Raw genomic sequence first — 44689 nt, 5'->3', positions numbered from 1 at the left:
ATTTTTACCTGTGGGGCTTCTGGTTCCATTGGGATTGAAATTTTTGGAAACAGAGTTTTTAGGGAGATATTCTAAAAAAACTCTAATCACAATATTGATTGCAGGAGTTGCCCTGATATTTGCATTTTCCTGCTTCTACACCGCTTCAGAATCATTCAACAATCTGGAACCCACCATAACTCCCCAACAGTACAATGAACTACTGGAGGTAAAAGCCAGTTTTGACAATGCAACCGATGAAAACATGGTTATAGTGGCGTCTGATTTTCAAAATAAGTACTGGGTGGAATATGTTCTAGGGGATCTGGGTAACGGTAATAATGTTACTGTTGTGGAGAGTGTTCAGGGAGTTCAGGAAAATTATCAAAACAGCACAATATATGCAGTAAGCACTCAGAACAATCAAACATCTTCTTCAATGGGACTTACTGGAATTTCAGGACCTAATGCAGGAGATGCAAGGTCCAATTTGAATGAAAATTATTCTTTGAGTTTTCTATTACCATATGGACCACCAATTCTTCCCAACTCCCTGGATTTGATACCCAGTTTTAGCAGTGGATCGCAGACCGCCCAAAATTCAATGCAAGGAGTAAATCAACATACCGAGGGTATGTTTAACAATACCAATAGCCCCCATGGGAATAAGACTGCTAATGGTGGTTTTCCTGGAAACTTACCCAGTAATGGTAATCAGACTAACAACACGGTGCAACCACCAGGAAACATGAATAACCAGACTAATCTTCCTCTAGGAAACAATATGGGTTCTGGAGGAAATGATCAGTCACGAAAAACTGTGGATTCATTAACCAGTTCTGGAACCACAATTTTCAGTGGTAACTATTTCAAAATAATCAGGATACAAATCTAGCTTAATCAGTATCCCAGTAATTAGTATTCTGGTAACCATTATTCCATTAAACAGTATTTATAACCAGGAATAATTAACTTGAAGTTGGTTATTAATGAAAAGAGATTTAGATTTTCTGATTGGGGATTTATCCTTTGGATCTTATAATGGATGTTATGGCTTAAGTGGAATTATAAAATAAAATGGAAATTAAATTAAAGGGAAATTAAATTAAAGGGAAATTAAATTAAAGGGGAATTAAATTAAAGGGGAATTAAAAGTCATTGGTTTAACTTTATTTCTTTTTGAAGTCCATTATAGTCCTAACCATTGGAATTTCCTGATTGATATCAACTGAAAGAGAAGGACCTTCATCCAGATACATGGAACTTAGGATGAAATTACCGGATGTTTCTGTTATGAAATCACTTTCCCGGGTATTTTCAGTTTCTAAAAAGAAGGTTTCATTTTCACTCCCATTAAAAAAATCTTTAACCTTTTTAGAATCAGTTCCAATAACCCTAATCATGATCATAAGATGTTCATCACCGGTGAAATGAAAATCCTTAATAAACTCTTCCGGAACCTTAATCTCATTCTGTGATCCTTTTATTTCTCTTTTGAAAGTAATTAATGTTGGAGCCATTATAATCACCTTTCTCCTTATTTTTATACCATTATCCATTTTTTTATATTCTAAATTTGTGGTCTTTTAATCTCCTTTAATCTTACCACCATTTCAAGCATAATCTTAATTAATGTTTAAAACCTAATTCATGTTTTATTATGAGGCTAATGTTTATTATATCTTTATTAAGATACGTTCACCTTTTTCAAGACATAATTGGGGATCGAGGGTCATGGAAATAGATGAGAATTATGTGTTGTGAAGTTATAATTGGGATTTCATTGTAAACTGGATCATTGGAATTGGTAAATTAATACCAGCCCCAAAAAAGAATAATATTTTGGATTTATTTAATATCATCTCTATTCCTTATTATTATGGATGTAATGGAATGTCTTATTGTCATTAAATCACTAGTAAGCAACTGTGAGTTTCTTTTGGTCAGATAAATCGATAAAGTATATATAAAAAGTAGTTGTTCACTAATTATAATGATAAATAATTGCCAGTATTAAATAGGTTTAAGGAGGTGAGAAATTGGTTCTAGGAATAAACGACCCCTGGATATGGGGTGCATATATTGGATGCATTCTGGCAACTCTTTTATGTGTTGTTTACGGTATCATAAACTGGAATAAAGGCGGCGAAGATGAAGAACAAGAAATAAAAGAAGAAGTGGAATGGCATAAGAAAGAAAAAGAAATGCAAGAGAAAGAATTGGGTCTTTGGGATGAAGAAGATGCTTGATCATCTAGTATATTCATAAAATACGATAGGTTGTGGATTATATGAATGATTTGCTAATATTGAGTATTGTAGTTTTAATATACTTACTTATAACTGGCTATGTGGGTTACGTGGCCTGGAGGCGAACTAAAACTGCCGATGACTATCTGGTTGCAGGCAGAGAAACCCATCCGTTTATAATGGCCTTGAGTTACGGGGCAACTTTCATCAGTACCGCTGCTATTGTGGGTTTTGGTGGTACGGCTGGAGTATACGGAATGGGACTGTTATGGCTCACCTTCCTGAACATACTGGTGGGTATTTTTATAGCCTTTGTATTCTTTGGAAAACGAACCCGGAAAATGGGACACAACTTAGGAGCCCTCACTTTCCCGGAATTTTTATCCAAACGTTTTGATAGTAGATTCATACAGTACTTCAGTGGACTGGTAATATTTTTCGGAATGACTCTGTATGCATCAGTGGTTCTCATCGGAATGGCCAGATTCGCAGAAACAACTCTCAGTATTGATTATAATATAGCTTTAGTTGTACTGGCACTCATAGTTGCTCTTTACGTTATTTTCGGTGGAATAAGAGGTGTGATGTACACCGATGCCCTGCAGGGCACCATAATGTTCGTGGGAATGTTTATCCTTCTGGCAGCCACATACTGGATGCTGGGCGGAGTCACTGATGCCAATCAGGCCCTCACCAATTTGGTTAATGTAGTACCAGCTAAAGCCACTGCCGCGGCAACAGCAACCGGTTTCACAGGGTGGACGTCGATGCCCGCATTGGGAAGCCCATTCTGGTGGACATTGGTTAGTACACTTATCTTAGGGGTGGGAATAGGAGTTTTATCCCAGCCACAGCTTGTTGTACGTTTCATGACTGTTAAATCCAACAAGGAACTTAACCGGGCTGTACTTATCGGTGGAATTTTCATTCTCCTAATGACTGGAACTGCTTTCATTGTAGGGGCTTTGTCCAACGTATATTTCTTTGATACTGTTGGTAAACTGGCCATACAGGTTACAAATGGTAATGCAGACTCAATTATCCCTGCTTTCATCACTGCAGCCATGCCATTATGGTTTGCGTATCTATTCATGATCACTCTCCTCTCAGCAGCCATGTCCACTCTTAGTGCTCAGGTACACACCCAGGGAACTGCACTGGGAAGGGATATCTATGAAACAGTGACCAATAAAACTGGAGGAGCTTCAGTGATGGTTGCTCGGCTGGGAATTGCCATTGCAATGATCATTGCAGTTATCATGGGATTCATACTCCCCACCAACATAATTGCAGTGGGTACATCCATGTGGTTCTCCATAACTGCTGCAGCATTCCTTTCCATGTATGTATTTGCCCTTTTCTGGAAAGGCTGTACCAAGGCCGGTGCCATATCTGGATTAGTGGTAGGGACCTTGATCAGTTTATTCTGGCTGGTTTTCGAGTACAAAAAATCAGCAGAAGCACTGGGAATTGCTAAAGCATTAACTGGTCATGCCATGTTATCAACTTCTTTGCCATGGCCAACGGTGGACCCCATAATAATTGCTTTACCAATTGCTTTTGTGGTTACTGTTGTGGTAAGCCTTTTAACTAAAAAACCCAGCAAAGAACACATGGAAAAATGTTTTGAAGGGGTTTAAATTACCAGGGAGTTTAACAAAACTCCTTGCCCCAACATTTTCCATTTTTTTTAATAAACCTTTTTTAAATTAAATTATTTTATTTCAAAACAAATATTCAATTTAAACAATTTTAAGAATATAAATCATATTTTAAGAATTAATTAGATTTTTTTTAAATTATTACATGGATTTAATTTGCTTTTTTTAAATTAAAATAAATTTAACTTTCATCCCAACATTCCCTATGCTTAAATCATTTTCCAAGCACTGAAACTATAAGTACATCTTGAAACTTACTTATTATGATTGAATTTGATCTGTTAATTGGTAGTTAAACTTAGCTACCCTGCATATGTAACCGAGGTGAATACTATGAGGATTGTGCAAGAAATTGTTGGAAAAGAAGTTTTAGACAGTTCAGCAGTGGTTATTGGAAAAGTTAAGGATTTAGAAGTGAATTTCATGACCAATGAAATAGAAGCCTTCATAGTGGGTAAAGGGGGAATATCTGAAGGTTTAGGATTGTCTAAAGGTGAAACAATTGTTCCTTATGACATGGTGAGTAAGATTGGGGATAAAATACTTCTTAAAAGCAGGGATGAAGGAACTAACTATGAATCTAATTATGATTTTTAATTGATTAAATTTTTTAAACCAATTTTTAAATTAAATAATAATTTTTTTTATTCCTGCTTTGAATTTATATTCCGGGATAATTTTATACCCTGGATATATTCCATGGGATCCTTAATTGTGGGGTATACCCCGGTGGAGTATGAAAATAAAAAACTCATGACTGTATTAAGAGGAGTGTTTTAATTAAAAATTACAATTAACTTCATTAAGAACATTTCACTGCAACATCTCAATAATTCCATTCCAATACTCTCATTCCATACTTAATACCACCCATCAATAATTCACTTGGATAATTATCAACTAACTGTAGGTGACATCTTTGGAAGTTCGAGGTATATGCAGTATCTGTGGTCAGCCAGGTAAGATGTATACTTGTTCACTTTGTGGCAGTCTGGTTTGTGGGAAATGTTTTCAATGGAAAAAGGGAGTATGCAAGCGCTGCCAAGGAGGATTGAAAGTCCACTAAATATCTGCCCATAACCCTGCAATCGTTATAAATATTATATGAAATATAATAAGGATAAATCATGGGAATTTAAAAATAAGACAACACCATGATTTAAATATTGATAACTCAAGCTATAGATAATTGGGATATTGATATTAGTTATTATTGATTTAACTCAAGCAATATGCTTCTTATTTGTATGGAATAAAAATCACTACAATTTGATAAAACAGTTATAAATGGAATGATGTTAATGGTAATCAAACAGGAAAAAGAAAACTTAATAAACTTATTGAAAGCTAATCAGGTTATTAAATTTGGTAAATTTACTCTTTCCTCCGGCAGGGAAAGTGATTACTATGTGGATATGAAAAAAGCCATCACCGACCCCCAGATCCTCTCCCAAGTGGCAAAAATTATATCTCATTTGGTCAGTGCTGATGATATTGACCTGGTGGCTGGACCTGCTCTGGGAGCTGTGCCCATTGCAACGGCAGTGGCCCTGCAATCAGGCATACCAATGCTCATGGTTCGCAAAGAAAAGAAGGATTATGGAACATCCCAACTTATTGAAGGCGAATTAAAAGAAGGAAATAAGGTTATAGTTGTTGAAGATGTTACAACCACTGGTAATTCTCTTTTAAAAGCTGTTAAAGCTGTTCAGGATAATGGGGGCATTGTGGAGAGAACCTTCGTGGTAGTGGATCGGGAAGAAGGAGCTGTGGATGAATTGAAGAAGGAAGGAATAATTTTAGAACCACTGGTATCAATTGGTGATTTTAAATAGATTTTTTACAGTTTATTTTAATTCCAGTTTACTCCTTTTTTACCTAAACTTTAATCCTTTACCTAAAGTATACTCCATTTTACCCACATGTTATTTTTTTTAATTCCCACCAGTTTACCATTTTTCCACAATTTTTCTGGAGTGAACCTAGTTAATCCTAATTAAATTTTTAATCTTAATTTGAAGTTGTTAATCTATAATCTAATTCAACTGGTTGAATATCATTGTTTCATGTGTTTCACCAGATGCCCCATTTCTGGTTTTATTATTCTCATTCCCAGTTGAACTGCGTTAGGAGAACCAGGTAATGCTACCAGCAGTGTTTCATTCCAGACCCCTGCTGTTGCCCGGGTCATTATAGCTCCAGTTCCCAGTTCTTTATAAGTTTCAGCCCTGAAAATTTCCCCAAAGCCAGTTAATTCCTTATCAAAGAGAGGGGTGATGGTTTCAATGGTAATATCCCGTTTCCCAATTCCAGTACCCCCAGTGCTGATAATGATTTCAGCACCCTGATTTTGAATCTTTTCCAGGGTTTCCAACAGTTGATGGGCATTATCTGGTATAACCTGGTATGCCACTATTTCATGTTGGTCTTCCAATGAGTCCTTTATAATCTTACCTGAAAGATCCTCCGGATTGGAAACAAAATTTGGATTCATAATTTTAGAAGAGTTAAATTTTGAGTCGCTTAAAGTGATTATTCCAACTTTTACCTTTAGTGGGCTGTGTTTTTTATGTTCTTCCATGGTTCTACTTTTCATATTCCACCTTTTTTTTTGCTTGTAAGTTTTAGATAATCCAGGTTATATAGTAATATTTAGAGGGAATACTAATTTATTAATGATGGTAAGTTAAGTAAAAAAATAAATCATTTAAAGCCCAGTCACTTAAAAAATTCAGGGAGACTGTGATTCTCAAATCATCAAATAAAACAAATATAAAGAGTTAATATAATCTTTAGTGCAAGGGAGGGCATTAGGTCCAATTCGGAGGCGGTTTTTCATAGGCGAAAAATTGTGAATGGAATCTAATGCCACCCTCCCTCAACAAATAATCTGTTGTTTTAGTAACATAAAAACATTTCTCCTGAGTTAAGTGGAAGTATCAAAACCGGTTTAAATTTGATTAATAATTAAATAATCACTTAAGATTATTTTTATTTAAAAATAATGGATTTAGGATGATTGTTTAAATTTTGGTAATAATAAATTTAGGGCACTATCATTGATAAGGTCCTATTTGAGAGTTTAGGGTGAACATTATGAAGGAGAAAGTTTATGTTCTGGATGCATCCGGAATTTTTGGGGGTTTTATTTCCTCAAAACACAAAAACATCACAAGCAGTACGGTTATATCTGAAATTAAAGATTTGAAGTCCCAACTAGCCCTGCAATCTGCTTTGGATCATGATAATATTATCATTAAAGAACCGGATTCGGGTGCACTTAACCAGGTTCAAGGTGCAATTGAAAACTCTGGAGATATTTTAAGATTATCTGAAGTGGATAAGACTGTAGTGGCCCTAGCAGTAAGTCTCACTAAAACTTATAGCCCCACAGTAGTCACTGATGATTATTCCATACAGAACATCCTTAAAATTCTAGAAATCCCTTACAGAAGTGTTTTAACAGAAGGAATCAGAGAGATATATGGATGGATCAAAATATGCAGAGGTTGCAGAAAGAAATATCCCTCCAATTATCAATGGGAGGATTGTGAAATTTGTGGGGCAGCTGTTTATCGTAAAAGAATCAAAAAATAATCGAATTGCCTGATTGGAATTAAAATAATCATCTGATTGGAATTAAGTTTATTCATACATTCATGTCTAAAAACGAATTCATCATTTCTAAAGGGATTAAAATTCAAAAAAATGATTCCATGATCGGTATATTCCAATGATTTGTATATTCCAATGATCTGTAAATAAAAAGATTTTAACTTCAATAACCGAGTTTCCTTAATTTTTGAGGTAATTATAATAAACATTGCGATTCTAAGGTGAACTAATGAAAATGATGAATATTGGTGTAGTGGTACATGGACCCGAAATTGTGGATTCAGGTTATGCCCTGAAGTTCCTTGATTTTCTGGAGGATTATGGTACAGTTCGGGCCAGATTAGGTGGTACCATGGGAAGAACTGCAGTTATCGATGCTCATCTGGAAGATAAGATCGATATCAGTCAGAAACTATTCCCCAGCCAGTCAGTGGACAAGTTCAATGATGAAGAATGTGATGTTATATTCCTCATTAACTATGGTAAATCCAGTGTAACTGGTCATGCCTTTGGATACAAGGTTTACCATAACTGTCAGGGTCAACCACCCCTTATCCAAATGGAAAGGCCTGGGGAAGAAGATGGTAGTGTGGTGGCCTGGAGGGAAGATCTGGGAAATTTGGCAGAAGATATTGCCAAAAAGATGGTTCTGCAACTGGTAACTCCAGAAACGATTAAAAATCGTCTATTTTCAGAAGATCCCTGCCATGAAGTGTCCACTACATTGTGCCGAAAAATTGCAGGTGTGTCTCCTGAAGAGAACATATTCGTCAATGGAATAGTAGTTGGAAAATCAACCTCATCTGATGTGGCTATTGTAGCTGAAAATGGAATGATAACTCAGATTATAGGGGGAAAACTCAAGGAACATGGGGCGGAAAAACTGGGACCCATTGAACTTGGAAAAGCCATTGTAAAAACAGGTTTGCTGAGGAAATCCAGAGTTAAACCTCGAATACTGAAATCTGAAAATTCCAAGGTCACTTTCACGGTTTCGTATCTTAACCATGCTGCTGAAGATATTTACCGGTTGAAAAATGCAGACATGGTGGTCACAGTGGGTGATGACACCACACTGGTTGCTGCAGACATACTTTATCGCTTTAACGTTCCCATAATCGGTATAACCGATGGGGATCTGGATAAAGTTGTTGAAGAAGGTTTTAAAGCTGAAGGTTCTATGATAGTGGAACTTGAAAGTGGTTGGGATGATTTGGTGGGTGATAAAATCTTTTCAGAACTTTTCCACCATGAGGAGTCCATAGAAATAGAAAATATAGAAAATTTTAAAAGTAAATTGCTACAAATTATTAGTAACATGACCCGCCAATATCAGGTTAAGTAAGTTGATTATTATAAAAAACCTGAATTAAAAACATTAGATGTATTGAATTATTATATATTAACAGAATTATTATAAATTAAAATATTAATATGGAACTCTTAAATTTTTAACTAATAATAGGGGTGCACTCTTGGATTTAAAGTCACTTGTTGATTCTATACGGAGTTTTGAAGGCATTACTCGTAAAAATCTCATAAAAGACGTAACTGGGCTCCTTGAAGAGACTTATAACATTGCAGGACGGACTCTTCTTGGTTTTGGTGATGATGCATCTGCCCTGGAAATTGGTAACAACCAGGTAATCCTCATGGCTGCAGATGGAATGTGGGGAAAACTAATGGAAGCTGATCCATGGTGGGCAGGGTACTGTTCCGTACTGGTAAATGTCAACGACATTGCAGCCATGGGTGGAATACCCATTGGAATGACCAACGTCCTCTCAACTCAAGATAAAGATATATGCAACCAGATCATGGATGGAATTAATGAGGGTGTGAAAAAATTTGGAGTACCCATGGTAGGGGGTCATGTTCATCCAGACGCACCATACAACTCCCTTGATGTGTCCATAACCGGTATCATGAACCGCGAAGATGTCATAACCAGCTGCGGTGCCAAACCAGGAGACAAGGTACTGGTGGCAATTGACCTGGACGGTGTTATACACCCCCAGTTCCACCTGAACTGGGATACCACCACCATGAAAAGTGCCCAACTGGTTCAAGCCCAGATCATGGCCATGAATGAACTTGCACAAAAACACCTCTTAAGCGCTGGAAAAGATATAAGCAATCCAGGCACTATTGGAACACTTGGAATGCTCCTGGAAACCTCAAATGCAGGGGCTACAGTGGAACTGGAACTCATACCCCGTAACACAGATGTAAACTGGGAGGACTGGCTTAAACTTTACCCTGGCGCAGGATTCGTGCTCACTGCAGAGGAAGATAATGTGGAAGAGGTCGTGAAAATTCTGGAAAAAGTTAACATAAGCACTGCAGTTGTGGGTAGTATAATATCCGATAAAAAATTATATTTAACGTCTAATGGTAATAAAGAGGTCGTTTTTGACTTTTATTCTGATAAAATCACTGGAATACATGATGAAAAGCCCTAGGAGGGTAATCTAATGCTGGTGAAGATCAATGATGAAGAAATAGAACTCCCTGAAGGATCAACAATACAGGATGCCATCGATGCAGTGGGGGCTCCCTATCTGTCTGGATGTGTCCTGGGACTGGTTAAGGGGACTGAAGAAGTAGAAAAACACGTTAATAAGTACAGTCTGAAAACCAACAAAGGGAGCATTATTATTGAAATACTGGAAAAAGCTCCTGAGAATCTGGTTTCAACCTGGAAAAAGCGTTACAGGGAATTTTCTAAAATGGGAGTACGCTGGACCACCTCCCAGGAAGTGGCTGTGGGGCCCCTACAAACAGACCTCACTCCCAGCAGGGAACAATACCGTTACCATCGTTGGGATGTTCTTTTCAGCCTTTCAGGATTCACTGCAGATGCCACTCACCTCATATTTTCCATAGCAGAACACGAAGCCACTTATGGTGCACCTGAAGAGAATAGGGGAGTATTTGCCCGGGTGGTTGGTGGTAAAAGAACCATACTCAAACTCACCGATGATGATGAGGTATTGGAAGTAAAACCAGTCCTGGAAAGGGAGAGCATTGTTAAAAGTGCAGCAATCACCAACATGGAAACCATCCTGGAAGAAGGCAACCAGATATCCACCTATGTAAAGGTTAAACCCAACCCTAAATCTCCTCAATCAGTGGAACATTTCTATGCACTCCAAGATTCCGGAAAATTACGTGTTGATTACGATTCTAACACATTCATAGGATTCTATGCATTACAGGGACTTGAAAAAGAACCTGAACAAATTGAACAGCGTAAAAGAGGTACCATAACCCTTCGTAATAAAGGTAAAGGTGTGGGTCGAGTTTATATCTATCGGGAAGACAGGGTTTCCACACCCACCCATAGTGTTCTGGGAAAAGTGGAAAAAGGGATGCAATTACTGGACATGGCAAGTTACAATGATGAAGTAACCTTTAAAACATCGCCGGAGAGAATAATGACTCTTTCAATGACTCAAAAAGAGGCAGAAGAGTTTTTAAAAGAAAATGGAGTTAAGCAGATCCGTGAAGGTTTGGAAGATGATCATGCAGTGGTTGTTAGCCAGGAACCTTACTTTACAATGGAGATCATTGATAAAGGAGAGGTTAAAACCTTTGGCATTCCGGAAGAAGACATTGTTCACATTGAACTGGACAATTTATCCCCTCGTTCTGAGTGGTACTTCCAGAAAATAACAGGACTTTTAGATTCTCCAGTAGGATCTTTAAATGTACATTTTGCCTTCCCGGGGATGAAATTAGTAATGTTTAAATCTTCTCCTAAAGAATCTAAAGGATTAATACCTGAAAACACACCTACGGATTTGGTAGAAGCAGGGCAAATAGGTATTACCAATATGTCCCGCCGCCATGTAGGAATGATGGGGGTACGTTTCGAGGATAACAGTGAATTTGGACCTACTGGTGAACCATTCCAGGGAACCAACATCATTGGAAAGGTGGTAAGGGGATTGGAGAATTTGGAAAAATATAAAGAGGGGGACACCATCTATGTCACCAGACGATAATAAAGTAACCCGGATGATTATACTGGGACCTAAAGCCCAGTTAAGCCAGAGTGAATTATTGGGTAAATTACACATGCTGGAATTACCACTCACCATTAAATCCACCTGCTACGGGGCAGTGATTCATGGGGAGAAAGAAGTGGTATGGGATGCAATTAATAAAATTAGGGGTATAGATCCCTCCAATATTTTCACCAAAGAAAGAGGATTTAAACCTGGAGATCCCAGGAGATGCCGTGCTAAAAGAGGGGCTGCCAGGGAAGGATTCCACCAGCTGGAAAAAGAGTACGAACTCTTAGAATATGTCTGTGATGCCCTTGAAAACCCACGAAAGGTTAGTTTAAAAGAACCAGAGAAAGTTAAACCTGATGAATTTAAAAAAATAGCCCAGGAGTGTGAAAAATGAATATCAATGCATCATCCACTGGAGAAGAGATAGCACCAATGGCATTAGCCATCCATAACCTGGTAAATGGCCTGCCACTTACCATGCGCACCCTTAAAAATCCAGGGGTACGCATAGAAGATGGTGAAATTTTGGATTATAACTACACCGGTCCTCTCCTGGAAAAAGTCCTGGGAAGTGGTGAAATCACCCATGAAATTCCTCAAACTGGAATTTACAAGGGCACACCAGTGGTAACAGTCCCAGTTGTTGAAGAAGGAGATGTTATAGCTGCTATAGGTGTGGTGGATGTAACTCAAGGAATCTACAGTGATATAATGGAAATTACCAAAAGACCAGAAGAATTAAATGAATCAAGAGGTGGTTTATAGTGAAAATAGCTGTTTTCCCACCTAACTCACTGATACTGGCAGACATGGTGGAAAGGAGGGGTCATGAACCACTGGTTGTTCAAAAAGAAATCCGTAAAAAGGTCACAGATCCAGAAATAGATTCACCGCCATTTAACATCACCGAAAATGAGCCGATTCAGGGCCTAAAATATGCTGCTATTGAAGTTCCTTCTGGTATAAGGGGTAGGATGGCTATTTTTGGACCTATCATTGAAGAAGCTGAAGCAGCCATAATAATGGAGGATGCTCCCTACGGCTTTGGATGCATTGGGTGCGCTCGTACCAATGAACTTTCCATGTATTTCCTTCGTAAACGGGGAATTCCAGTTCTGGAAATACATTATCCTGAAACCAGGGATGAAACCATGGAAGTGGTTAACAAGATCAACACTTTCTTAGATGGCTTAGACCAATCAAAGGAAACAGATGAATCGGATAAAGAACCTGACCAGCAAGGGGATGAATAAAGTGGTTAAAATAGCTCAAATTTCATGTGGAACTGATTACAGTGGTGTACAGAAGGAGATAGAAAAAGCTGCCGCCACCTTCGGAGCAGAAATTACAATCCCTGAAGCAGACCTGGATTACATTGATGAAGCATACCATAAATTCGGATTCAACGTAGCCTCAAGCAGTGTACGATTAATGATTGCCCGAGCCATGTCACTGGTAGAAGGAAAATCCGATGCAGATGCAGTATTCATAGGGTCATGCTTCAGGTGCGCAGAGGCAGCACTGGTTAGAAACGAACTGAGACGTTTCATACAGCAGAACACCCACCTTCCTGTGGTTACATATTCTTTCACCGAACGAACCAAGGCTGATGAACTCTTCATTAGGATGGAAGCACTCTCCACCATCGTGGCTCGTAAAAGTTTACTGGCCAGGGAAAAACAGGAAGGACTCACCCTGGGTATTGACTCTGGTTCTACCACTACTAAAGTGGTGTTGATGGAAAATAACAAGATTTTGGGCACTGGCTGGTTACCAACCACCGATGTTATTGCCAGTGCTAATGAAGGAATGGAACAGGCCTTTGAAGGTACTGGTTACAAACTGGACGATGTTGATGGAGTGGGAGTAACCGGTTACGGTAGGATAACCATTGGTAAACACTTAGATGCCGGACTGATACAGGAAGAACTCTCAGTTAACTCTAAAGGAGCAGTTTACCTGGCAGGACACCAGCAAGGAGAAGCAACAGTTCTGGACATAGGTGGTATGGATAACAAGGTTATCACAGTTAACGATGGAATACCAGATAACTTCACTATGGGTGGAATTTGTGCAGGAGCATCAGGAAGATTCCTTGAAATCACCTCCAGAAGGTTAGGTGTTGATATCAGTGAACTGGGATCCTTAGCCGTTAAAGGTAACTACAGAAGAGCAACACTTAACAGTTACTGTTTGGTGTTTGGAATTCAGGATCTGGTAACATCCCTGGCTGCCGGTTCCACCCGGGAAGACGTGGCAGCAGCAGCCTGTCATTCGGTGGCAGAACAGGTATATGAACAGCAATTACAGGAAATTGATGTTCGAGAACCCCTTATCCAGGTTGGAGGAACCAGTCTTGTAAGTGGGCTGGTGGAAGCAGTGAGTGAGGTTCTGGGAGGAATTAACGTCATTGTACCTGAATATTCACAGTACATTGGTGCAGTGGGATCTGCTTTACTGGTATCCGGATTAGGGGATAGAAAAGATTTCGGGGCTAAAAGTTTGTAGGGGAATATAAATGCAAGTAGAATGCTACGATGAGAGTGGACGAGAAGTCTACGACATGATCCTCCGGCAGATACTCCAGGATGTTCAGATAGGTCGTGCTATCAAGGATATCCGGATTTATATTGATCCCCGTGAACCAGTATTTATAATTGCACTCCAGTACTTGAAAACAGCACCACCGGTGGTAATGGAGGATATTGCAGAATATAAATATGATAAAGAAGCTAATGAAGGTTTTTTACAGATTAAGGATGAAAAATATCTTCCTGATCTTCTTAAAAAACTCTGGGAACTTGAAGGACGAAATAAAATACACCAGCCCAGCCGTTACGAAGTTATAATTGATGATCCTCAGATTAAACTGGAGGGTTTGGTTGTCAATGACCCTGAAGAAAACCTCAAAAAGAAGATCTACGATGCCCTATTCCGCATAATTCCAGAAGGGTTCAGGGTAATGGAACACTACTCTGAAGGCAATATCATTGCCTTAACCTGTTCAGATGAATATATTAAGGAAGAATATCTGGAAAAAACTAGGGAAATTGTTAAAGAAATGGAAAAAAACAAAAGACCCTATGATGCAAGGCTCAAATCTCCTGAAAAAAGAGGAGTACCAGAAAATTCAAGATCCAAAGTATCTAAAAACCTTAATAAGAAGTATTCGGAGTGAAAAATCTTATTTTCAGCTAATCTGTGATGATTAGCTGTGTAAATTTAACTCAAATCAAAAAATAATTGTTATTTCCAAGGTGAAATGAATTAATTGTTATTTCAAGGTGAAATGATCATTATATCTGGATAGCAGATGATCTTTTAAGGTATCAGATGATCGTTTCATGTAACAACTGATCATTATAAATCATATGATGAATTTACATATAATCCCATAATTTAATACCCTAATTTAAATATAATAATTTAATAAGTTCAATCTTAAAGATTCGTAGATTCTCAAAGGATTGGAGGAATTGATTTATGAATGAATCCAAATTCGCCCATATAACCCGCGTACACCCATGTTTTAATGAAAAAATGCATGATAAGGTGGGAAGAGTTCATCTGCCCATCGCACCTCGCTGTAATATACAGTGCAACTTCTGCACCCGTGAACTCAACAAATGTGAGCATCGCCCCGGTGTATCCTCCAGGATCATGACTGTGGAAGAAGCAGTAACCCATGTGGCCAAGGTCATCAAGGAAATGCCCATCAGTGTGGTGGGAGTAGCTGGACCCGGAGATGCTCTGGCTAATCCTGAAACACTGGAATTTTTCCGAATAATTGATAAAAAATTCCCTGACCTCATCAAATGCATGAGTACCAACGGTTTACTACTGGCAGATCTGGCTGAGGAAGTGGCTGAGGCCAAAATCAGTACAATCACCGTCACAGTCAATGCCATAGACCCTGAAATCGGTGAAAAAATATACTCCCGGGCAGTCTATGATGGTAAGGTCTACGAAGGAGAAGAAGCCTTTAAAATCATCTCCCAGAAACAGCTGGAGGGAATAGAAAAGGTTTCCAAACTGGGAGTGGTGGTTAAGGTCAACAGCGTCCTCATACCCGGGCTCAACGATGAACACATCGAGGATATTGCCAGGGAAGTTAAAAAACGAGGAGCCAGTCTGATGAATGTCATACCTCTCATACCATTACATAAAATGAAAGACTATCCCAAACCTGGATGTGAAGAACTTTCAACAGTAAGGGATAATGTTGAGGAAGTACTACCTGTCTTCAGGGCCTGTACCCAGTGCCGTGCTGATGCTTATGGAGTTCCTGGAAAAGAGGACAAACACTTGGACATGACCCCCGCCAGCCATTACTAGGGATTACCAAAAATCCCTGAAACATTTTTTTATTTTAACGTTTAAAAAAACATTTTTTTATTTATCATCAGCAGAATGTTAATCAAAATGGTTTTATTGCCATTTTCATATTTTTAATACATTTCATAGATTGATACCAATTAATTAGATTTTATATTTAGAATTTAAACTCTCTACACTAATATAACTGTCAAGATGGAGTGAATTTAACATGAAAACCATGTACTGGAAGGATGACCTTCTCTGCTTATTAGATCAGACTCTCTTACCTCATGAAACTGAATACCTTATTTGTGGAACGTATCAGGATGTAATTAATGCCATTAAAACCATGGTAGTTCGAGGAGCACCTGCCATAGGTGTGGCCGCTGCATTTGGAATGGCACTGGCTTACCTGGCTGATGAAGATATGGAAAAAGCTGCCCAGGAGATGAAGGATGCCCGTCCAACTGCAGTGAACCTGTTCTGGGCAGTTGATCGGGTCATGGCATCAGATGATCCCCTAACAGAAGCACTACTCATGTATGAGGAAGATATGGATACCAACCGGCGCATGGGAATGCACGGAGCCACAGTGATTGATGAAGGAGATACAATTTTGACTCATTGCAACGCTGGGGCTCTTGCCTGTGTGGATTTCGGCACAGCGCTGGGGGTTATTCGTGCAGCCAACCAGGAGGGTAAAAATATCAGTGTGGTGTGTGATGAAACCCGGCCAGTACTCCAGGGAGCACGGCTAAGTGTCTGGGAAATGCAACAGGAAAATATACCAGTGAAACTGATAGTGGATGGTGCCGCCGGCCGCCTGATGCAGGAAGGACAAATAAACAAAGTGGTTATAGGTGCAGACAGAGTTGCTAAGGGAGGAATTGCCAACAAGATCGGGTCACTCATGGTGGCACTGGCAGCTAAACGATTTAATGTACCATTTTACGTGGCTGCACCCAAAAGCACCTTTGATCATGAAAACAGTATCTACGATATAGAAATAGAAGAACGTGACCCTGAAGAAGTATTGGGCTTTGCAGGGTGTCAGGCAGCACCTTGGGGAACTGAAGTGAGGAATCCATCCTTTGATGTTGTTCCCAGTGACCTCATAACTGGTATTATAACTGAGGATGGGATACTGGATCCTTTATGAATGGGCTTGTTTTATCTTTATAAGTTCCAGTAATCCTTTTATTGTTTATTTTATTCGTTTATTTTATTCATATTTTTTATTAGTTCAACATTATAGTTTTACTCTCAAAATTAGTTATTAATTTACCTTAATCCCATATTCTATTCATCCATTACTTTCTAATTATCAGTCAATCTCTTTGATAAGTCACTAAATGGTTCAGTTATATCTACACCTGCCAGTTTTCCTATGGCTTGAAAAAATTCATCTGTGGATTTTTCTTTTAAACACCAGCTTTTACAGGAAATTCTATGGGTGTCCATTATTATTTTCAGCTGCCAGATATCTCCTTCTATCTGGATGTTTTCCGGGAGGATATCTTCTTTAACTGAACCCTTATTTTCCTTAGATAAATCTTCTTCATGAATAATGTTTTCATTTATTACCGAATCACAGTCACAGTTAACATCTGCGCATTGGCAATGTTCTTCTTCATGATCCTCCTCACATGAGTCTTCCGCAGCTTCACCCCGCCATTGACATTCATCCCAGTCCCAAATCCCACACTGGTTTAATTCATCCCAGAATTGTTCCCATTTTATTTCTTCTGGAATTGAGACCATGGTAAGATATTCATTCTTTTCGGAAAGATGAGAATCGGCTTCTGAAAAAAAGAAAAGCCTCCCATCCACTAATTTAAGGGAGTTGTGCCCTCCCTCTGCAAAGCTATACTCCACTTCAAATTGTTGGGGCAATGAATTTTTGTTTTCCATTTTATCCACTATATATTAGACAATTGAGCTATTTAGACAATTGAGCTATTCTTATAAAAATTGAGATTAATCTATTATAAGCCTTATATTTTTGTTACTGTATCTTTACTATCTTTGATAACGTTATCAATTCTTTTTTCACTGGATACGGGCATCAATGGCTACATGCCAAACCTTTGGACTCCGGGATTTGACCTTCCGCATATCCAGTACTTCCACCTGACGGGGGTAAGCAGCTTTTTTAATTCTTTCTACAGGGTCTTCAAAATCCCGGCTGAACTGGTAATAATTTAAAGTTCCCCCTGATTTTAAATGATTCACTGCCACGGGAAGAAACTCACAGGCAGTGCCAGGCAGATTCATGATAATCCTGTCTGCTTGAACATCCAAATCCTTTAAAACTGTGGCCACATCTCCTAAAAGTGGTTTAACTTTACCCTGCACCTTATTTAATTTTATATTCTCTTTAAGGTAGTGGATTGCTGCAGGATTAATGTCTACAGCATAAATAGTTATACTTTTAAGTTTTGACCTTCTGGCGATGTTCATGGCAAAGGGTCCTACCCCTGTGAACATGTCAATAATTACCTCGCCATCTTGAACCTCATCACCAATGATCCTTCTTTCTGTGGCCAGACGGGGACTGAAGTAGACATCTTTCACGTCCAGCATTATGCGGGAATCATATTCACGGTGGATGGTTTCAGAGTCATCTTTCCCTGCAAGGTGTTCCAGCTCACGGGTACGGATAACACCCTTAATTGCACTTTTTTTACGGTAAACAGACCTTCTCTTGGTGAACTTTAAAGCGGCCTCTCCAATGAGATATTTTTCTTCTTCCAGGTCTTCGGGAATCTCCAGGATAACCACGTCCCCTATGATATCAAATGATTTTTTAAAGTCCTCCATCTTCTCAGGAGGTATCTTTCCCTGGAGGAAGTCTTCCATGTTGCGAGGTCTTTTCTTAAGTTCTTCAAATTCAGTTTCAACAAGGTCACCCTGGAAAAGCCCCATTTCTTTTATTAGATCAGTATCTGGTTCGGTATTTAAGGGGAAATAAACATAATCCTCAGAACGCTTTATCTTCCAGTTATGATCCAGTAAATATTTCTCCTGTAGAAACAGTCGGATGTGGTTGGCTTCTTTTTTAGGGACCTTTAATCCAATCATGAAATTCCTCTAAACTTTCTATTACTTATTCCCATAATACTATTAAATGCAATTTTTCTAATAATCATTACCTGTAATTATTCTTATAATATTTTTAGGACCTAGATTTTCTTGTTGAAAGATGGATTTAAATTCTAGTTTTTTCATATTTTATAAACTACTTGACAATTAATTCCTAAAATACAATTCAATTACATTCCCTAAAGATAATAGCACTTATAAACTGTTAAATTTAATTATTAATGCATATAAAGATTTATTTTACGAAGAAAATAAAACATCACTTAAATCTATCCTAAATGGATCTAAAAATCCATTTCCACACTGTAAAGCTTTTCCACCCTTTCCACATGGATCTGGTAGGCATCTTCCTCAGTTATGAGACCTGAATTTATCAGTTTTCTGGTTCTTCTGGGAACTGTTCTGGGCCCCATGACAGCACCGGGCCGGGTGCGATCATCCAGGTAATCAGTTTCCATCAGGAAAGTTTTACCCTTCTTTAAAGCTTCCCGCATCACATCTCCACTGGCAATGAGTGATGGAGTGAGTCCATGGTTTTCTTCAGGTAGAACCATCGGCCCTGAGAAATGTTTTATAACCTTATTTTTCTTTAAACCAGCTTTACTGGCCATTTCCGCAAATTCATTAAACTGTTCTTCTGTAGAAGTTTCAGTGTGCAGTTGCACCGGGCAGTCTGCTTCCCTGGCCAACTCCATGGCATAGACCATTAGGCGGTTGTGTACTTCCATCTCTTCAGAAGAGACAGGGTAATGTGGTCTGCCTATTTCACCAATTCCCACTGCTTTTTTTTCCATCACCATTTGCTGGGCTGTTTCCAAAGCTCCCCTCATGAGTTCCTCTGCATGGGACAGTTCCATTCCGGCTTCTAATCGGCGGCTGAGCTCGGCAGGATGGGCTCCCACCACTGCAAATGCCTTAACCTCAGTTTCCCGGTTGATCTCATCCACGTAGCCTACCACCAGTTCCATTGCCTCAGCAAAGCTGCACTGAGGACTCACGGTCCAGGTAGGTTTGTTGGGAATGATCATGGCAGTTCCACCGGAACGATGAAACTTTGATGCTATTTCCAGGGGCCCTTCACCGTTTACAGGGTCCACGTGTATATGGTTATCGGTGGATGGTATGTTATCCATGGTAATTATCTCCATTAAGAATCATTTAAGGAATTTATATTTTAAACCAATATTTTAGATTAGGATTTCATTTTAATTACATATTCAGTAACCGAGTTCCCTCATCAATGCTGTTTCAAATACTTCAACAGGTGGGTTTATGCCTGTCCAGATGCGGAATGCCCCTATTCCCTGGTAAATTAACATTTTAGTCCCGTGAACTGTCGTTGCACCAACCTTGCCTGCCTCACGGAGAAGGCCAGTTTCAAGGGGGTTGTAGACAATATCATTCACCACCAGATCAGAATGCATCATATCACTTGTCACCACTGGCTTATCATCCTGATGGGGGTGCATTCCCACTGGTGTGGTGTTAATCAGTACATCGGTATCCTCAAGTTCAATTCCGAGTTCATCATCCAATCCTAAACAACCTAATGAAGTGTTAAATCTTTCTTTCAGATCATCTCTTAAGTTGCAGGCTTTTTCCCTGGTTCGGTTGGCTATTAAAACTTCTCCCACCCTACTCAGAAGTAACTGGAATGATATTGCACGTGCTGCACCACCTGCCCCAATTATGATTATTTTTTTATCCTGGACTGATGTAGTTTCTTCAATGGCCTTCACCGCACCAAAACCATCAGTGTTATAACCAACAGCTTTGTTTTCTGTGAACTTCACTGTGTTCACTGCACCTATCAGCTCTGCAGCTTCATCCAGTTCATCCAGGTAGTTAATAACTTCTATTTTATGAGGTATTGTCAGGTTAAGGCCCTTGATTCCCATGGTTCGTGCACCTTCAATTGCAGAAGCCAGGTTTCCCCGTTTAACATGGAAAGGGACATACACATAGTCCAGTTTAAGTTGATGGAATGCAGCATTATGCATGGGTGGGGATAAGCTGTGTTCTACAGGATCTCCCATTATTCCCACTAAGCCGGTTTTTCCAGTTATCAATTTATATCACCTATTAGTTAATTAGGAAACCGTTTATATTCATTTTTCGCTTAGAAAGATTATTTTTAAATTACTGCTCAAACATCCCCTTAATCATTAAAAAATAATTATAACAGTTTATATCTAAATATTATTTATATAATAAACTTATATCAATATTTAGACTATTTTAAGATTTTAATTAACATAATAAACGTTCTAAAATGAAACTTTTACTACAGATCCGATGAAATAGGAATAGAAAATAATAAATAATACTTTATTATAATTATTTATAATAATATTACTAAATGTGATCCCTTTAATCTAAATAGAGAATGAGGGGGTGTAACTTCATGGCAAATATTAAGAAGATTTTTGTTTTCATAATCCTTCTTACAGTGTTAACCCTGGTTACAGGAACGGTTTCAGCTACCAATACTACTGAACTAGTTAGTATCCATACCAATGGGAGCCAATCCGCTAATGGTTACAGTTATGAACCATCCATCAGTGCAGATGGCCATTACATAGCATTTTCTTCCAATGCAAATAATCTCATAGATAACGATACCAATTATTGTTCTGATATATTTGTCAGGGACCGTCTCTTAAACATCACCGAAAGAATTAGTATTTCCAATACCGGGGAAGAAGGAAATGGAGATAGTTATGAACCTTCAATTAGTTCTGATGGTCGTTATGTAACTTTTACATCATACGCATCTAATTTAGTAAGTAATGATGTTAATGGGTATAGAGACGTTTTTGTCCGGGATAGGCTACTAAATGTTACCCAGCGTTTAAGTGTTTCCAGCACAGGGGAAGAAGGAAATGGAGATAGTTATGAACCTTCAATTAGTTCTGATGGCTGTTACGTAACCTTTTATTCATATGCCAGTAATCTAGTGGAAAATGACACTAATGGTGTCAATGATATTTTTGTTTACAACCGACTTCTAAAGACCATTAAACTCATTAGCATTTCATTTAATGGTGAAGAGGCTAACTCAGATAGTTATGAACCTTTTATCAGTACAGATGGTAATTTCATTGTTTTTACATCATATGCCAGTAATTTGGTTGAAAATGATACTAATGACGCATCTGATGTCTTTGTTTTCCATCAAAAATTAAACACAATTAAAAGGGTTAGTGTTTCCTTTGATGATGGAAATGGAAATAATGATAGTTTTGAACCATGTATTAGTTCTGATGGCCGTTACATAGCATTTTCATCATTTACCAGTAATCTAGTGGAAAATGACACTAACATCAGGGATGTATTCATATTCGACCAGATATCGGGAGTTACTGAAAGGGTAAGTATATCCAATGCTGATGAAAAATCCATCGAAAATAACTATAATCCATCCATAAGTGGTGATGGACGTTATGTGGCATTTGTATCAGGGAATACTAAGCCAGCTGTTAGTAAAAGTTTATCTAGCTTTGAAAATGAGGATGAAATTGTTGATATTTTTGTTTGTGATCTGTGGTCAAAAATCACCAGGAAAATTACTATTTCCAGCACAGGTGAAGAAGCAAATGCAAACAGTGAGGATCCAGTTATAAGTGGAAATGGACAGTATGTAGCATTCAGATCTTATGCCACCAACTTAGTTCAGGGATATGATAACGATTATGGAAACATTTTTGTCCATGATATTGATAATACAGCATCTATTTCTGCAGTATTGTATCCAGATATAGTAAAATCAGGGGACCAGATAACAGTAAGAGTTTATAGCCCAAATTCAGCCCATATAACAGTTTTGATCTTAGGTAAAACATTTGAAATGGATAAAAGAGCAGATGGGCAGTGGTACTTTACGTATGTAGTGCCAACTATTCCAGATGGAATTTATGATGTTTTATTAACTGCAACTGATGGTGCAGGTAATCAAGACGAAGTTAACCTTAAGTTTAATGTGGACAACAAACCTCCATTAATTTCCGCGACTGTTACTCCAAATTTGGTTAAATCAGAGGATTATATTTCTGTTGATGTACTTAGCAGCCCAGATACTATGGTTGTAACTGCTTTAATTTGTGGGGAAACATTTAATCTGTACAAACAGGATAATGGGTGGAATCTTGATTATGTTACTCCAAAACTTTCCGAGGGAAGCTATCCCATCTTTTTAACAGCAATGGACAAAGTTGGAAATCAAAATACAGCTTTAGTTAACTTCACAGTGGATAATGGACCTCCCACGATTTCAGGTTCACTTACTCCAGATACTGTGAAAACATACGATAATATTACAATAACTGCTATTTCTGATTTTGATGCTACCCATGTAACTGCATTAATCTTGAACCAAACCTATGATCTGATAAAACAAATGAATGGTACTTGGGTTCTTAGATATGAGGTCCCATACACTCCAGATGGCACTTATCCGATCATATTAACTGCTGTAGATAGTGCTGGTAATAGAAAGACTTTTCCCCTCAATTTCAATGTTTACAATCCATTAGATAATCAGGCCCCAGTTATCTCAGGAACGGTAACTCATACCAACAGACTCAATGATTTATTTACTGAAGAGCCACAAATTTATTTCCAAGCTTTTTCTGACCCTGATGTTGTTAGCATTACTGCATCTTTACTAAGATGGGAGTACAACCTTTATCGCCAGGAAGATGGCTCCTGGACAAGAGAGGGTGGTGGATGGTTAGAACAAGGCAACTACACTGTTTTATTTACTGCCAAAGACTGGTCAGGGAACCAGGGCTCCCAGTTAATTAACTTATGTGTTGAAAACATAATCCCCCTCATAACTCCAACTTTATCTTCTACCAAGATAAGATCAGGAGATTCTTTTGTTTTAACTGTTACTGTCAATCCTGATCCTGAGAAAGTTTATGTATCGACGCCATCCGGAGTTTTAGATCTACAAAAACAACTCGATGGGTCATGGAGCGTTGATTATACCGTACCAAACTTAAGTGATGGATATAAAGAGATTAATATCATTTGTTCATATGGAATTGGATGGATTTCTCTAATGTATACCAGATTAAGCACTGCAGAGAAATCGATTGGATTTATTGTGGATAACACCCCTCCTAATTTTTCAGAGTCTGTCACTCCCAATCCCATAAAATCTGGTGACCCATTAAAAATATGGGTTTCCTGTACAACTGGATCATATTACGTGCCAGACGATACAGCACAAGTTACAGTCACTGCTTTTGAAAATATTTTCAATCTGAATTGTCTTGGTAGAGGATCAGACTGGTTTAAATCAAACTCATTTAGTGACTGGAGTATAGAACTAATCGTCCCCAACCTTCCCGATGGAGTTTACCCAGTTTGGATAACAGCTACTGATGAAGCAGGTAATCAAAAGACTAAGATATTTAATTTAACTGTGGATAATACGCCTCCAGTAATAATTGGAAGTATAACCCCTAATATGGTGAATTCAGTTGATTTTGAGAACAGGAAAGAAATAATAACATTACAATCCTCATTGGACACTAAAGAGGTATATGCACTTCTAGCAGGGACCTGGACAACATTAAATTTTTACAATGGGAATTGGCTACTGGACTTCACCCTTCCACCAGTAATGGATATTGGTGATTACAAAATTCCAATAAAAACCATTGATTATGCTGGAAACATAGGAAGTGGTGCAATATATTTCACTGTTTTTGATAATTATGACATAAACTTGATTGGATTTTCCGAACAAAACAACGAAAATACTGGAAGTTCTGGTTCAACTGGATCAGACAGTTCAGGAACCTCGGGTTCAAGTGGATCTAATAATTCAGAACCCCCTGATTCAAATGGATCTAACAGCCCTGAACCAAATTCAGGCGGAACAAATAATCAAGGAAGTTCCACGGATTATCTTCCATGGATCATACTGGCTATCTTAATAATTCTATTATTTGTGCTTCTTGTCTTAATCTTTCCAATAATAGGAGTTATTATAATGGAATTGCTTTCATTAATTGTAGAAATTTTATTTTATACTCAATTACCACGTTTTTTATGGTTTATGTTCGAAGTCTTCTTTGCTTTAACTGATATTACCAGTGCCATAGGATTCTCATTTACAGCTATCGCAATATTCCTTGATGCTGCTGTTGGAAGTGGAGTAGGACTTATTGTTGGTTTAATCTTCGCATTTGCAGGTTTAGTTGTAGGTGAATTAGGCATGAGTTTGTTTGGATTAATAATATTAATATTAACACTATTTTTCACTTTGAGCAGTATTATAGAGAGTGGAAAAAAATGGTGGGATAATTTAATCAGTAGATTTTAAGTTAATATAATACTAAGATAGTAATTATTAATCAAGTGATAATATGAACTGGCGTAAAAGGTTGTTTCCAATTGAAGAAGTAATGGAAAAGAGAATAAAAAATGATCTGGAAATCCTTGAAAATGAGGATGTGCCAGGTTTAGATGATGTTATAAACAGTATAATCGATATCTCTACCTCAGGGCTTTACGACGAGTCAAGAAGGGTTTATGACTCAATTAAATCTAAGTTTTTTTGGTGGGAAAAAAGCATCCATAAAATGCCTGAAGATAGTGTTTATTTTCTTGCTCATGAAAATTTAGATTATATAGAATATTTGGATTTCATACCTTACAAATCAGTTGATCTAATTACTTTTTTCATGTTCGTATGTATGTACGATTTTATATCAATAAGGTATTCTATGACTATTAAAAGAGAACTGGACGACTTGGATGTCAGGAATGTTTATTTAAGTAAACTTGATGAACAGCTCATTTTTGGACTGGATAATTTTGACAAAATACATGATTGGCCCAATCCTACACCAGAATTTTTCAAAAAACTTAAAAAAATTAGATGGGAAAACAAAAATACAAAAAGATTTTCAGACACAATAGGACTTCTCAAAATACATCTAACTATCACTAGTATTGGTCTTCCAAAATACGCTCATTTTTCAGCAATAGAAAAGGCAGTTGTAGAATTAATCGCAGGCTGCAGTGCTTTCAAAGATAACAGGGAATTTATAAACAAAGAAGATGTAGTAATTGGATTCAAAACATATTTAAAACTTTTAAATACAGATGTGACAAAATACAGGGCCCCAAAAAGTCCAGAAAGTTATGAAAAAATTGGTGAAGGTTATTTGGTCTGTAATAAATGCAAAAAATACTACAAACTACAACCCAGCGAATCACCAGACGACTTCACCGATGAATGTGAATGTGGGGGAAAATTAGAATATTACACAGATATTAAATGGTTAATGGACAATAATGACTGAAAATTGAGGATAAATATGCACTCATAAATAAAAAATTATGAAATCCACTAATACTAAATCAAGGAAAACCTTAGGTGGATTAAGCGCATACATAACTGAGTTAGATTCCCTGCGGCCGCCTTCAAGATTTGGTCTTAGTTCTCAATCCTTTATTGTAACTATGGAGTTATTATTTAAGCAGCAACAAAAATCTTATTTTACAAAAAAGAACAACGAACTAAATCAGAAGGTTTCAAGACATATTCACGATTTTCGGACTGATACAAAAGTTGATTCAAAAGAAATGATACTACCTTTTGTTTTTTTATTCGTTGTAATGTTTTTAGCTATTACAATCGCGGATGGAATAACTGTTATTTATTCTCTAAGTATAATTCAAAGCCTTTTATCGGCAGTAATAGTTAGTTTACCTCTTTTATACATATATTTTTCATTTATTATTATGAACAGAAGGAGAGTTTTAGGAGAAAGACATAACGAAGAGATAAAAAGATCAGTACAATCATTAATTGAGTTTGGAGTCCAGTTCACCGAGAATAACCATCTAAATCAGGATCCATATCCTATAAAACTTCGTCACAATGATTACAAAGGTTTATCATATGAGAAAAGGGGAAATAATAATTATGTGGGGTTTTTTGAGAAATGAAACTGAATAAAAAGTTTCTCCTAGTGTTACTGGCCTTAATCTATCTTCTGGTTGTCCAGAAGATAATCACTTCGTACCTCTTTCCCACTACTGATTTTAACATTACCCTAAGCCAACTTAACCAGGAAATACTACCCTATAGAATTATTATTAAAATTGCAATCTTTTTAATTGCTTTGAGCGTACTGGTGGTTTTTGTGGTTCTAAAAAATAATTTGAGAACAGATTTATCCCCAATCCCTCCAGAAATGTTCATTATCTTGATTTTAATCTTTTCTGCAGTTATTCCTGCTTTAGCATTGTTAAATATTTTATTAACCGGGGACATCCTTTTTTCTCCAATACTTCTTATTTACGGAGTAATATTCACCAGTGTTGTTTACATCAAGGATAATGAGAATACAACATGATTTACAATATTAGAATAAAAAAAATCAATATTATATTTTATTTATGACCAAAAAACATGGAAATAATTCAGTAATTTGGAATAAGGAGTTTTAGACTAATTTATTGAAATTTTTATTAATTTTGAGCCGGATCTTAGTTTTACATGATTAATTTGTTGTGGAAAATGATAGAATTTATGATTTAATCATTTATATAGTCATGAAGCAATTCATACACATATAATTCTTTTTAACTCGTTTATAAATTAGGAGGATACTGTTAAGCTCTTAAAAATTTCATTAATGAATAAAAACTTTTATATTAATCATTTTAAATATAAATTAGTTATAGAATTAGGTTAACAAATTATTGATAGTGGTTTAGGAGTTATCTTAAATTAACGGTGCCATGTCATGGATCAGGGGCTGGTTGTTCCTCTTATTCTGGACAACCTTAAATTATAAAAAGATAGTTTTAAGGGGGTTTAATCATTGATCGCCAAACAAAGGTTTGTTTTAGACACTACTGCCTTTACTGATAACCAGTTAAGGGAGGAGTATGGAGATGGGGAACTGGACAAGACTGTGGAGGTCCTCCTGGATTTAATAGCCCGTTCCAGAATAAAACTCAACATGAGCTGCCACATGCCCCCTGTTACATATAAGGAATTCACTGATTACATAACCCGTTATGACTGTCCCCAGAGCATCATGATCAAAGCTGAGACCTGGATTGTTAAAAAAACTCCCAACCGGTACGACACCAAGATACCCTCGGAGATATTCTATGAATACGTGCAGGATATGCGGGAAAGGATGAACAAGGGTATGCGTATCTCAGAAAGTGCGGTGTGGGAGGCTGCAGTGGAATCCATGGTGATGATGTCCCGTGGAGAGAAAAAGACCCAGATAGAGATGGAAGTCATTGGTAAAGCCATTAAAGATTTCAGGAAACGCTACCGGGCAGCACTCAGAAAAGGAACCCTTGATAGCGCCCCTGATCTGGACGTACTGCTTCTAGCCAAGGAACTGGGAGCTGGAGTGGTAGCTGCAGATGAAGGGATCAAGATATGGGCAGAACGTCTGGGACTGCGATTTTTAAGTGCAAAATCATTCCCTAAAATGCTAAGGGAATATTTAAAGTACTACGAGTAACCCAATACAGCACCAGCTTATTAAATCAGATAAAAACATCTTTTTCAAGGGATAAATTTCCCAATGACATCTTAACTTCTAAAATTTTCAATGAAAAATTAAATTCATTATCAAGTTTTTTTTCAGTTGGTATTTTCAAGTTGCACCCAGCACATAATACTATCTACAATGAAAACCCAATAAAGAACTTAGAATCAATTCATTTAATTACATCAACTCATTCCAATAAGGAGAATTAAATCACGTTTAATAAGGAGAATTTGTAATGGAACTGCAAAAGCCTAGAGGAACCCGAGATTTCCTCTTTAAGGAGATGAAAGAAAGAAAACTCGTGGAGAATACCATGAGAAAAGTGTTTGAAAGCTATGGTTATCAGGAGATTAAAACCCCTATCTTCGAAGATCTCTCCCTTTTCACATTAAAATCTGGTGAAGGAATAACAGAAGAAATATACAACTTTCAGGATAAAGGTGGAAGGGATCTGGCACTTAGACCTGAATTAACCGCACCAGTAGCCAGATTATATTTAAATCAGCTACAAAAAGCACCAAGACCCATTAAAATGTATTATTTTGGTAGCTGTTTCCGTTATGAAAGGCCACAAAAAGGCCGTTTCCGTCAGTTCTGGCAGATGGGCTGTGAACTTATAGGTGGAAAATCTCCAGATTCTGAGGCGGAAATCATTGCCATGGCTTCCCAGTGTCTGGAAGAGCTGGAACTGGAAGACTATCAAATTCACCTGGGAAATTTGGGAATTCTAAGGGGAATCTTAAGCCAGGATAATGTCTCGTCTGACCATCAGGATGACATAATGGCATTGATAGATAAGGGAGATGCAGGTGAGCTGGAAAAATTACTGGAAAAATTGAAACTCCCTGCCAGTTCAAAGAGTATCCTGCTGGAATTAATTGGTATGCAGGGACATCGAGAGATAATTGGGGAAGTGAGGGATATAATTAAAGATTACCCTGATGCCCTGAAATCGCTTGAAGAACTTGGATTGCTCCTGGAAATGTTAGAAGCCTTTGGTTGTGTTAATTACACTGTGAATCTGGGTATTGCCCGGGGGCTGGACTATTACACTGGAACAGTTTTCGAGATCTATGTGGAAGGTCTGGGAGCCCAGAAACAAATAAGTGGTGGGGGAACCTATAATTTAATAGAGGTTTTCGGTGGAGAAAAGGTAGAATCCACTGGGTTCGCCTTTGGCTTCGACCGGGTTATGGAATCCTTAAAATTACAGGAAACCTTAACCTCAGCAGAAAAAAGAGTGGATGTATATGTAGCCCCCATATCCCCTGAAATGAAACTGGATGCATTCCGAATAACTCAAGAATTAAGGAATTCCGGTATTTCAACTGATGTGGAACTGGCAGGACGGAAGCTTAAAAAGATCCTCTCTTTCGCTAACAATTCCGGAGCAAAGTTCGTGGTTCTTGTTGGTGCCCGTGAACTGGAAAATGGTGAAGTTACCATTAAAGACATGGAATCCGGGGATCAGGAACAGGTGCCTCGGGAAAATGTCAGTGATATTTTATTAAATCGGATCAAGGGATGATGAAAATGAATTTAGCCGAACTCAATTACCGGCATGTGGTTAACGGAGAAGAGCTGGTTATAGCCATAGCCCAGGATTATGAAACTGGAGAAGTGCTTATGGTAGCCTACATGAACCGTGACGCCTTTAAAAAGACAATTGAAACAGGTAATGCTCATTACTGGAGCACCAGTCGTAACCAGTTATGGTTCAAGGGTGAAAGCTCAGGCCATGTGCAGGAAGTAAAAGAAATCTTCACTGATTGTGACCAGGATGCAGTGATCCTCAAGGTGAAACAGCTGGGTGCTGCATGTCACGAGGGTTATTATTCATGTTTCTTCAGAGAAGTCGTAGATAATGGACAGAAACTCGAAATAGTTAAAGAAAGAGTTTTTGCACCTGAAAAAGTTTATGGAGACAAATAGGATGAGAATTGTTCCAGATACAAGTGTTATAGTGGATGGTAGAATCACCCGCATAGTCCAGGAAGAGGATTACCAGGGATGCGAGGTGATAGTTCCCGAAGCAGTTGTATCTGAATTAGAAAATCAGGCTAATAAAGGAAGAGATAGTGGATACAACGGCCTGGAAGAACTTAAAAATTTACAGAAACTGCATGGTAATGGTAAAATACACTTAAGTTATGTGGGGCGCCGACCCACCCTGGAAGAAATATCCCTGGCCAGGGGAGGAGAAATCGACGCCATGATCCGGAATACTGCTGGAGAACATAAGGCAACCCTCATAACCAGTGACAAGGTTCAAAAGGAAGTAGCGGAAGCCCAGGGCCTCAACGCTGTCTACCTTAAACCAGAGATGCTGGAGTACGGAGACATTGAAGTAACCAAGTACTTCGACAAGAACACCATGTCCATTCACCTGAAAGAAAACGTTGCCCCCATGGCTAAAAAAGGAAGACCAGGAAATACCAAACTGGTCCGCATAAGATCTAAACCTCTTACCAGAGGACAAATCGATTATATGGCCCGTGAAATAGTTGAAAGGGCTAAAAGTGATTTTAAAAGTTTCATCGAGATAGAACGGGAAGGAGCCACAGTGGTACAGTTCAGAGAATACAGAATATCCATAGCCCGGCCCCCATTCTCCGACGGAGTGGAAATCACAGTTGTAAGGCCTGTAGCCAAGGTCTCCATGGACAGCTACCGATTACCTGGAAAATTGATTGACCGGTTAACTAACAGTGCTAAGGGCATACTGATTGCTGGACCCCCAGGAGCCGGGAAAACCACTTTTGCCCAGGCAATTGCCGAATTTTATGGGAATCTGGGCACCATTGTCAAAACCATGGAATCACCACGGGACCTGCAAGTAGGGGATGAAATCACCCAGTACGCACCCTTAGAAAAAGATATGGGAAAAACTGCAGACATATTACTCCTGGTAAGACCAGATTACACCATATACGATGAACTGCGAAAAACCAAGGACTTCCGAATCTTTGCAGATATGAGGCTGGCTGGTGTAGGTATGATCGGAGTGGTTCACGCCACAAGGCCCATAGATGCCATACAAAGAATCATTGGTAGGGTAGAGCTGGGTATGATTCCATCCATTGTGGATACTACCATCTACATCGATGAAGGAAGAGTAGCTGCTATTTATGATATTAAACTCACAGTTAAAGTTCCCAGTGGTATGTTAGAGGCTGATCTTTCCAGACCGGTCATTGAAATCAGGGATTTTGAAACCGGAGATCTGGTTCACGAGATTTACACCTATGGAGAACAAACCATTGTTATGGATGTGGGCCTGACCAGAATGAAGAAAACTCCCATCCATGAAATGGCAGAAAGGGAAATCATCAAAGAAGTCAAAAAAAGAGTTCCAGGACGGGTGGAAGTGGAAATGAAATCCGACCGTAGGGCCTCAGTATGGGTGAATGAAGAGTCCATTCCAAAACTCATAGGTAAAAGAGGGAAAAACATCGAAGAGCTAGAAGGGAAAGTTGGTATAAGTATTGGTGTGGAATCTCTTGAATCTAAAAACAGGACCCAGGGGAAATCTCGTGGAAAGAAAGAACACATCCCTGAATTATTATCCCCTGACTACGTGCCGGTTGATGTGGAAATGTCAGGTAACTACGTAGTTTTAAATTTTGGCAAAGATGTGGTAGGAACTCCTTTCGATATTCTGGTGGACAATGATTATCTTTTCACCGCTACTGTGGGTAAAAAAGGTACTATCAAGATAAAAAAGGATATTGAACTGGCAGAGATAATTCTTAATGCTAAAAAGAGTAATCAATCTATTCAGTCCAGAATCAGACAAGAGTAATGGTAATGTCCATTTATAATAAAAAGTCATTACACTTTGTTCATTCTTTTTTACAGATTCTATGAAAACATAAACACTACAAAAAAATTAGACTAAAATAGATACTGGAGCATTGAACTATGAAAATTGGTGTTTCAACCCTGGCCCTGTACCCCCAACCATTGGAAGAAGTGCTGGAGTCTCTTGAAGAAAGGAATATTGATTACTGTGAAATAATCAATGAATATCCCTACCATGAACTTGATGAGGACTTACTGGATTCATATCAGATTGAACTGACAGTGCATTCACCATTATCCGACATTAACCTGGCATCCCATAACCAGTCCATCCGTGATTCTTCAATTGAGGAAGTTAAAAAGTCCATGGACCGGGCTGTGCAGTGGAATGCAGATCTGGTGGTGGTGCACCCGGGTAGTATGCCTATCATGGGAAAGAAGATAGAAGAGAGAATATTCAAGTACAATCTGGAATCATTAAAAGAATGTGCTGACTATGCCCGGGACAGTGGGATTTACATGTGCGTGGAGAACATGCCAGTGATCGAGAGTCTGCTCTATCAAGATTTAAATGAATTGAATTCTCTTTTAGAAGAACTAGATGTATATATGACCCTGGACGTTGGCCATGCACATAATTCAGGCTTTTCACCCTCACAGATGTTTTCATATCCACGCATAAAACACGTCCACCTCAGTGATAATGACGGAACATTCGACCAGCACAATGCCCTGAGTAGCGGGAGTATAGACTTTGATTTAATATTTAAAAATATTGAAAAAAGTAAATATGACGGTATTCTGGTGGTAGAAGTGAAAGATCCAAAAGATGTCATAACCAGTCTGGATTTCATTACAAAAAAAGGTTTAATCTAACTTATTTTTTTATTTAAATTATCCCTTAAATCAACGATTTTTCTAAAACCAAAACGATTTATAAAGTTTTTATAAGTTTAATGATTTTATAGGTTTAAATAATTTAAAAATGCCGAAAAGTACTGGATAATTTCTCACTAATTTCTAATGAAGTACTGACTAAGTACGGATAATTACTGAATAATTACTGAATAATTGCTGAATAATTGCTGAATAATTAATATAGGCTGAATAATTACTAAAATAACTAACTAGCATTATTATACTTAAAATAATAAATAATAACTAAAAAAATAGGTCTGAAAATAAAAAAGGTCTGAAAATAAAAAAATATAAGCAGGCTGGTTTTATATGACCAGCCAGTGTTCATTCATGCTTTTTAGGTGTGCTTGTAGAACTGTATTGTTCACCAGCACATTATCAACACCTAACTTCACAGTTACAGTTGCATCTGGCTGATTTGCCACTGGTACTAAAGATTTTGAAGTTAATTCTGATGAATTAACAGTTTTATTAGCAGTTGAAGTTGTGTTGTTTGTTTCAGGTGTTGCTGCGGGTTGTTCTGTTGACTGAGCATTGACGTTTTCAGGCTCTTCCTTCTCTACGACTGCAGGAATCAATTTTGCCCTTGCACCGCCTTCATACTTGTCATATCCTGTACATCCATCGTAATCTGCATCACACGCAGAACAGGTAATTTCACCTTCGTAGGTTCCCTTGGGATTTACTACCAAACTACCGTAATGGTGACACAGGGGACAGTAATTTTCCCAGTAATGATATCCAGATTCTCCGCCGTACATTCCTCCGGGTATAAAATACCCACCAATTGATGCAGCACTGCTTACTGGCAATGCTCCTAATAATAAAACGACAAATGCCGCTTTGTATAAATTTCGCTTAATATAATTCCTCCGTTGGTTCATTCCTACAAAATCATGCCAATATCCTGGGCATGCCACAGTAGTGGTACCATTAGGTTTGCAGGTCTGCCACAATCGCCACTAAAGACTATTGGGTTCTTTGAACCACATGTAATACATTCAAACACCTCAAATTAATTTTTAATTACTTTTATTCGTTAGAAATTGGAAACAATCTTGTTAAATAAATATTAACACATATTCATAATTACATATTCAATGATTATAAAGCACGCTACCTCCCTGTAGAGATACCTGCAAAAGAGATAATCACCAAAAGAGATAGTTTATTAATAAACATCAAATTGTATAGAATAGGAATTCCATTATGTGAAAGATATTATTGAATGATACAATTTCAAATTAAATTATAATGACATGAAAACATCGTTACTGGTTTCCTTTAATTTTAAAACAGGTTTATTTCTCTCCTATTATATTTCATGATAACCTGTGTAATGTGCTCTTTCTACACATTTAGGGAAAAACTAGTATATATAATTTTCGATTTTCACAATTTTTTATCGTTAAGTACCTCTAGTTATGTACCTAGTTGATAAAAAACCTAGTTGATAAAAAAATTACTAGAGATAACCACCTTTAAGGATACTTTCTAAGTTATCATACAAATTGATCAACCCAATAATTAATTAGCCATTTAGTCTAAATTTCTTATTATATAATAAATTATATTATAAATTATATTTAAACTGAAGATTAAAAAATATGTTAAGGGGATGTTTTTCTTTGAAAATTGGAATAATAGGTGGAACTGGAGATCAAGGACTTGGATTGGCACTTAGGTTTGCCAAAGAAGGAGAACAGGTGATTATTGGCTCAAGAAACGTTGAAAAAGCCGAAAATGCTGTTAGTATCCTTAAAGATATGTTAAAAACAGATGAATGTCCCAATGTAGAGGGTAGGACCAACGAGGAAACATGCATTGAAGCAGATTTACTGGTATTAACTGTACCGCTTCAGGCACAGATGATTACCCTTAAAAGTATCAAAGACCATGTTGAGGGTAAAATCTTGATTGATGCTACTGTACCCATGGAAAGCTGCCTGGGCGGTAGTCCAGTGAAATATGTGAATATGTGGGATGGTTCTGCTGCAGAAAGAACCGCTAACTTTCTTAAAGATAAAAATGTAAGGGTAGTATCTGCTTTCAACAATATCAGTGCTGCAAGCTTAACTAACATTGAAAACACTGTGGAATGTGACTGCCTCATCTCTGGAGATGATCCAGAAGCCAAAAAAGAGGCAATGAAACTGGCAGAAAAAATACCTGGAGTTCGGGCCATAGATTGTGGTGACCTGGAAAACGCACGGATCGTTGAAAAACTTACACCACTACTCATCAATCTCAACATACGTAATAAAATAAAACTGGCCGGTATCAGGATAACTGGAATTTAAAATGATAAATTTTTAGTTATGAATTGGATTTAAAGTTAATTAAATGAGATCAAAAAAAAATCCTAGACAGACTTAAACTTAGCTGAAAATACTTAAATCAACAAAATAATACTGGAAATAACTGGAACTTTCCAAAAAAATAAAGGGTTCATAAAATATGGAACACATAAAAAAAACCGCAGAAGGAATAGCCAAACACGCTCTGGAGGTTATTGACCATATTGATGAAGAACAGGTGGAGTTGATGATTCAGTGCATAACTGATTCTCTTTCCACATTCATTGTGGGAAGTGGAAGGTCTGAACTGGTGGGTAAGGCATTTGCCATGCGCCTGATGCACCTTGGATTCAGAGTATACGTAGTGGGTGATGTAACCACCCCTGCCCTCACTGAAAAAGATTGCCTCGTAGCAATTTCTGGATCAGGGGAAACCAAAACCGTTACCCTTGCTGCTGAAACCGCCAGAGAAGTTGGAACTCATGTAGTGGGAGTAACCACCGATCCAGACTCTACTCTGGGTAAAAACTCTGATGTGGTGGTTAACATTGAAAGTAAGAGCAAAGTACCATGGAAATACTACACTTCCCATGTTCTCAAGGGAAACTACGATGATTTAACCCCCATGGGAACCCTTTTCGAAGACAGCACCCACCTATTTCTGGATGGCCTTATAGCAGAGTTCATGGTTCGTCTGGGTAAAAAAGAAAATGATCTAAAGAAGTTGCATGCCAGAGATTGAGATAAAAAAAGATGGATATCCCAGAAAAGTCCTCCAAATTAAAAAAACATCAACTGATGGATTTGGGATCTTAAAATTTCAGACATAATCCTCAGTTAATCTATCCGGGTTTTAAAAAAAAACCACAACCAGTATATTTACAAGGTGAAATAACATGGATGCAGAGTTAATCGGAGAACTAGTAATTATCAAGGATAAAAAAGCAGTTGCTCTCAGTGAAAAAAGTCACTATGGAAAGTTTAACCAAGATGAATTGCAACTTTCATTAATGGAGGCTTTTTACCTCCAGGAAAAAGGGAAAATAAAGATTCTGGATAAAAAAAACCAGAATAAAGTTATTTCCCCGGATGAAATGAGGGAATTCATCCAGGATAAAGATCTCATATACCGATACATGGTCTACCGAGACCTTAGAAATAGAGGATACATTGTTAAAACTGGTTTTAAATATGGTTCAGAGTTCAGATTGTACGAAAGGGGTAAATCTCCTGGTGATGGTCACTCCGATTTTGTGGTGAAGGTGGTAACTGAAAATCAAGACATTTCTGTACTTGATTTTTCCAGTTATGTTCGTGTGGCCCACGGAGTTAACAAAAAACTTTTACTAGCAGTGGTGGATGATGAACAGGACATCACTTACTACAATGTTGAGTGGACCCGACCATAATGACTGCTAAACATAACGAAACTTTATAAAGTAATTAAACAACGATTATTATCATTAAAGGTGATTGATTGATAGATCCATGGAGCTCAGCCATAGTAAACTATGAAAAACTCATAGAAGAATTTGGAATAAAACCATTCCACGACCTTTTAGGTGACCTGGAAGACCCCCATATCCTCATGCGAAGGGGAATTGTATTCGGACATCGAGATTATGGTAGAATTGTTAAGGCCATCCGTGAGAAAACCAACTTCGCAGTGGTGACTGGTATGATGCCCAGTGGCAAAATGCACATTGGCCATAAGATGATTGTAGACCAGCTCATCTGGTACCAGGAAAAAGGTGCAGAAATTTACATCCCCATTGCGGACATGGAATCATACTCCGCCAGAGGAATCGATTTTCCAGAGGCCAAAAATATCGCAATTGAAGAATACATCACCAACTACATCGCTTTGGGCCTGGACCCTGATGATAAAAACCTGCATATCTACCTAACATCAGAAAATAAAATTGTAACAGATCTAGCCTATAAACTGGCCAAAAGAGTTAATATGAATGAAATGAAGGCTATTTATGGTTTTTCAGGCTCCACTAACATAGCCCATATTTACGCACCAATGATACAGGTAGCAGATATACTGCACCCTCAACTGGAAGAATGTGGGGGCCCCAAACCCACAGTGGTTCCAGTAGGACCTGATCAGGACCCACATATACGTCTTACCCGGGATATTGCGGAGCGTTTCCAGTCACAGTTTAAATTCATAACCCCATCTTCAACTTATCACCGTTTCATCACCGGCCTGACCGGGGGTAAAATGTCCAGCAGCAAACCAAAAACTGCCATATTCTTAAGTGACAGTCCAGATGTGGCTCTGAAAAAATTGAAATCAGCTAAAACCGGTGGAAGAGAAAGTTTAGCCGAACAAAAAAAGATGGGCGGTGTTCCAGAGGACTGTGTGATCTACGAGATGTTACTTTACCATCTACTCCCATCAGACTCCCAGTTAAAAGAGATTCACCAGCAATGCAGGGAAGGCAGCATTATGTGTGGAGAATGTAAGGCTCACGCTGCAGAAAGGATGAAAGATTTCTTTAAAGACTTGAAAAAGAAAAGAGAAAAAGCAAAAAATAAAGCCAGAACTATACTGGACGATGAGTTGAATACTGGATGTATAAGTTGAAGGATATAACTATATACTACATTATGTTAAAGTTAAGTTAAAGTCATAATATATTAACCAGTTAAAGGCACTGAAACAATTAAAGGATTGATAGATAACAGTTCAAGAGGGAATATAAGGAGTTATAACATGGCCAAAGAAAAATATGAAGGTTTGATAAGTGGTTTGTACAACCGTAATGAAACATATTTCATACTATCTGCCATGCTGTTCATAGCTTCCATATTTATTGGATATGCCTTTGCCGGAATGCTGGAACCTATTCTGGGTAAAATGTTAGGTGACTTTAAAAGGCGTCTGGTTCAGGGAGAATTACAGCTAACCACTTTTTCTCTATTTGCCAATAACCTTAAAGTTGCTCTCTTACTTTACGGAGGAGGCTTACTTTTTGGACTGGTAACTGCTTTTTATCTGATTAGCAACGGAGTTTTTATTGGTTACACCGCAGCTCAATTCCAGTTAGGGGACTTTATCATATACACATTACCCCATGGTGTTTTTGAAGTTTTAGGAATAATAATTGCTGGTGCTGCAGGATTCAAACTGGGAAGCATTGTTATTAACATTTTAAAAGGCCTGTTAAAATTACAATCCGATTTCTCAATGTCCAATCAAGTAAAATACTTATTGGAAGCCAACTGGGATGATTTAAAGGACACGTTAATCATGATGGGCATAGCCGTGGTTCTAATCCTGATAGCCGCCGTTATCGAAGCTAACTTCACCATTGCTTGGGCCAGTTACATGAAAGGAGTTGCATGATTCACTATCGGTAATCTAATTGCTATCCCAGCTAATCTAATTGCTATCCCAGCTAATTTAAATACAAAATAGTTAGAACATCAATCCCTAATTGGATTCAGGGGAATAATTTTTATAACTGTATGAAATGATATTATTTTGGAGTATCCATAGGAACTGTTTCCATTCCTGGAACTATTTCCATAGAAAAATTAATTCAGGGTTTAATTTCAATATCTTCATTTGCTAGATTAATTCCATGAAAATTGTAGTTAATCCATGAATTTCATTGAATACTAGATGTTTATTTAAATAATAGAGGTTTATTTAAAAATTAAAGGTGATTTTATGATGAGATGCATATCCTGTGGTGCAGAGTATTCTGACCAGGAAATAATATACACATGCAAGAAGTGTGGTTCAATACTGGAAGTTATCTGTCAACCGAACGTGCAAAAAGATGTCTTCAGCTGCCGTAAATCCACCATGTGGAAGTACAAGGAGTTCATGCCAGTTGATCCATCAGGCATAATCAGCCTGGATGAAGGTGGGACACCATTCTGCAAGTGTGATAAGTTGGGTGAACAACTGGGAATAGAACTCTACGTGAAAGTAGAAGGTTCCAATCCCACCGGAAGTTTCAAAGATAGGGGTATGAGTGTGGGAATCACCAAGGCCATGGAACTAGGTGTGGATACCGTGGGTTGTGCTTCCACCGGTAACACATCCGCTTCTTTAGCTGCCTATGCAGCTCGAGCTGGTTTAAAGTGTGTGGTCCTCCTCCCCGCTGGTAAGGTTGCCCTGGGTAAACTGGCCCAGGCCATGTTCCACGGAGCTCAGGTTCTATCGGTCCGGGGAAACTTTGACCAGGCATTAGAAGCCATCACCAGTTTAGCACTTCAGGGCCATCTATATCTTTTAAATTCAATAAACCCTTATCGATTAGAAGGTCAAAAATCCATTGGATTTGAGATAGTGGATGATCTGGGCTGGAAATCCCCTGACAGGATCATACTACCAGTGGGAAACGCTGGTAACATATCTGCCATCTGGAAGGGAATAACTGAATTCCACAGAGCAGGCTTCATTGATGATCTGCCACGTATGACTGGTATTCAGGCAGAAGGAGCAGCCCCCATAGCCCATGCAATCTGGGATGGTCAAAAGGATATTGTGCCTGTGGAAAACCCTGAAACCGTTGCTACTGCCATTCGCATTGGTGCCCCGGTTAGTTCCAAAAAAGCCATCCGAGCCATTTATGAATCTGATGGATTGGCAGAAACTGTTAGTGATGAAGAGATACTCTCTGCCCAAAAGCTTCTGGCCAGAACCGAAGGAATTGGAGTGGAACCCGCATCAGCAGCATCTATTGCAGGACTTATAAAACTGGTTAACACAGGTAAAATTGATAAAGGTGAACAAGTGGTATGCGTGGTAACAGGACATGTTTTAAAAGACCCCAATATCGCTATCGATGCATGCGAAGAACCTATTGAAATAGATCCAGATATAAATTCCCTTTTAAAGGTTATAAAAGGAAATTAGAGGATTTTACCCTAACTTTTTTTAAGAGTAAATCTGGACTATTTCTATATCCCAATTTTTTTATCAGTAGCCAAGATCATATAATTTGTCATGTGGTGTCCAAAGATCATAGGGATCATCATGACATGACCCAATACCATATGGATCACCGAATAATCACTGTTTTTAACGATACTTATATATAGGAGTACGGCAACAGTGTATATTAACAAATATACAAAAATGAGGTGATTAATATGGAATTACCAATAGCTCCAATTGGAAGAATAATAAAGAACGCCGGTGCAGAAAGAGTAAGTGACGATGCTAGAGAAGCTCTAGCCAAAGCCTTAGAAGAAAAAGGCGAAACCATCGCTACTGAAGCTGTTAAACTGGCAAAACACGCAGGAAGGAAAACTGTCAAAGCTTCTGACGTCGAACTCGCCGTCAAAAGACTATAAGTTTACCTTTCTTCTCTTTTTATTTTTTTTTAGGCATTTAAAAGAATTATAATGGCTATTTTTTTAACAATTTAAATTAATTTAATAAATCTAAAGATCTGACTTTTTGATTTCTCTAGAATTTTTTTGATCAAAAAATTGAAGTTTTTACAACTTGTTATCAACAGAGTTAAGATAATTATGTTAAAATAGGAAAACTATGTTACAATATGACCTATGTTAAAATCGGAACCGAAAACCGAATTATGTAAAGCATAACACTTCCAATCTAAAACCATGGAAAAAGAAAAATTAAATAAAACTGATGAAATCAGGGAAAAAGAGATGGCCAATGGAATTTTCAGAGCATACAACGTTAATAATCGGCTTAAAAATTCTACACTTACATTTCAAGAAAACTCTTTACTTGCAGTTACCGATGCCCATGTATTGAGCAAACAAAAAGAAGAAAACAACATACCCTATTCAAGTATTCGATCATTTAAGTTCATGAACATGGTCTTGGTACAGTTGTTGAAATAAAAACAGCAGCTAAAAATTACAAATTCCATTTATTCAATACTAAAGCTTTTGTTGAATTTTTAAATAAAAAAATTAAGTAATATTTACATAAATTTACATTTCCTACCAGTTTAATCAATTAAATCATCCATGAAGAATTTATGTTCAAAATATCACATTTTTAATCCACTATACTGTAATTTCCGCTGTTTAACAGTGAACAAGTAAGTTCCATTCCCAAGTGTGATATAATGTTTTGTAATGTTATATCTAGAATTATGGGTTCTAAAAAAACCATTCTTGTATCTGCATGCTACTTTGTGTGAATACTAATCACGCCAACTTTTTTATTATTTAAAAAAATTGTATAAAGGAGAAATAACAATATGAGTAACTTTACAATAAAATACTTTAGGAGGTATTATTTTTGAATAAATGTCTTAACTCGCTTCCAAAAGAAGTTCAAGAAATTTTTGAAGGAGAAATAGTGGAAGATAGAATAATTGAAGGAATGCCCTATATTTACACGTACAATGACCAGCGGAAACAAGTAATAGCTAAAAAATTACAAGTTAAAGGCTATGAATTTACTTGGTACTATGATGTTTTGAATAAAACTGAAGCCACACTTATAGGGTGGACCAACATTCACAAAGTATGATTATATTCAAGTTAAGGCTATTCTTAATGTAACGACATCTTCTGTTGTTACAACATTAATTTGCAGGTGGACGTTAAATTATAATTTAAAGCACCATCTGTAATTATTTATTATTTGCATTACTTGTATCAACCAGAATCATCTTGTTCAAACCATGACCCTATATTTTGCATACTTTTTTTAGATGTTCTGTCTTAATCATGTTGTTCTTAGTTTGTTTTGGAATTATTTGTACTACTCCATCACGGTAATTCCATGCGAGATCATTATAAAGAGGAAGATTAAATTATTAAATGCAAGATCAATTTATAAGGGGTTAATCATAATAATACAGCAAGGACTTGTGATAATTATTTCAAGCCCTTAAATTGCACTAATTTTCTGAAGTAAAGTATATATACTGTGATTGACCAACTTTGATACATCTAATTTTAGAATTCTAAAATATCTTTTTAAGTTTAAAATTAGAATTTTTTTGGTCTTTAATCATCGGGACCAAGAGCTTCATGTATCATAAGTTAGATCGCGTGAAGTCTAGAATTAGTGTTTGCCGATGGATGGTTAAAACCAGATGAAAAAGGAGGTAAATAAATGGCAAAAGCAATGTACGTAAAATTTGATGTACCTAAAGAGTTAGCAGACAAAGCTTATGAAGCTTTGGAAATAGCAAGAGACACCGGTAAAGTAGGAAAGGGAAGTAACGAGGTTACAAAAGCCGTTGAAAGAGGCGAAGCTTTACTTGTATTATTAGCAGAGGATGTTGATCCTGCTGAAATTATCGCTCACATGCCTGTTCTCGCTGAAGAAAAGGAAATACCTTACGTCTACATACCTACCAAAGATGAGCTGGGAGAAGCAGCTGGTCTAAACGTGGGCACTGCATCAGCAGCTATCATTGATGCTGGTGAAGCAGAAGACCTCATAAAGGACATTGTAGAAAAGGTAGAAGAACTCAAAAAATAATAACACTAACACGAAGAGTCTCCGGACTCTTCTAATTTTTTAAGGTGATTATATGGCAGAAGCAACTCCTGCAGAAGTTATTGAGGTTCTAAAAAGAACCGGTATGACCGGAGAGGTCATGCAAGTAAAATGCAGGATATTAGAAGGAAGAGACAAGGGTAGGATATTAACCCGAAACGTTATGGGAGCCATAAGGGAAGGCGACATCCTGATGCTCTTGGACACCATCAGGGAAGCCAAGGAAATCCGTACTCCCTAGATAAAGGTGTTAACCATGAGAACATGTTCATTCTGCGGAGAAGAAATAGAAGAAGGCACCGGCAAAATGTACGTCAAAAAAGACGGTACGGTGTACAATTTCTGCAGCAGCAAATGTGAAAAAAATCGTATAAAACTCGGTAGAGTTCCCAGAAAAGTTAAGTGGGTTAAAGAATGATGCAAAAAAGTTTTGTCATGCTGAAACCCGACGCAGTTCTGCGGAGGTTAACCGGTAAGATCTTAACCCGCTTCGAGGAGCGGGGATTACAGATCCTGGCAGCAAAAATGATGATCATCCCCCGTGCTCAGGCCGAGGAACACTACGCCGAACACCAGGAAAAACCTTTCTTTGGTGACCTGGTGGAATACATTACCTCCGGACCAGTTCTGGCCATGGTAATTGAAGGAGATGAATGCATCAGCTTAATCCGGAAAATGGTAGGGGCAACAAACCCCCAAGAAGCAGATTTAGGCACCATTCGTGGTGATTTCGCTATTCAAACCGGTAGAAATATTGTGCATGCTTCTGATTCACCAGCTTCGGCAGAAAGGGAAATTGCACTGTTTTTCCAGGATGATGAGATCTGCAAATACCAGCTCCCAGACCAGGAACTAGTATACGAAGAACCATAAAAGGGTTCTTTCAAACTTTTTGGGATAACTACTAAACTAAATATTTAACATAAAATAGGAACTTTCTTTTTTTAGTTCCCTAACATTTTTTTCAGAATCGGAGGATAACCTTGAAGATTAGATCACCCATTGTATCTGTTCTGGGTCATGTGGACCACGGGAAAACCACACTGCTTGACTTTATACGTGGCAGTGCTATTGCTCAAAAGGAAGCAGGCGGAATAACCCAGCACATAGGTGCCACAGAAATCCCAATGGAAATCATTGAAAACATCTGCGGACGTTTCCTGGACAAACTGGAAATCAAAGAAACCATTCCCGGACTATTCTTCATAGACACCCCGGGCCACGAAGCATTCACCACTCTACGTAAAAGGGGCGGTGCCCTGGCTGATCTGGCAATTCTGATGGTAGACCTAAACGAAGGATTCAAACCTCAGACTTACGAAGCTTTGAATATACTTAAAATGTACAAAACACCCTTTGTAGTGGCTGCCAATAAAATGGATAAGATATATGGATGGCAAACACATCAAGGAGAATCATTCTCCCAAACATATGCCAAACAACCAGCCAATGTTCAGAGTGCCCTTGACAATCAGGTTTATGAACTGGTGGGAATACTTCACAGGGAAGGTTTTGAATCAGAACGCTTTGATCGTGTGGAAAATTTTGCCAGACAGATAAGCATTATTCCCATAAGCGCCAAAAGTGGAGAGGGAATAGCAGAATTATTAACCATGCTCCTTGGACTGGCCCAACAGTACCTTAAGGAACAGTTACAGATAGAAACTGATGCCCCAGCCAAAGGTACAATCCTTGAAGTTAAAGAAGAAACAGGATTAGGAACC

Annotated in this window: 47 protein-coding genes (1 of these 47 only partly in view); 40 read left to right on the top strand and 7 right to left on the bottom strand. The window is 37.9% G+C overall.

Going from position 1 to position 44689, the window contains the following annotated elements:
• On the top strand, positions 1–874 hold an 874-nt coding region (locus A994_RS08860), incomplete at its 5' end, for a hypothetical protein (protein ID WP_004031141.1).
• Between the two features lie 274 nt (positions 875–1148).
• Here A994_RS08860 and A994_RS08855 read toward each other — a convergent pair.
• Complete coding sequence (locus A994_RS08855) at positions 1149–1499, bottom strand: hypothetical protein (protein ID WP_004031140.1); 351 nt, start codon at positions 1497–1499, stop codon at positions 1149–1151.
• A 519-nt stretch (positions 1500–2018) separates the two neighbouring features.
• Between A994_RS08855 and A994_RS08850 the strand changes: the two genes are divergently transcribed.
• The 5 genes from A994_RS08850 to pyrE all read left to right on the top strand — a co-directional run bounded on the left by A994_RS08850 (position 2019) and on the right by pyrE (position 5724).
• Positions 2019–2228: a symporter small accessory protein gene (locus A994_RS08850; RefSeq protein WP_004031139.1), complete on the top strand. Its 210-nt coding sequence runs from the start codon at positions 2019–2021 to the stop codon at positions 2226–2228.
• A 41-nt stretch (positions 2229–2269) separates the two neighbouring features.
• Positions 2270–3868: a sodium:solute symporter family protein gene (locus A994_RS08845; RefSeq protein WP_004031138.1), complete on the top strand. Its 1599-nt coding sequence runs from the start codon at positions 2270–2272 to the stop codon at positions 3866–3868.
• A 354-nt stretch (positions 3869–4222) separates the two neighbouring features.
• A complete protein-coding gene (locus A994_RS08840) occupies positions 4223–4486 on the top strand; it encodes a PRC-barrel domain-containing protein (RefSeq protein ID WP_004031137.1) in 264 nt (87 codons plus the stop codon).
• A gap of 322 nt (positions 4487–4808) precedes the next feature.
• Positions 4809–4955 (top strand): hypothetical protein, encoded by a 147-nt coding sequence (locus tag A994_RS13070; protein WP_004031135.1) that lies wholly within the window; start codon positions 4809–4811, stop codon positions 4953–4955.
• 235 nt (positions 4956–5190) lie between these two features.
• Complete coding sequence (gene pyrE / locus A994_RS08830) at positions 5191–5724, top strand: orotate phosphoribosyltransferase (protein ID WP_004031134.1); 534 nt, start codon at positions 5191–5193, stop codon at positions 5722–5724.
• A gap of 221 nt (positions 5725–5945) precedes the next feature.
• On the opposite strand, the gene A994_RS08825 is transcribed toward pyrE, so the two are convergent.
• Entirely contained in the window at positions 5946–6485 is a 540-nt protein-coding gene (locus A994_RS08825; protein WP_004031132.1) for a MogA/MoaB family molybdenum cofactor biosynthesis protein, read from the bottom strand.
• 500 nt (positions 6486–6985) lie between these two features.
• Between A994_RS08825 and A994_RS08820 the strand changes: the two genes are divergently transcribed.
• From A994_RS08820 to mtnA, 11 genes are all read left to right on the top strand, one after another.
• Complete coding sequence (locus A994_RS08820; RefSeq protein ID WP_004031131.1) at positions 6986–7486, top strand: NOB1 family endonuclease; 501 nt, start codon at positions 6986–6988, stop codon at positions 7484–7486.
• Positions 7487–7742: 256 nt separating this feature from the next.
• Entirely contained in the window at positions 7743–8849 is a 1107-nt protein-coding gene (locus A994_RS08815) for a DUF2117 domain-containing protein (protein ID WP_048204184.1), read from the top strand.
• Positions 8850–8979: 130 nt separating this feature from the next.
• On the top strand, positions 8980–9966 hold the full coding sequence (locus tag A994_RS08810) for a methanogenesis marker 2 protein (protein WP_004031129.1): 987 nt from the start codon (positions 8980–8982) through the stop codon (positions 9964–9966).
• A 12-nt stretch (positions 9967–9978) separates the two neighbouring features.
• Positions 9979–11511 carry a methyl-coenzyme M reductase-associated protein Mmp3 gene (gene mmp3, locus A994_RS08805; RefSeq protein ID WP_004031128.1) on the top strand — a complete coding sequence of 511 codons (1533 nt, stop codon included), beginning with the start codon at positions 9979–9981 and terminating at the stop codon, positions 11509–11511.
• Positions 11495–11917 (top strand): methanogenesis marker 6 protein, encoded by a 423-nt coding sequence (locus A994_RS08800; protein ID WP_004031127.1) that lies wholly within the window; start codon positions 11495–11497, stop codon positions 11915–11917. Before mmp3 ends, A994_RS08800 begins: the two co-directional genes overlap by 17 nt.
• Complete coding sequence (locus tag A994_RS08795) at positions 11914–12288, top strand: DUF2111 domain-containing protein (protein ID WP_004031126.1); 375 nt, start codon at positions 11914–11916, stop codon at positions 12286–12288. The genes A994_RS08800 and A994_RS08795 overlap by 4 nt, the downstream gene beginning before the upstream one ends.
• Positions 12285–12776, top strand: a complete 492-nt coding sequence (locus tag A994_RS08790) for a methanogenesis marker 5 protein (RefSeq protein ID WP_192812713.1) — start codon at positions 12285–12287, stop codon at positions 12774–12776. Before A994_RS08795 ends, A994_RS08790 begins: the two co-directional genes overlap by 4 nt.
• A 1-nt stretch (position 12777) precedes the next feature.
• A complete protein-coding gene (locus A994_RS08785; protein WP_004031122.1) occupies positions 12778–14031 on the top strand; it encodes a methanogenesis marker 15 protein in 1254 nt (417 codons plus the stop codon).
• Positions 14032–14041: 10 nt separating this feature from the next.
• Positions 14042–14701: a methanogenesis marker 17 protein gene (locus tag A994_RS08780; protein WP_004031121.1), complete on the top strand. Its 660-nt coding sequence runs from the start codon at positions 14042–14044 to the stop codon at positions 14699–14701.
• A gap of 305 nt (positions 14702–15006) precedes the next feature.
• The gene (locus tag A994_RS08775; protein ID WP_004031120.1) at positions 15007–15858 is read left to right on the top strand and encodes a radical SAM protein; all 852 of its coding nucleotides are present in this window, start codon (positions 15007–15009) and stop codon (positions 15856–15858) included.
• Positions 15859–16069: 211 nt separating this feature from the next.
• On the top strand, positions 16070–16999 hold the full coding sequence (gene mtnA / locus A994_RS08770; protein WP_004031119.1) for an S-methyl-5-thioribose-1-phosphate isomerase: 930 nt from the start codon (positions 16070–16072) through the stop codon (positions 16997–16999).
• 158 nt (positions 17000–17157) lie between these two features.
• Here mtnA and A994_RS08765 read toward each other — a convergent pair whose 3' ends face one another.
• The 4 genes from A994_RS08765 to aroE form a co-directional block, all read right to left on the bottom strand.
• Positions 17158–17751: a hypothetical protein gene (locus A994_RS08765; protein WP_004031118.1), complete on the bottom strand. Its 594-nt coding sequence runs from the start codon at positions 17749–17751 to the stop codon at positions 17158–17160.
• 138 nt (positions 17752–17889) lie between these two features.
• On the bottom strand, positions 17890–18921 hold the full coding sequence (locus A994_RS08760; RefSeq protein ID WP_004031117.1) for a class I SAM-dependent methyltransferase: 1032 nt from the start codon (positions 18919–18921) through the stop codon (positions 17890–17892).
• 305 nt (positions 18922–19226) lie between these two features.
• Entirely contained in the window at positions 19227–20075 is an 849-nt protein-coding gene (locus A994_RS08755; protein ID WP_004031116.1) for a TatD family hydrolase, read from the bottom strand.
• Between the two features lie 84 nt (positions 20076–20159).
• On the bottom strand, positions 20160–21011 hold the full coding sequence (gene aroE / locus A994_RS08750; RefSeq protein WP_004031115.1) for a shikimate dehydrogenase: 852 nt from the start codon (positions 21009–21011) through the stop codon (positions 20160–20162).
• A 335-nt stretch (positions 21012–21346) separates the two neighbouring features.
• On the opposite strand from aroE, the gene A994_RS12940 reads away from it, so the two are divergent.
• From A994_RS12940 to A994_RS08705, 9 genes are all read left to right on the top strand, one after another.
• Positions 21347–25276, top strand: coding sequence for an Ig-like domain-containing protein (locus tag A994_RS12940; protein ID WP_004031114.1), 3930 nt, complete (start codon positions 21347–21349; stop codon positions 25274–25276).
• A 43-nt stretch (positions 25277–25319) separates the two neighbouring features.
• Positions 25320–26261, top strand: coding sequence for a hypothetical protein (locus A994_RS13185; protein WP_004031113.1), 942 nt, complete (start codon positions 25320–25322; stop codon positions 26259–26261).
• A 37-nt stretch (positions 26262–26298) separates the two neighbouring features.
• Positions 26299–26910 carry a hypothetical protein gene (locus A994_RS08735; protein WP_004031112.1) on the top strand — a complete coding sequence of 204 codons (612 nt, stop codon included), beginning with the start codon at positions 26299–26301 and terminating at the stop codon, positions 26908–26910.
• Entirely contained in the window at positions 26907–27320 is a 414-nt protein-coding gene (locus tag A994_RS08730) for a hypothetical protein (RefSeq protein ID WP_004031111.1), read from the top strand. The genes A994_RS08735 and A994_RS08730 overlap by 4 nt, the downstream gene beginning before the upstream one ends.
• Positions 27321–27791: 471 nt before the next feature.
• Positions 27792–28454 (top strand): RNA ligase partner protein, encoded by a 663-nt coding sequence (locus A994_RS08725; protein WP_004031110.1) that lies wholly within the window; start codon positions 27792–27794, stop codon positions 28452–28454.
• A 265-nt stretch (positions 28455–28719) separates the two neighbouring features.
• Positions 28720–30012: a histidine--tRNA ligase gene (hisS, locus tag A994_RS08720; RefSeq protein WP_004031109.1), complete on the top strand. Its 1293-nt coding sequence runs from the start codon at positions 28720–28722 to the stop codon at positions 30010–30012.
• 5 nt (positions 30013–30017) lie between these two features.
• Entirely contained in the window at positions 30018–30416 is a 399-nt protein-coding gene (hisI, locus tag A994_RS08715; protein ID WP_004031108.1) for a phosphoribosyl-AMP cyclohydrolase, read from the top strand.
• A 1-nt stretch (position 30417) separates the two neighbouring features.
• Positions 30418–32286, top strand: coding sequence for a PINc/VapC family ATPase (locus A994_RS08710; RefSeq protein ID WP_004031107.1), 1869 nt, complete (start codon positions 30418–30420; stop codon positions 32284–32286).
• A 119-nt stretch (positions 32287–32405) separates the two neighbouring features.
• Entirely contained in the window at positions 32406–33161 is a 756-nt protein-coding gene (locus A994_RS08705) for a sugar phosphate isomerase/epimerase family protein (protein ID WP_004031103.1), read from the top strand.
• A gap of 347 nt (positions 33162–33508) precedes the next feature.
• Here A994_RS08705 and A994_RS08700 read toward each other — a convergent pair whose 3' ends face one another.
• On the bottom strand, positions 33509–34159 hold the full coding sequence (locus A994_RS08700; protein WP_004031100.1) for a hypothetical protein: 651 nt from the start codon (positions 34157–34159) through the stop codon (positions 33509–33511).
• A 672-nt stretch (positions 34160–34831) separates the two neighbouring features.
• Between A994_RS08700 and npdG the strand changes: the two genes are divergently transcribed.
• The 14 genes from npdG to infB form a co-directional block, all read left to right on the top strand.
• Positions 34832–35503, top strand: a complete 672-nt coding sequence (npdG, locus tag A994_RS08695) for an NADPH-dependent F420 reductase (protein ID WP_004031099.1) — start codon at positions 34832–34834, stop codon at positions 35501–35503.
• Positions 35504–35660: 157 nt separating this feature from the next.
• Positions 35661–36242, top strand: a complete 582-nt coding sequence (gene hxlB, locus A994_RS08690) for a 6-phospho-3-hexuloisomerase (RefSeq protein ID WP_004031098.1) — start codon at positions 35661–35663, stop codon at positions 36240–36242.
• A 154-nt stretch (positions 36243–36396) separates the two neighbouring features.
• On the top strand, positions 36397–36909 hold the full coding sequence (gene endA / locus A994_RS08685) for a tRNA-intron lyase (protein ID WP_004031097.1): 513 nt from the start codon (positions 36397–36399) through the stop codon (positions 36907–36909).
• 68 nt (positions 36910–36977) lie between these two features.
• Positions 36978–38096 carry a tryptophan--tRNA ligase gene (locus A994_RS08680; protein WP_004031095.1) on the top strand — a complete coding sequence of 373 codons (1119 nt, stop codon included), beginning with the start codon at positions 36978–36980 and terminating at the stop codon, positions 38094–38096.
• A gap of 129 nt (positions 38097–38225) precedes the next feature.
• On the top strand, positions 38226–38858 hold the full coding sequence (locus tag A994_RS08675) for a stage II sporulation protein M (protein ID WP_004031093.1): 633 nt from the start codon (positions 38226–38228) through the stop codon (positions 38856–38858).
• A 327-nt stretch (positions 38859–39185) separates the two neighbouring features.
• Positions 39186–40382: a threonine synthase gene (gene thrC / locus A994_RS08670; RefSeq protein WP_004031092.1), complete on the top strand. Its 1197-nt coding sequence runs from the start codon at positions 39186–39188 to the stop codon at positions 40380–40382.
• A gap of 236 nt (positions 40383–40618) precedes the next feature.
• Positions 40619–40822: a histone HfoB gene (gene hfoB, locus A994_RS08665; RefSeq protein ID WP_004031090.1), complete on the top strand. Its 204-nt coding sequence runs from the start codon at positions 40619–40621 to the stop codon at positions 40820–40822.
• Positions 40823–41146: 324 nt separating this feature from the next.
• Entirely contained in the window at positions 41147–41344 is a 198-nt protein-coding gene (locus A994_RS08660) for a hypothetical protein (RefSeq protein WP_157787270.1), read from the top strand.
• A 406-nt stretch (positions 41345–41750) separates the two neighbouring features.
• A complete protein-coding gene (locus A994_RS08655; protein WP_004031088.1) occupies positions 41751–41984 on the top strand; it encodes a hypothetical protein in 234 nt (77 codons plus the stop codon).
• Between the two features lie 591 nt (positions 41985–42575).
• Positions 42576–42947, top strand: a complete 372-nt coding sequence (gene rpl7ae, locus A994_RS08650; RefSeq protein WP_004031087.1) for a 50S ribosomal protein L7Ae — start codon at positions 42576–42578, stop codon at positions 42945–42947.
• A gap of 52 nt (positions 42948–42999) precedes the next feature.
• Positions 43000–43206 (top strand): 30S ribosomal protein S28e, encoded by a 207-nt coding sequence (locus A994_RS08645; RefSeq protein WP_004031085.1) that lies wholly within the window; start codon positions 43000–43002, stop codon positions 43204–43206.
• 15 nt (positions 43207–43221) lie between these two features.
• Positions 43222–43383 (top strand): 50S ribosomal protein L24e, encoded by a 162-nt coding sequence (locus A994_RS08640; RefSeq protein WP_004031084.1) that lies wholly within the window; start codon positions 43222–43224, stop codon positions 43381–43383.
• Positions 43380–43838 (top strand): nucleoside-diphosphate kinase, encoded by a 459-nt coding sequence (gene ndk / locus A994_RS08635; RefSeq protein WP_048204176.1) that lies wholly within the window; start codon positions 43380–43382, stop codon positions 43836–43838. The genes A994_RS08640 and ndk overlap by 4 nt, the downstream gene beginning before the upstream one ends.
• A gap of 110 nt (positions 43839–43948) precedes the next feature.
• Positions 43949–44689, top strand: the 5' end (the start) of a protein-coding gene (infB, locus tag A994_RS08630) for a translation initiation factor IF-2 (RefSeq protein WP_004031082.1). Its footprint extends 1038 nt past the window's final position; 741 of the gene's 1779 nt are visible here — the first part of the coding sequence; the start codon lies at positions 43949–43951; the stop codon falls past the right edge of the window.

It is taken from the genome of Methanobacterium formicicum DSM 3637 (assembly GCF_000302455.1).
Classification (GTDB): Archaea; Methanobacteriota; Methanobacteria; order Methanobacteriales; family Methanobacteriaceae; genus Methanobacterium; species Methanobacterium formicicum_A.
Note: the sequence above shows the minus strand (reverse complement) of the source record. Positions and strands in the feature narration are given on the sequence as shown.

Excerpts from the sequence above, each read along its gene's own strand:
- A994_RS08855 (WP_004031140.1), bottom strand. The coding sequence starts at position 1,499 with ATGGCTCCAACATTAATTACTTTCAAAAGAGAAATAAAAGGATCACAG.
- A994_RS08845 (WP_004031138.1), top strand. The coding sequence starts at position 2,270 with ATGAATGATTTGCTAATATTGAGTATTGTAGTTTTAATATACTTACTT.
- A994_RS08840 (WP_004031137.1), top strand. The coding sequence starts at position 4,223 with ATGAGGATTGTGCAAGAAATTGTTGGAAAAGAAGTTTTAGACAGTTCA.
- pyrE (WP_004031134.1), top strand. The coding sequence starts at position 5,191 with ATGGTAATCAAACAGGAAAAAGAAAACTTAATAAACTTATTGAAAGCT.
- A994_RS08825 (WP_004031132.1), bottom strand. The coding sequence starts at position 6,485 with ATGAAAAGTAGAACCATGGAAGAACATAAAAAACACAGCCCACTAAAG.
- A994_RS08820 (WP_004031131.1), top strand. The coding sequence starts at position 6,986 with ATGAAGGAGAAAGTTTATGTTCTGGATGCATCCGGAATTTTTGGGGGT.
- A994_RS08815 (WP_048204184.1), top strand. The coding sequence starts at position 7,743 with ATGAATATTGGTGTAGTGGTACATGGACCCGAAATTGTGGATTCAGGT.
- mmp3 (WP_004031128.1), top strand. The coding sequence starts at position 9,979 with ATGCTGGTGAAGATCAATGATGAAGAAATAGAACTCCCTGAAGGATCA.
- A994_RS08800 (WP_004031127.1), top strand. The coding sequence starts at position 11,495 with ATGTCACCAGACGATAATAAAGTAACCCGGATGATTATACTGGGACCT.
- A994_RS08795 (WP_004031126.1), top strand. The coding sequence starts at position 11,914 with ATGAATATCAATGCATCATCCACTGGAGAAGAGATAGCACCAATGGCA.
- A994_RS08780 (WP_004031121.1), top strand. The coding sequence starts at position 14,042 with ATGCAAGTAGAATGCTACGATGAGAGTGGACGAGAAGTCTACGACATG.
- A994_RS08775 (WP_004031120.1), top strand. The coding sequence starts at position 15,007 with ATGAATGAATCCAAATTCGCCCATATAACCCGCGTACACCCATGTTTT.
- mtnA (WP_004031119.1), top strand. The coding sequence starts at position 16,070 with ATGAAAACCATGTACTGGAAGGATGACCTTCTCTGCTTATTAGATCAG.
- A994_RS08765 (WP_004031118.1), bottom strand. The coding sequence starts at position 17,751 with ATGGAAAACAAAAATTCATTGCCCCAACAATTTGAAGTGGAGTATAGC.
- A994_RS08760 (WP_004031117.1), bottom strand. The coding sequence starts at position 18,921 with ATGATTGGATTAAAGGTCCCTAAAAAAGAAGCCAACCACATCCGACTG.
- A994_RS08755 (WP_004031116.1), bottom strand. The coding sequence starts at position 20,075 with ATGGATAACATACCATCCACCGATAACCATATACACGTGGACCCTGTA.
- A994_RS12940 (WP_004031114.1), top strand. The coding sequence starts at position 21,347 with ATGGCAAATATTAAGAAGATTTTTGTTTTCATAATCCTTCTTACAGTG.
- A994_RS13185 (WP_004031113.1), top strand. The coding sequence starts at position 25,320 with ATGAACTGGCGTAAAAGGTTGTTTCCAATTGAAGAAGTAATGGAAAAG.
- A994_RS08735 (WP_004031112.1), top strand. The coding sequence starts at position 26,299 with ATGAAATCCACTAATACTAAATCAAGGAAAACCTTAGGTGGATTAAGC.
- A994_RS08730 (WP_004031111.1), top strand. The coding sequence starts at position 26,907 with ATGAAACTGAATAAAAAGTTTCTCCTAGTGTTACTGGCCTTAATCTAT.
- hisS (WP_004031109.1), top strand. The coding sequence starts at position 28,720 with ATGGAACTGCAAAAGCCTAGAGGAACCCGAGATTTCCTCTTTAAGGAG.
- hisI (WP_004031108.1), top strand. The coding sequence starts at position 30,018 with ATGAATTTAGCCGAACTCAATTACCGGCATGTGGTTAACGGAGAAGAG.
- A994_RS08710 (WP_004031107.1), top strand. The coding sequence starts at position 30,418 with ATGAGAATTGTTCCAGATACAAGTGTTATAGTGGATGGTAGAATCACC.
- A994_RS08705 (WP_004031103.1), top strand. The coding sequence starts at position 32,406 with ATGAAAATTGGTGTTTCAACCCTGGCCCTGTACCCCCAACCATTGGAA.
- hxlB (WP_004031098.1), top strand. The coding sequence starts at position 35,661 with ATGGAACACATAAAAAAAACCGCAGAAGGAATAGCCAAACACGCTCTG.
- endA (WP_004031097.1), top strand. The coding sequence starts at position 36,397 with ATGGATGCAGAGTTAATCGGAGAACTAGTAATTATCAAGGATAAAAAA.
- A994_RS08675 (WP_004031093.1), top strand. The coding sequence starts at position 38,226 with ATGGCCAAAGAAAAATATGAAGGTTTGATAAGTGGTTTGTACAACCGT.
- thrC (WP_004031092.1), top strand. The coding sequence starts at position 39,186 with ATGATGAGATGCATATCCTGTGGTGCAGAGTATTCTGACCAGGAAATA.
- hfoB (WP_004031090.1), top strand. The coding sequence starts at position 40,619 with ATGGAATTACCAATAGCTCCAATTGGAAGAATAATAAAGAACGCCGGT.
- A994_RS08660 (WP_157787270.1), top strand. The coding sequence starts at position 41,147 with ATGGCCAATGGAATTTTCAGAGCATACAACGTTAATAATCGGCTTAAA.
- rpl7ae (WP_004031087.1), top strand. The coding sequence starts at position 42,576 with ATGGCAAAAGCAATGTACGTAAAATTTGATGTACCTAAAGAGTTAGCA.
- A994_RS08645 (WP_004031085.1), top strand. The coding sequence starts at position 43,000 with ATGGCAGAAGCAACTCCTGCAGAAGTTATTGAGGTTCTAAAAAGAACC.
- A994_RS08640 (WP_004031084.1), top strand. The coding sequence starts at position 43,222 with ATGAGAACATGTTCATTCTGCGGAGAAGAAATAGAAGAAGGCACCGGC.
- ndk (WP_048204176.1), top strand. The coding sequence starts at position 43,380 with ATGATGCAAAAAAGTTTTGTCATGCTGAAACCCGACGCAGTTCTGCGG.